General features: G+C 70.0%; 36 protein-coding genes (2 of these 36 running past the window's edge). 13 read left to right on the forward strand and 23 right to left on the reverse strand.

The features are described 5' to 3' along the window. Both WMF45_RS50395 and WMF45_RS50400 read right to left on the reverse strand, forming a co-directional pair. On the reverse strand, positions 1-580 hold the beginning of the coding sequence (locus tag WMF45_RS50395; protein WP_437714545.1) for a hypothetical protein. The gene continues 1,853 nt to the left of window position 1, outside the view; the window shows 580 of its 2,433 coding nt (coding positions 1-580); its start codon is at positions 578-580; the stop codon falls past the left edge of the window. 15 nt (positions 581-595) lie between these two features. Then, positions 596-4,666 carry an RHS repeat-associated core domain-containing protein gene (locus tag WMF45_RS50400; RefSeq protein WP_437714547.1) on the reverse strand — a complete coding sequence of 1,357 codons (4,071 nt, stop codon included), beginning with the start codon at positions 4,664-4,666 and terminating at the stop codon, positions 596-598. 526 nt (positions 4,667-5,192) lie between these two features. Here WMF45_RS50400 and WMF45_RS50405 point away from each other — a divergent pair. Further along, the gene (locus WMF45_RS50405; protein ID WP_437714549.1) at positions 5,193-5,738 is read left to right on the forward strand and encodes a hypothetical protein; all 546 of its coding nucleotides are present in this window, start codon (positions 5,193-5,195) and stop codon (positions 5,736-5,738) included. Positions 5,739-5,751: 13 nt separating this feature from the next. Here WMF45_RS50405 and WMF45_RS50410 read toward each other — a convergent pair whose 3' ends face one another. Beyond that, complete coding sequence (locus tag WMF45_RS50410; RefSeq protein WP_437714551.1) at positions 5,752-6,744, reverse strand: fatty acid desaturase family protein; 993 nt, start codon at positions 6,742-6,744, stop codon at positions 5,752-5,754. A gap of 197 nt (positions 6,745-6,941) precedes the next feature. On the opposite strand from WMF45_RS50410, the gene fumC reads away from it, so the two are divergent. Beyond that, the gene (gene fumC / locus WMF45_RS50415) at positions 6,942-8,339 is read left to right on the forward strand and encodes a class II fumarate hydratase (protein ID WP_437714553.1); all 1,398 of its coding nucleotides are present in this window, start codon (positions 6,942-6,944) and stop codon (positions 8,337-8,339) included. Between the two features lie 37 nt (positions 8,340-8,376). On the opposite strand, the gene WMF45_RS50420 is transcribed toward fumC, so the two are convergent. From WMF45_RS50420 to WMF45_RS50430, 3 genes are all read right to left on the reverse strand, one after another. Further along, on the reverse strand, positions 8,377-9,060 hold the full coding sequence (locus WMF45_RS50420; protein WP_437714555.1) for a hypothetical protein: 684 nt from the start codon (positions 9,058-9,060) through the stop codon (positions 8,377-8,379). Further along, positions 9,057-10,334 carry an AAA family ATPase gene (locus tag WMF45_RS50425; protein ID WP_437714557.1) on the reverse strand — a complete coding sequence of 426 codons (1,278 nt, stop codon included), beginning with the start codon at positions 10,332-10,334 and terminating at the stop codon, positions 9,057-9,059. Before WMF45_RS50425 ends, WMF45_RS50420 begins: the two co-directional genes overlap by 4 nt. A 464-nt stretch (positions 10,335-10,798) precedes the next feature. Next, positions 10,799-11,254: a hypothetical protein gene (locus WMF45_RS50430; protein WP_437714559.1), complete on the reverse strand. Its 456-nt coding sequence runs from the start codon at positions 11,252-11,254 to the stop codon at positions 10,799-10,801. Between the two features lie 483 nt (positions 11,255-11,737). On the opposite strand from WMF45_RS50430, the gene WMF45_RS50435 reads away from it, so the two are divergent. Continuing rightward, positions 11,738-13,192, forward strand: a complete 1,455-nt coding sequence (locus WMF45_RS50435) for a porin (RefSeq protein ID WP_437714561.1) — start codon at positions 11,738-11,740, stop codon at positions 13,190-13,192. Between the two features lie 9 nt (positions 13,193-13,201). Then, the gene (locus WMF45_RS50440; RefSeq protein WP_437714563.1) at positions 13,202-16,756 is read left to right on the forward strand and encodes a PHP domain-containing protein; all 3,555 of its coding nucleotides are present in this window, start codon (positions 13,202-13,204) and stop codon (positions 16,754-16,756) included. 33 nt (positions 16,757-16,789) lie between these two features. Here WMF45_RS50440 and WMF45_RS50445 read toward each other — a convergent pair whose 3' ends face one another. Both WMF45_RS50445 and WMF45_RS50450 read right to left on the reverse strand, forming a co-directional pair. After that, positions 16,790-18,241: an HTTM domain-containing protein gene (locus WMF45_RS50445; protein WP_437714565.1), complete on the reverse strand. Its 1,452-nt coding sequence runs from the start codon at positions 18,239-18,241 to the stop codon at positions 16,790-16,792. Further along, positions 18,147-19,151, reverse strand: a complete 1,005-nt coding sequence (locus WMF45_RS50450) for a hypothetical protein (protein WP_437714566.1) — start codon at positions 19,149-19,151, stop codon at positions 18,147-18,149. The genes WMF45_RS50445 and WMF45_RS50450 overlap by 95 nt, the downstream gene beginning before the upstream one ends. 458 nt (positions 19,152-19,609) lie before the next feature. On the opposite strand from WMF45_RS50450, the gene WMF45_RS50455 reads away from it, so the two are divergent. Then, the gene (locus WMF45_RS50455) at positions 19,610-20,650 is read left to right on the forward strand and encodes an oxidoreductase (protein WP_437714568.1); all 1,041 of its coding nucleotides are present in this window, start codon (positions 19,610-19,612) and stop codon (positions 20,648-20,650) included. A 414-nt stretch (positions 20,651-21,064) separates the two neighbouring features. Here the strand turns inward: WMF45_RS50455 and sucD are convergent, their stop codons facing one another. From sucD to murA, 5 genes are all read right to left on the reverse strand, one after another. After that, the gene (sucD, locus tag WMF45_RS50460) at positions 21,065-21,946 is read right to left on the reverse strand and encodes a succinate--CoA ligase subunit alpha (protein ID WP_437548122.1); all 882 of its coding nucleotides are present in this window, start codon (positions 21,944-21,946) and stop codon (positions 21,065-21,067) included. Between the two features lie 95 nt (positions 21,947-22,041). After that, positions 22,042-23,238, reverse strand: a complete 1,197-nt coding sequence (gene sucC, locus WMF45_RS50465) for an ADP-forming succinate--CoA ligase subunit beta (protein WP_437714570.1) — start codon at positions 23,236-23,238, stop codon at positions 22,042-22,044. Between the two features lie 207 nt (positions 23,239-23,445). Then, positions 23,446-24,378 carry a hypothetical protein gene (locus WMF45_RS50470; RefSeq protein ID WP_437714571.1) on the reverse strand — a complete coding sequence of 311 codons (933 nt, stop codon included), beginning with the start codon at positions 24,376-24,378 and terminating at the stop codon, positions 23,446-23,448. A 139-nt stretch (positions 24,379-24,517) separates the two neighbouring features. Then, a complete protein-coding gene (hisG, locus tag WMF45_RS50475; protein WP_437714573.1) occupies positions 24,518-25,147 on the reverse strand; it encodes an ATP phosphoribosyltransferase in 630 nt (209 codons plus the stop codon). Continuing rightward, on the reverse strand, positions 25,144-26,412 hold the full coding sequence (gene murA, locus WMF45_RS50480; RefSeq protein WP_012241754.1) for a UDP-N-acetylglucosamine 1-carboxyvinyltransferase: 1,269 nt from the start codon (positions 26,410-26,412) through the stop codon (positions 25,144-25,146). The genes hisG and murA overlap by 4 nt, the downstream gene beginning before the upstream one ends. A gap of 206 nt (positions 26,413-26,618) precedes the next feature. On the opposite strand from murA, the gene WMF45_RS50485 reads away from it, so the two are divergent. Both WMF45_RS50485 and WMF45_RS50490 read left to right on the forward strand, forming a co-directional pair. Beyond that, positions 26,619-27,803: a hypothetical protein gene (locus WMF45_RS50485; protein WP_437714575.1), complete on the forward strand. Its 1,185-nt coding sequence runs from the start codon at positions 26,619-26,621 to the stop codon at positions 27,801-27,803. Next, complete coding sequence (locus tag WMF45_RS50490) at positions 27,778-28,329, forward strand: DUF2452 domain-containing protein (protein ID WP_437714577.1); 552 nt, start codon at positions 27,778-27,780, stop codon at positions 28,327-28,329. Before WMF45_RS50485 ends, WMF45_RS50490 begins: the two co-directional genes overlap by 26 nt. Before the next feature lie 13 nt (positions 28,330-28,342). On the opposite strand, the gene WMF45_RS50495 is transcribed toward WMF45_RS50490, so the two are convergent. Next, positions 28,343-29,329 carry an NAD(P)H-quinone oxidoreductase gene (locus WMF45_RS50495; RefSeq protein WP_437719672.1) on the reverse strand — a complete coding sequence of 329 codons (987 nt, stop codon included), beginning with the start codon at positions 29,327-29,329 and terminating at the stop codon, positions 28,343-28,345. Positions 29,330-29,358: 29 nt separating this feature from the next. Further along, positions 29,359-30,486, reverse strand: coding sequence for a serine/threonine-protein kinase (locus tag WMF45_RS50500; RefSeq protein WP_437714579.1), 1,128 nt, complete (start codon positions 30,484-30,486; stop codon positions 29,359-29,361). Positions 30,487-31,022: 536 nt separating this feature from the next. Here WMF45_RS50500 and WMF45_RS50505 point away from each other — a divergent pair. The 5 genes from WMF45_RS50505 (at position 31,023) to speB (ending at position 41,748) form a co-directional block, all read left to right on the forward strand. After that, the gene (locus WMF45_RS50505) at positions 31,023-32,696 is read left to right on the forward strand and encodes a protein kinase domain-containing protein (RefSeq protein WP_437714581.1); all 1,674 of its coding nucleotides are present in this window, start codon (positions 31,023-31,025) and stop codon (positions 32,694-32,696) included. Between the two features lie 424 nt (positions 32,697-33,120). Then, the gene (locus tag WMF45_RS50510) at positions 33,121-36,207 is read left to right on the forward strand and encodes an AAA family ATPase (protein WP_012241760.1); all 3,087 of its coding nucleotides are present in this window, start codon (positions 33,121-33,123) and stop codon (positions 36,205-36,207) included. Positions 36,208-36,423: 216 nt separating this feature from the next. Beyond that, the gene (locus WMF45_RS50515) at positions 36,424-38,637 is read left to right on the forward strand and encodes a SulP family inorganic anion transporter (protein ID WP_437714582.1); all 2,214 of its coding nucleotides are present in this window, start codon (positions 36,424-36,426) and stop codon (positions 38,635-38,637) included. 713 nt (positions 38,638-39,350) lie between these two features. Next, positions 39,351-40,424, forward strand: coding sequence for a polyamine ABC transporter substrate-binding protein (locus WMF45_RS50520; protein ID WP_437714584.1), 1,074 nt, complete (start codon positions 39,351-39,353; stop codon positions 40,422-40,424). 355 nt (positions 40,425-40,779) lie between these two features. Beyond that, on the forward strand, positions 40,780-41,748 hold the full coding sequence (speB, locus tag WMF45_RS50525) for an agmatinase (RefSeq protein WP_437714585.1): 969 nt from the start codon (positions 40,780-40,782) through the stop codon (positions 41,746-41,748). A gap of 19 nt (positions 41,749-41,767) precedes the next feature. Here the strand turns inward: speB and WMF45_RS50530 are convergent, their stop codons facing one another. The 6 genes from WMF45_RS50530 to WMF45_RS50555 all read right to left on the reverse strand — a co-directional run bounded on the left by WMF45_RS50530 (position 41,768) and on the right by WMF45_RS50555 (position 51,422). Further along, complete coding sequence (locus WMF45_RS50530) at positions 41,768-42,628, reverse strand: carbon-nitrogen hydrolase family protein (RefSeq protein WP_437714587.1); 861 nt, start codon at positions 42,626-42,628, stop codon at positions 41,768-41,770. Between the two features lie 84 nt (positions 42,629-42,712). Then, a complete protein-coding gene (locus WMF45_RS50535; protein WP_437714589.1) occupies positions 42,713-44,224 on the reverse strand; it encodes a flavin monoamine oxidase family protein in 1,512 nt (503 codons plus the stop codon). An 831-nt stretch (positions 44,225-45,055) separates the two neighbouring features. Continuing rightward, the gene (locus WMF45_RS50540) at positions 45,056-47,926 is read right to left on the reverse strand and encodes a TonB-dependent receptor domain-containing protein (RefSeq protein WP_437714591.1); all 2,871 of its coding nucleotides are present in this window, start codon (positions 47,924-47,926) and stop codon (positions 45,056-45,058) included. A 667-nt stretch (positions 47,927-48,593) separates the two neighbouring features. Further along, complete coding sequence (locus tag WMF45_RS50545; RefSeq protein WP_437714592.1) at positions 48,594-49,424, reverse strand: ABC transporter permease; 831 nt, start codon at positions 49,422-49,424, stop codon at positions 48,594-48,596. After that, positions 49,421-50,314 carry an ABC transporter permease gene (locus tag WMF45_RS50550; protein ID WP_437714594.1) on the reverse strand — a complete coding sequence of 298 codons (894 nt, stop codon included), beginning with the start codon at positions 50,312-50,314 and terminating at the stop codon, positions 49,421-49,423. Before WMF45_RS50550 ends, WMF45_RS50545 begins: the two co-directional genes overlap by 4 nt. After that, positions 50,307-51,422: an ABC transporter ATP-binding protein gene (locus WMF45_RS50555; RefSeq protein ID WP_437714596.1), complete on the reverse strand. Its 1,116-nt coding sequence runs from the start codon at positions 51,420-51,422 to the stop codon at positions 50,307-50,309. Before WMF45_RS50555 ends, WMF45_RS50550 begins: the two co-directional genes overlap by 8 nt. A gap of 411 nt (positions 51,423-51,833) precedes the next feature. Between WMF45_RS50555 and WMF45_RS50560 the strand changes: the two genes are divergently transcribed. Further along, on the forward strand, positions 51,834-55,670 hold the full coding sequence (locus WMF45_RS50560) for a serine/threonine-protein kinase (RefSeq protein ID WP_437714598.1): 3,837 nt from the start codon (positions 51,834-51,836) through the stop codon (positions 55,668-55,670). 151 nt (positions 55,671-55,821) lie between these two features. Here WMF45_RS50560 and WMF45_RS50565 read toward each other — a convergent pair whose 3' ends face one another. Further along, complete coding sequence (locus tag WMF45_RS50565) at positions 55,822-56,130, reverse strand: hypothetical protein (protein ID WP_012241771.1); 309 nt, start codon at positions 56,128-56,130, stop codon at positions 55,822-55,824. A gap of 147 nt (positions 56,131-56,277) precedes the next feature. Further along, positions 56,278-57,671, reverse strand: partial view of an aminomethyl-transferring glycine dehydrogenase subunit GcvPB gene (gcvPB, locus tag WMF45_RS50570; RefSeq protein WP_437548153.1) — the 3' portion only. 100 nt of this gene lie beyond the right edge of the window; the window shows 1,394 of its 1,494 coding nt (coding positions 101-1,494); its start codon lies off the right edge, out of view — the gene reads right to left on this strand; it ends in the stop codon at positions 56,278-56,280.

A 57,671-nucleotide genomic window follows, 5' to 3' on the forward strand; every position in this document is an offset into this window, starting at 1 on the left:
GTGGATGGATCTGCGTGCGCGCCGGATCGAAGCCGAGGCGCTGGATCCACGCGCGGGCCGCGGCGTCGTCGCCCTCGACGGTGGCGAGCACCTTGACGCGGGGGCCAACGGCGGAGAACAGCGCCGGCCAGGCGACGAGCGGCTCCGCCTCCTCGACGTCGGTGATCGCGAGCAGCAGCGAGGGTTCGTTCTCGGTCGGCCCGACGCGCAGGTGTTCCTGCGCGATCTGTCTACGCAACAGCCGAGGCTCGCCGCCTACGTAGTCGGAGAGCACCCGCGAGACCAGCAGCGCGAGGATGTCACGCTCGAGCCTGAGATCAGGCCCGATTGGCACGAGCTGCGCACCGTACGCGACACCTTCGTTCTGTGCACGGACCAGGTGGGCGGCCACGACCGCGCGTCGGCTCGCGCGCGAGCCATGCAAGATCGCATAGGGCAGCTCCGGCTCGTCGAGCCACCGGCTGAGCGCGGCCAGCGCGGTTTGCTCCGCGGGGTCGAGCGCAGCGTTCGACCCTTCATTCCAGGCGCAACGGAAGGAGCGCTCGACGGGTGCGGGGGCGAGGATATGGGGCGGGGACATCGGTCATCTCGCGGGTCAAGTGCCGGCGAACGGAGGCGTCGAGGAGGGCACCGTGGTGACGTTCTTCTCCCGAGATTTCGTGCGCTCGCTGCTCTGCGTCCAGGTCCCGTCCCACCGGCCCATCTTGTTCACCTTGGTTTCATCCTTGTTGTTCGGGCCGATCACGCCGCCCTTGGCGTCCTCTCCGATGTTCGCCGGGTGGAGGCCGAGCTCGCGGAAGATCTGGGCGCACATGGGGCAGGGCGCCATACCCTCACCATCCTCGTTCGTGGTTTCGATCGTCGCGCCGTTCCTGAAGCGCTTCTGAAGCTCGGCGCGCACCTCCTCATTGGTCATCTTGGGTTTCCCCTTCGCCGTTCGCTGGGCGTTCCCTTCGGCACGGATCTGGCTCGCCATCTTGTGCAGCGCGTCGACCTCTGCACACGTTGTGTCCCCCGTTGCGGTCTGATTCTGAGGATTGCGCGCCGTCTGCGCGTTCTTGACGGCCTCGGTGATCGCGGGGTCCTTGTAGTGCTTCTCGCGATGATCCTCCGCTGTTTTCCCGCCGCGCTCTCCCTGGCTCTTGCCCTCGATATCGCCCGGCACCCCGCGACGATTCTTCGGATCGGTGAAATCCTTGCCCTCCGGGTTGTTCCCTGCCGCGTTCCGGACGGTCGAGAACGGCATCAGCCCGCTCGGATCGACGAACCGCGTCGGCGCGTTGCCTGCGTAGTCGAAGCCGTTGAACCCGCCGTCGAGCCCCGCCGGGTCCGCGCTGAGGTACCGGCCCATGGCGGGATCGAAGTAGCGGTAGCGGTTGTAGACGAGCCCCGTCTCCTCGTCCTCGTACTGGCCCGGGAACCGGAGCGGCGTCGTGGTCCGCCCGCCCTCCTTCACCTTCGCGCCGAACGCGGATCGGTCGAGCTCGCACACCACCTCGCCCGCCGGGCCGACCAGGCGCTCCGGCGCGCCCACGTCGTCGTTGAGGTAATGGAACCACGGGCTCTCCTCGCGCCGCCCGCCCGCCACGCGCGTGTCGCGGTGCGCCCAGGGGGCGTACCGGGCCTCCTCGAAGCAGTACGTGCGCTCCTCCACGACGGGATCGCCCGCCGCCTGCGTCACGCGCTTGATCTCGTGGACGAGCACGCCGCCGTCCCACACGAAGCGCACGCTCGACACCTCGCGCCGCCGCCCGTCGGGCGCTCGCTCGAACGTGCGCTTCCCGATGCGCCGCGCGAACGGATCGTAGCTGTGCTCGACCACCCTCCCGTCGGGCTTCTCGACCGCGGCGAGCAACCCGAGGGTGTTCCATCTGTACCGCGTCAGCCGCCCCTCCGCGTCGCGCGCGCTCGTGAGCCTGCCCGACTCGTCCCACGCATACGTGGTGCCGCCCTTCTGCACCAGGCGGTTCCCGGCGCCGTAAGCGCGCTGCTCGCCGTCCGGCTCGTGCAGGTTGCCCGCGGCGTCGTAAGCAAAGCGCTGCCCCCGGCCCCGCTCGTCGCGGATCCCCAGGAGCTGCCCAGCGGGGTCGTGCTCGAACAGCCTCCGGCCGAGCGCGTCGTCCCACGACTCGACGAGCTCCGAGCACGGCCCATAGCGGAACGCCTGGTACACCGTCGTCCCCGGCGGGCGACCGCCGACCCACTCGGGCCGCCCCGCGCCGGCGCTGGCCGCCTGCGCGGGGTTGCCTACCCAGCGCTGCGCCATGCGGCCGAGCGCGTCGTAGACGACCTGGATGCGCCCTCCGTCCGGCAGCGCGCGGGCGATCTCGCGCCCGAGCCCGTCGTGCGCGACCCCGACCGTGGTGCGCCCGTCCAGCACCACCTGCGTGGCCCGGCCGCAGGCGTCCCGCGCGAAGGCGGCCGAGTGGCCCAGCGACGTCGTCCGCTGCACGACGTTGCCCATGAGATCGTACGTCCGCCGCACGAAAAACGCGTCCCCGGAGGCGAGCTGCCGCTCCTCCACGACCCACCCCACGGCGTTGCGCGTGAACGTGAGCTCCCCGGCGGGCGTGACGGCGGCGATCAGCTGGCCACAGTGATCGTACTCGAACGACTCCGTGGCCCCGTCCGGCAGGGTGCGCTGGACCAGCTGTCCGGCCGCGTCATAGGTGAACTCCGTGAGCTCTCCTGCGCCGGTCTTCTCGTGGAGGAGCTGCCCGGCCATGTCGTGCCGGTAATACTTCTCCAGCCCGGCGAACGTCCGCTCGTACACCATGAGTCCCGCGCTGTCGTAGCGCATGACGTACACGTCCCCCCGCGCGTTCTCGGCCTGCACGAGGCGCCCCTCGCGGTCGTAGGCGAGCCGGTTCACCTCGCCGTTCGGGCGCCGGATCGCGCAGACCTTGTGGAGCCCTCCGCGATCGAAGCGCGTCGTGGTGCCGTCCGGGTGATCGATGCGCACGACATCCCCGTTGCGGTCGTGGACATAGCGGGTCACGCCCCCGTCCGGGTGGCGCACGGCGACGCGATCGCCCCGATCGTTGTAGGCGTACGACGTGACGTGCCCGAGCGCGTCGCGCACCGAGAGGCAACGTCCCCAGGTGTCGTAGACGTGCTCGGTGACGGCGCCTATCCCGTCGATCTTCTGGATCACGTTGCCGTGCGCATCATGAATGAAGCGCGTGCGCGCCCCGTTCGGCGCGACGGTCTCCGTGATGAGCCCCCGCGCTTCGACGCGGACCTCGAAGGTCGCGCCGATCGGATCGGTCCAGTACAGGACGCCAGCGGTGCGCGTCACCTCCGTGACGCCGCCGCCTGGATCGGTGACGCGACGGATGTGCCCGTCCGGCTCGCGCTCGATGACGGTAATCCGGCCCAGCGGATCGGTCACGCGGAGCGTGCGCCCGCGGGCGTCGCGGACCCATGTCGTGGTGGCGCCGAGCGGGTTGGTGAACGAGCGGAGATTGCCGTTCTCATCGTAGGTGCGGCAGTAGACGGCCCCGCCGGACACGGCCTTGTCGAGCTTGCCAAACTCGTTGGCGAAGTAGCGGTGAACGGTGATCGAGTCCGCCACCTCCGAATACCCATTCTCGCCATAGATGAGCGCGCAATGGTAGATCCCGCGCGCCTTCGTGCCATCGGCGAGCCTATCGGGCACGCCCTTCGCGAGGCCCAGGCGCTCCGGATCGGGGTGATCGCCCCAGGTCTCGACGCAGCGGCCGCGCTCGTCGTACCGGAAATGGAAGGTGAGGTCCTCGGGATCCGTGCGCGACGTCAGCCGGTGCTCGTCGTAGGTGTAGCGGGTGACGCAGCCCTCGGCGTCCGTATCGGCGACGAGGTCGCCGCGCTCGTCATGGGTATAGCTCCGGAGGGTCACCCACCTCCCTCGCTCGGGCGCGTTCTTGACCTCGAGCGCGGCGATGCGGCCGTCGGGCGCGCGCCGTACACGCACCACGCGGCCGGCGGCGTCGGTGATCGACTCGATACGCCCGTCGCCGTAAGCGATCCGTGTCGTGTTGCCATGGGCGTCGCGCACCGCGGAGAGGCGGTAGGTCGAGCCGTCGCGCTCCGAGAACAGATAGAAGCTGCCCGCGGCGTCATCGAGGACGAACCCGGTGGCGTCGCGGGTCAGCACCCAGCCGTCGGGGCCGACGCCCGCGTCTCCCTCGGCGATGGGCTCGAACGAGACCGCCGCGCCCGTGTCGGTCCACAGCACGGTGGTCTGGCGCCGCACCTCGACGGCCCACGCGAACGAGTGCACCCAGCCGAAGCCCAGGCCGATGTCGCGTTCGTGGGCGCTCGTGCTGTAGCGCCGCACGAACTGCAGACCGAGGGGACCGAGCAGCTCGAGGTCGACCACGGGATCGATGAACACGCGGCCGGTGGCGACGTCGACCGGGTCCCCTTTCGACACCTTCCCGCTCTTCTTCGACCCGTGGTGGTTCGGGCAGCCGGAGCCGTCGCCGCCCGCGCCGCCGCAGGCCGACTTCCCCCCTCCGTCGGCGCCGTTCCCCCCGTCGGAGCCGTCGGCGCCCTGGTCCTTGCCGCTCCCCTTGCCACCCTTGCCATTGCCGCCGCCGCCGCTGCCGCCGCCGCCCATGATGAAGACGCCGGGGTTCATGCCGGGGATCGCGGGGATATTCGGGACAGGGGCCGTGCGCGCCATGGGATCGAGCGTAACAGGGCCGCACAGCCCCTGAAGGGCGCCTCTTCCCGCCATGGTCGCACGGGAGAGCACGTCGACCCGATCGGTCAGCCGCCAGGTCTACCGCGCTGCCTTCTCGTTCGGGCTGTCTCCAACCTATCAGCATTTTCGCGCTCGAGGTTGCGGCAAGGGGTGAGCTGTCGGTATCGTGCGCGCCATTCGCCCACTCAGGAGCTCTGCCGTGCACAAGATCTACCTCGTCCTTTCCGCAGCATTCCTCGTCACTTCTACGGCCTGCTCGGATGAATCCGATTCTGGCGGTACGAGCAATGACCAGGCCAGCAGCAGCACTTCGACCAGCAGTGCCTCGGGCAGCGGTACCGGGGGCAACGGCGGGTCAGGGAGCTCGGGTGTCGGAGAAGGCGGCGCCGGTGGGGCGGGCGCGACGAGCGGCTCGGGCGGCGCAGGCGAGGGCGGCGCGGGGACAGCAGGCGGGCCCGCTACCGGGGCCGGCGGGGACCCGGGCACCTCATCCCTGGGTTTCTTCGTGTCCACCCCGAGCGACAGCGGCGGCGATCTCGGGGGGATCGCCGGCGCGGACGCGACCTGCCAGGCGCTGGCGGCCGAAGTGGGCGCCGGCGGTCGCACGTGGCGCGCGTACCTGAGCACGAGCACGCAGAATGCCCGCGATCGCATCGGCAAGGGGCCCTGGGTCAATGCCAAGGGCGTCACGGTGGCCGCCAGTGTCGAGGCGCTGCACGCGCTGCCCGGGGGCAACCCGGAGCTCTTCGTCGATCACAAGGGCAACCGCATCAACGGCCAGTGGCAGGGCTCTCCCACGCCGAACGAGCACGACATCCTCACGGGCTCGGCGGCCGACGGCACGGCCCTGGCCGCCACGTGCAATGACTGGACGTCGTCCACAGCCACGCCTGGGCCGCAGGTGGGGCACTCCGACGGCCTCGGTCCGAACATGAACGGCCAGGCCCCCTACAACTCGTGGAACTCCGTGCACGCCCCCGCGGGTTGCAGCCAGCAGCAGCTCGTGGCCGTGGGCGGCGCGGGCCGTATCTACTGCTTCGCCGCGGATTGAGCCCTCGTCCGGCTCAGGCGGTCGCGCCGGGCTGGATGCCGTTCAGCGCCATCATCTTCCGCCGCTCGTCGTCCTTGTTGAGTCCGCGGTACCGCTCGTCGAGCTTCGCGATATCGAGCTTCAGGATACGGCCGTAGAGCGAGAGGGCGACGCCCACGATCGACGGGTGGCAGGCGGACTTCACCCGCTCATCGTAGTAGGGATACGCCGCCTCGTGGAAGCTGCGCAGGTTGTAGAACGGGATGCCCGGGAACTTGTGGTGCTCGTTGTGGTACGTGACGTTGTTCCAGAGGAAGTTCGTGACGCGCGCGCTCGTCCCGTAGGTGCGAGAGCTGTAGGCGTCCTCCCCCGGGAGCATCTCGTAGTGCTCGATCATCGAGGTCACGCTGGCGAGGATGGCGCCGAAGACGAACGGCAGGACATAGAAGAAGAAGAACACCTGGAGCGGCATGACCCAGTAGAAGAAGGCCATGAGCCCGTAGAAGCCGAGGAGCTCCACGTTCATCTTGACGCGCTGGAGCGGCGACAGCCGCTTCACGTACCGCGCCATGCAGCCCAGGAAGTAGAGCGGATAGGCGAACGTGTAGACGGCGAGGAGCAGGAGCCTCGCCAGGACGGGGTTCCGCGTGTAATCCGTGACGACGAAGTTGTCGACGTCAGGGTACGTGTTCGCGATCTTGTGATGATGAAGGTGGTAGTTCGTGTACAGCGTCACGCTCATGCCGGTCGGCGCCCAGCAGAGCAGGGCGATGACGTACGAGGTGAGCTTCGAGCGCGAGCAGCTGCCATGGACGGCGTCGTGCGCCACGGCGCCGAGGCCGCGGACGAGGTTGGCGATCAACCACGAGCAGGCGACGCCGATCGGGATGGCGAGCGGGTGGTGCTGCGTCGCGTACAGCACCCACGTGACCGCGGCCCAGATGCCGAAATGAAGCGGGATCTTGAGCAGGTGAATCGGGTTGCGCCTGTAGGCAGCCTGCAGCAGCTCCCGCGGTACTGTGTCCATGCCGGCCATGCTGATCTCCGTGTTTCTCGCGCGTGCGCGGCCCGGAACTTCGCAAAAAATAGGCGGGAAAACAAGAGCACGCCCGCTTTTTACCCCCGCGGCGCGAATGCGCCTACGCGCCTGCGCGTCTGCGCACGCGCCGGCGACAGCGCTTCGCGCCGCTTGAGGGGCGCGTTCGCCGCCGCTAAGACGCGGCCATGGGGACGCGCATCGAGAAGGACAGCTTCGGGCCGATCGCGGTGCAGGACGACCGCTACTGGGGGGCGCAGACGCAGCGTTCCCTCGAGAACTTCCGGATCGGGGGCGAGCGCTTCCCGCGGGAGATGATCGCCGCGCTCGCCACCGTGAAAAAGGCGGCGGCGCTCGTGAACCGCGATCTGGGGCTCCTGCCGGCGGACAGGTGCGCGCTCATCGTCGCGGCGGCCGACGAGGTCATCGACGGCAAGCTCGACGACCACTTCCCGCTCGTCGTCTGGCAGACGGGCAGCGGCACCCAGACCAACATGAACGTGAACGAGGTCATCGGGAACCGCGCGATCGAGATGAGCGGCGGCGTGATGGGCTCGAAATCGCCGGTCCACCCGAACGACGACGTGAACAGGTCGCAGAGCTCGAACGACGTGTTCCCGACGGCCATGCACGTCGTCGCCGCGCTCCAGATCGAGCGCCGCCTGCTCCCGGAGGTCCGCCGGCTGCGCGAGACCCTGGCGCAGAAGAGCGCGGCGTTCGCGGACATCGTCAAGATCGGCCGCACGCACCTGCAGGACGCGACGCCGCTCACGCTCGGGCAGGAGTTCTCCGGCTACGTGGCGCAGCTCGACGCCGGCATCGCCGCGGTGGAGCGCGCGCTCCCGCCGCTGCGCGAGCTGGCGCTCGGGGGCACGGCCGTCGGGACGGGGCTCAACGCTCACCCGGAGTTCCCGGTGAAGGTCGCCGCCAGGATCGCCGAGCTCACGGGGGCGCCCTTCGTCACCGCGCCGAACAAGTTCCAGGCGCTCGCGTCGCACGACGCCCTCGTCGCGGCGCACGGCGCGCTGAAGGTGCTCGCCTGCGGCCTGACCAAGATAGCGAACGACGTCCGCTGGCTCGCGAGCGGGCCGCGCTGCGGGATCGGCGAGATCACGATCCCGGAGAACGAGCCGGGCAGCTCGATCATGCCGGGGAAGGTGAACCCCACCCAGGCCGAGGCGATGACGATGCTGTGCGCTCAGGTGCTCGGCAACGACGTCGCGGTCGGCATCGGCGGGGCGAGCGGCAACTTCGAGCTCAACGTGTACAAGCCGCTCATCGTGCACAACGTGCTGCAGTCGATCCGGCTGCTGGCCGACGGCTGCGCGTCGTTCGAGGAGCACTGCGCGCGGGGCATCGAGCCGAACCGCGAGCGCATCGAGCGGAACCTGCGCGACAGCCTGATGCTGGTGACCGCGCTGAACCCGCACGTGGGCTACGACAACGCAGCGAAGATCGCCAAGAAGGCGCACGCGGAAGGGACCACCCTCCGCGAGGCGGCGGTCGCGCTCGGGATCCTCGACGGGGGGAAGTTCGACGAGATCGTGCGGCCGGAGAGGATGATCGGGCCTTCCGGGGACGGGTGAGGCTGCGGGGGACGGAAGCGCCAACCGGGCGCGAGCCTCAGGTGTCACCTCGCACGAGCTTCCCTTGGCGCCGCAGCTCGGACGCGATGAAGGGCGCGCGGTGCTCCAGGAACGGGAGATCGATCCCCTTGTTGCCTGGGCCGAGCCGGTAGAGCTTCACATACTCTCCCCGCTGTTGCCAGCATTCACGAAGGTTCAACATGGGCAGGGTGTTGTCGATTTTCTTATGCTGCGCGTTCGGCGCGCCGCGTCCTCGCTGAACGTGAAACGTCGCGAAGTCGAGCTCGAACCACCCTGCCTGCACCTCGAATGGATCCACCACATCCAGCACATCCTTGGCCGTGTTCACGCAGGCGGCGCTGAGCCGATAGTTCGACCACTCGTAGACGAGCCGCCAGTTCGACGACTTCGGGATGAAATGGTCGACCGTCGGGCTCCCCGTCGCCTTCTCGATATACATGGCGAGGTACGCACACTGCTGGCCGTAGAGGCCCATCATGTCGTCGAGTGTGCTCTTGCTATCGGCTTTGCGAGGCTGAATCCAAAGGGCCGGGAGCTTCTTCGGAGGGATATCTTCTTGGCGAGCGTAGGTCTTCTTCGGCTTGCGGCCCCCCTTGCCCTTCACAGGCTTGCCCAAGAGTCTCGCGATCGCCTCGTTGCCTCGCTTGCGAACGTATTTCTCGAAGCTGGTCGGCTCGGCGGCCAGGACAACTCGGATCACGTCCTCCTCCGCCTCGGCTTCGCCGGTGCCCGTTCTGCTCGACGGTCGCGGAAGTACCCCCATCGCACCCAGAACGGGTCGATGTCGGGCAGACCGGCGTCTCTCAGCGCTTTGTCCGCAGCGGCGACGGCGGCGTCGGAAGCTGCCTCTTGGTCCATCAGCGCCAGAGCCGCCTTCACGGCTCGCTCGCCCTCGAGGGATCTGGGCTCCTTCAGATCGAAGGCTTCGCTCGTGAGCCAATTGCCGACCTCGCCGTGGCGCACGTAGGTCCGCTGCGTCAGCTTGACGGAATATCGCTTGTTCGTACGGTCCAGATCGAGATCGAACCAGGCGTCCTCGTCGTCGTCAAAGTGAGGCTCGACCGAAGCCAGGACGAGCGGGGAGTGAGTCGCGGCGACGAGCTGGACACGCGAACCGTGTTGCCCGGTGAGGATGTCCATCACCTGCAAGAGCGCCGGTACGATGCGTCGCTGCCATTGCGGATGCAGGTGAGCCTCGATCTCGTCGATGAGGAAGACGACCTCTTTCGCCGGTCGCTCGCCGCGCACCTTCGCAGAGGCAAGGTGCTCCTCCCACGTCCAAATGAGCAGGTAGGCGAGCGCGATGATCCGGCGCATCCCGGCCGAGGCGTGGATGACGGCGACGTCTTCGCCGTAGGGCATGCGCAAGGTCGGGTACCTGAGGGGATCGCTCACCGTGAGCTTGCGTAGATCGCCCGCCTGGAGCTTCTCCTTCTCGTCGCTCGACGGCGACAGCGCCCCGAGGACCTTGCTCAAGAGCTCGAAGGGACGGCTCTTCTCGCGTTGCCACGAGCCCCAGTCGCGAAGCAGCCCCTCGCAGTATTGGTTCCCTGCCCAGACCTCGGACGCCGAGAAGAGGTAGGCGTTCGGGCGTTTGGGCGTGTCTTCCGTCCAGTAGTTCCGCGCCGGATCCCAGACGGAGAACCCTCCGTCCACCTGCGCATAGAGGATGAGCCCAGGGATCGCGGGGCGACCCTGGTTCACGCTCCATCGCTCGGCGGCGGGGTCGTACTTGCTCGTGTAGGTGTAGGGCCTGGGCGTCTTCTTCGTGTACGAATACGAGATCGACGCGCCTTTCGTTGTGGGGACGACGGGATGGCGGGCCCACGTCCGCGTCAGCGCCCACCATGCCACGTCGAGCAGGAAGCTCTTCCCGAGCCCGTTGTCGCCCGTGACGAGATTCAGCCTCGGCGCCAAATCCATCGTCATCTCGGGCGCGGGGCCGACGTTCTTGAGGTGAATCGACTCAAGCATGGGCGCTGGCTCGCTTCATCTGCTTCGGGTTCTTGTCGAGGATGCCCGGCATTGTGGCTGCGTCGCTCGCGAACGCGGGGCAACCGTTGCCCGCGTCTGCCGACGTACACCAGGGGCCGCGGAGACGGCAACCTCTCTGTCGCAGTGGAAGGCGCTGGCGGGCGCCCGCAACCTTGCGATCGCACCGGGGCAGCGGAGCAAGTCGAAGCCCCACGTCCGCTTCATCAGCATGGCCCGCTCGATCTCGCCGAGCCGCCCCCAGTGGCGAATGGTGCCCGGGGGGAGCCAGCGCTCTCTTCGGGCGACGTGGGGGCTCTAGAAGCCGTCCGCTCGCCCGGAGACCCTGCCCAAGAACAAGGATCTTGGGGTAAAGCCCTGTCGAGAGCCTCCGGTCGGAGGTTTTTCTCAACCGGGAGGCTGTCGAGAGCCTTCGGTCAGAGATTTTTCTCAACCGGGAGGCTGAATCAAGGAACGGCCCACGGCAGCCGTACCCGTGCTCCGGGAAGGATCCCCTGATCGCCAGGCAGGTTCCAGACCACCGGCGACACGGGCAGCACCACCGGCGCAAGCGTGACCTCATAGCGGCCCAGCGCGAATGCCACGCCCGCCTCCGGAAACCCCTGAGTCGGGTCGTCGAACTCCCCCAGCGCCTCCGGATCCTCAAGAATGTCCGAGGACGGAAGCGCCGGCGCGCTCGCCTGCGGCAGGTCGGTCACCCGCTGTAGCGCCTCGTCGACCACACGCTTCCAGTTACGTCCCATCTGCGCGGACGGAAGCTCCGCTGCGAGCGCCTCCAACCGCGCCTTGAACTGTGCGTCGGACAGCACCGTCGCAGTCCGCTCTGCGGGCGCCCGGGGCGGCGGCCCGACCTCCTGCGCCTGCGCCAGGCCAGGCGCAACCAGCGTCGCGATCAGCGCCACGGCAGCTCCGTGCGCTCTCCTGCACACCCTCATTCACCACCTCCTTTGCGCGCCTTCGCGCGGCTGACGGACATCCAGCGAGAGGTCGACCGCGCGGAGCGCCGGTCATTCCGGCCTTCCGCGCGGCGGCGGGGCGAGCCCGCCTCCGGGAACGGGCGGCGATCGACGTCGAGCGCCGCGGGGTTCGGGAGCACTCAGTGTACGCCCATCGCAGGTGCCCGGAAAGGGCAACTCGCCTGGTGCGCGCGGGTGCGAGGCGGCGCGTTGACACCCTGTCGACACGTGGGATAGACGAAGGCGCCTGCCAGCGGCGATGTTGCCGAGTTCGTCGCGATTCCTCTCGCCCGCCGGCCAGCACGGACGCCAATGACACCTTGCGCATGGACTCGTCGCGGTGCGGATCCTCGATGTGCCCGGCCGCGGCGCCGCGGGGGCAGCACGGCGCCGGACAGCGCTGCGTTCGCCCTCATCCTTCTGGCAGCGGTGGCGCTCTGGTGTCCGCAGGCCAGCGCGCAACCCGCCCAGCGGCTGCCAACCCAGCCTCCGGCCGCCGACGCGCTCCCGGTTCCCCCGCCCGCGGCGCCGGCCATCCCGGTCGCGCCGCCGCCCGGCGCGGCTCCCCCCGGCGATGCGCCGGCCACGCCACCTGCCGGAGCTGCGCCGCCGAGCGGCGCGCCGGCCACGCCACCTGCCGGGGCCACATCCGGCACCCCCGCGGCCACGCCGGACGCACCGCCTGCCGCCGTTGCGCCGTCCGCTGTCGCCGCACCCGGAGCACCCGCCGCCAGCGCGTCGCCGGCAGGCGCCGCGCCGTCCAGCGCCGCGCCGCCCGCCGCGGCCGCGGGCGCACCGCCACCTGACGGGGCGGCCGCTGCGCCGTCCGCGGGTGGACCGCCGTTCCAGCTCGCGATCGGCCGCCTCGTGCTCTCTCCCCTCGTGCTCGTGCAGGCACAGGCCGTCCCCTACGTGGGTGAGGACGGCTTCCTTCAGGCGGGCGACGTCGCCGAGGGGCAGGGGTTCCGCCTGCGGCGCGCCCGCGTCGGCTTCGCGGGGAGGCTCGCCGGCTATGTGCCGTTCGCGGTCTCGGGCGAGCTCGCCGGGGGCGCGGACGGCTCGGCGCGGCTCTCCGAGGCGTGGATCGGCTACGCCCACTTCCCGTTCGCGAACCTCTACTTCGGCGCGCACGACGTGCCGTTCAGCCGCTCCGCGATGGCCGGCGCCGGCGAGGGCGCGCTCATCGAGCGGCCCCTCGCCGTGCGCGCCATGGCGCCCTCACGCCAGGTCGGCCTCCACGTCGAGGGGCACTTCCGGGGCAGGGCGTTCAGCTACTTCGCCGGCATGTTCAACGGCTTCCAGCGCTCGGATCAGTTCTTCGCCGGCTATGTCGAGAACGCCGCGAGCTTCGGCAACCGCTTCGACCACATCGCCTATGTCGCGCGGCTCGCCACCGAACCGCTCGGCCCCCTCCCTCGCTCGGTGCAGGACCTCGCCGTCTCGCGCCTCCGCGTCGGCGCAGGCGCGAGCTACTTCTTCAGCGACGGCGGGACGCGCGACATCCACGGCATCGGCGCCGACGTCCTGGTCCACGTCGAGGGCGCACACGCGCTCGCCGAGCTCCTCTGGAACCAGAGCGACCCCGAGAGCACCCCGACGCAGCCGCTCGGCCAGCTCGCCCCGGTCACGTCGATAGGGCTCGTCGGCGAGGTGGGGTATTTCGTGAGGCGCATCAAGCTCGGCGTGAGCGCGCGGTTCGAGTGGCTCGATCCCAACCTCGACCTCTCGGACGAGACGGACAGCTGGGCCCTCACCGCCGGCGCGAGTTACCACTTCATCGACAACACGCTCAAGGCGCAGGCCGACTTCACCCACCGGCAGGAGCGCCACGGCGTCGCGCTCGACAACGACGCCGTCGCGCTGCAGCTGCAGCTCAACCTCTAGCGGCCCGCCATGCGAAGACGCCGCTCCGCCCTCGCCCTGCCCGCGCCGCGCGGCGCCCTCGGCCTCCTCGGCCTCCTCGGCCTGGTCGGTTGCGACGAGCCGAACCTCCTGCGCGCCAAGCCGATCGAGAACCGGTTCGAGCTGGTCGGCGGCCCGGTGGCGATGGCCGACGTCGGCGATTTCCTGCTGGAAAACGACGAGATCCGGGTCGCGATCCTCGGCCCGCGCCACTCGCCGGGGCCGGGCGTCTACGGCGGCTCGCTTGTCGACGCCGACCTGCGCCGCCCCGATCCGCGCTTCGCGAGCGCGTCGGGCCGCGACCGCTTCGCCGAGTCGTTCCCGGTCGCCAACCTGCTCGTGCCCGACCCGGGCGCCACCGAGGTGTTCGTCGTCAACGACGGCTCCGACGGGCAGGAGGCGGTCGTCCGGGTCGAGGGCGACGGCGGCTTCCTCTTCCACGCGCTCGGCGTGCTGAAGACCCAGGAGGACCTGCTCGGCCTCCTGTTCGACGGCCTCAAGCCGGCGATGCGCTTCCGCACCGACTACGTCCTGCGCCCCGGCGAGCGGTTCGTCACGATCCGCACGACGCTCCTCCTGCCGGACGAGGTGCTCGGGTGCCCGAGCGTCGCCTCGTGCGCGCTCGAGTGCGAGGACGGCCTCGCGGCGGGCGACGACGGCTGCCCTGCGTGCGCGTGCGGGGAGCCGCTCTCGCTCGACAACTACGCGGGACCCTCGGACATCTTCAGGGGCATCCTTGGCGACGAGCGGAACGGACATCCCGAGCAGAAGGGCGGGATCGTCGCCGGTGATTTCGTCTTCTTCGGCAACCAGAACGACATCTTCGGCCCCGGCATGGGCTTCGACGAGGAGAAGGCGGTGTTCGACGCCCTCTTCGCCGGCCGGGACACGTTCCAGCAGCCGCTCAGCTTCGACTTCGTCGCCGCGGCGGGCGGCGACGTCAGCTACGGCTATTTCACGAAGGCGCCGGCGGGCGGCCCGCCCTCCATGGTCAACGTCCCCGTCTTCACGAGCGCGGCGACGGCCTTCCTGAGCGCCGGGCGGAGCTGCCTCGCCGCGGACTCCGACGACGAGGCGTGCGACAGGAAGCGGTCGTTCACCTACGAGCGCTACTTCGCCGTGGGCGAGGGCGACATCGCGAGCGTCGCCGAGGTGGTGTACGGCGCCCGGGGCACGCCGACCGGATCGCTCGAGGGCGCCGTGCGGTGGCGGTCGACGGGCGCGCCCGTGCCGAACGCGCGCGTCCACGTCTTCCGCGACCCCGACCCGGGCGCCGCCTTCGCGAGCGTCGACGACGTTGCCGAGGCGAACCTCACGCGCTCGGGGGACGTCGGGCTGCTCAGCTCCATCGACGCCGACCTCGGGCTCGATCCGGTGGAGGACGGCGACTTCCACGCGCGGCTCGCGCCCGGCGGCTACCTGCTCGTCGCCGAGAACCCCGAGGGCACCGCCGTGTCGGCGCCCATCCGCGTGGCGCTCGGCGCCGGGGCCACGGTCTCGGTGGCGGCGGAGCTGCCGAGCCCCGCGCGGATCGCGTACCGGGTGGTCGACGAGGGGGGCCGGCTCGCGCCCGCCAAGCTGACGTTCGTCGCGCTCGACGCCGCGGGCCAGCCGCTCGAGGGCGACGGCAGGAGGCGGGTCTACCTCGGCCACGGCCGCCTCGGCAGCGGCGTCCAGCAGATCGAGCGATCGGCGACGGGGGAGGGCGCTGTCGAGATCGAGCCCGGGCGCTACCGCGTCCTCGCCACGCGCGGGCCCGAGTTCGGCCGGTTCGAGCTCCCCGACCTCGAGGTGCGCGCCGGGGAGGTCCGGCGGATCGAGGCGGTCGTGCCGCGCGAGGTCGACTCGACGGGCTGGATGTCGATCGACATGCACCTGCACCAGCGCCCGAGCTTCGACAGCGGCCTGCCGCTCGAGGAGCGGGTGACCTCGGCGGTCGTCGAGGGGCTCGACGTCGCGGTGACCACCGACCACGACGTGCACACGGATCTCGAGCCCGCGGTGAGGCAGCTGGGGCTCGAGCCGCACCTGAAGACGGCGGTCGGCGCCGAGGTCTCGACGCTCGAGCTCGGGCATTTCATCGGCTTCCCGCTCCGCTACGACGAGCTCGACGTGCCGGATCACGGCGTCTTCGACTGGGTCTGCCGCGCGGGCGGGGACGTGATCGACGGGGTGCGCGGCACGGCGGCGGAGGGCGAGGACGCGCTCGTGATCGTCGCGCACCCGCGCGACGGGTTCATCGGGTACATCGACCAGCTCGGCGTCGACCCCTTCACGCTGCGCCGGTCGATCCCGACGCTCGAGGCGAGCAACCCGCTGTTCCAGGCGGGCAGCTGCGATTTCGACGCGATGGAGGTCTTCAACGGGAAGCGGTTCGATCTGCTCCGGACCCCCACCGTGCAGGAGGTCGTCGATTTCAACCGGTGCCTGTCCCGGATCGACGCCGCGGCGGACGAGGCGTCGCTCCGCGCGGCGTGCGCCGAGCTCCCTGGTGGCCTGCCGGCGTGCAAGCCTGGCGAGCGGTACGCGGCGTGCCAGCAGCGCGCCCGCTCGGCGCTCGCCTGGAGCGTGACCAAGCGGATCCTGACGAGGACGCCCGAGGAGCAGGACGCCGTCTGGGACTTCGACACGACAGCGGCCGACGGCGAGGCGCTGTGCCTGGGAGGCGAGGGCGGCGCGGTCCCGCCGGAGGACGCGGATCGGCCGTGCACGTTCCACGCGGGCCAGGTCGACGACCTGTTCCGCTACCTCGACCACGGCTTCTCGCCGACGCAGGTGGGGAGCAGCGACAGCCACGGCGCCTCGCTGGAGCCGGGCTTCCCGCGCACCTATTTCCGCTCGCCGACCGACCAGCCGGCGGCGCTCGATCTCGAGGAGGCGACCGGGGCGCTCCGCGCGGGCAGCGCGTTCGCCACGTACGGGCCCTTCGTCCGCGCGAGCGTGGGCGGCGCGACGTTCGGCGGCCTGGCGCGCGTCGAGGGCGACACGGTGCCGCTCGACCTGCGGATCGAGACGGCGAGCTGGTTCGGCGTGGATCGCGTCGAGGTCTACGTGAGCGGCCGCCTGGTCCGGGTGCTCGAGCCGCCTTCGGGGCCGTCGGCGATCGTGGACGTCGACGAGCGGCTCGTGTTGCCGGCGCCGTCGTCGGACGGCTGGGTCGTGGTGGTGGCGATGGGCCTGCGCGACGAGAACCTCCTCACGCCGGTCGCGCTGCCGGTGTCGTTCGGCGAGCTCCAGCTGCCCCGTGTCGCGAGCCTCGCGTTCACGCAGGTCGAGGCGCTCTCCCGGTTCTTCACGGCGTCGCCGCCGGTCCCCGACTGGTACCCGGTGGCGCCCTACGCGGTCACGAACCCCATCTTCCTGGATCGCGACGGCAACGGCGTCTACGACGCCCCGCGCGGCCCGCCTCCGTTCTGCGCGAGGCCGTGCGACCCGGCCGTGCTCGATCCGTCGCAGTGCCCGGAAGGGCAGCAGTGCCTGGTGAACGAGCGCGTCTGCGGGATCTTCGTGCTCGGCCGCTGCGAGGACAAGCAGGCGTCGCCGTAGCGCCATTCCACCCGGGGGCCGCCGCGCTGGTGGCTAGTGCTGGGGTGGCTGCACGACCGCGAGGAGGCCGCTCGGCTGCGACGCGAGATCGAGCGTCGGATCGACGAGGTCGCGGAGGGGACCTCCGTTCAGCGACGCGACGACCCTGGCCGTGACGATGGGGCGCACCCCGAAGTTCGCCTGAAATCGGTCGGCCACGTGGCGCGCGAAGTCGACGATCATGTCGGGCCGCGTGCACATCTCATCGAGCTGGCGGTCCGTGAGCCACGCCTCGACGTCGAGCGGCTCGCGCACGCCGGTCCTCGGATCCAGCACGTGAATCCCGAGCTCGCTCACGTTCTTGTCGCGCAGCTTCATGCGCCACGAGAAGCGGTGTCCGGCCTCGTTCCAGGCGACGTCGCCCGGGTAGACCCAGTGGCGGAGCGGTACCACGAGGTGGAACAGGAGATACCCGTGGAGCAGCGCGAGCGGCAGCGCGCTCCGGCGCGACGCGGCGGGCGAGGGGGCGCGGGCGACGTCGCCGGGGGCGTCCGCGCCCTTGAACAGGAAGGGCAGCCGCCGCCTCGGCCACGAGGGATCGCCGAACAGCGCGAGCGACGCGATCATCGCGTAGGGGAAGATACCGATCTTGAACAGGAGGGCGTTGGACAGGTTGAACGCCACGGCGAGCGCCGCGCCGAAGGGGAAGGTGCGCCGTGAGAAGAGCAGGAAGCCCATCGAGAGGTCGATGAAGAGCCCCGCATACGAGAGCGCGAGCCCCGCTGTCGGCGAGGCAAGGATCGGCCCGACGAGGGGCGCGTCGCCGTGCGCGGCGAGCCACATGGTGAGCGGCTGCCCCCGGAGCCAGTCGCCGTTCAGCTTCGCGACGCCGCCGTAGAAGTAGACGATGGCGATCTGGGCCTTCAGGGCGAAGAGATAGAAGCGCGGCACGGTCTCCGCCGGCGCGCCGCCCAGCGAGGCGCGGCGCGCGCGGAGGCGATCCAGCGAGAGCGCGCGGTGCGCCGGGGCGGCGGCGAGCAGCAGGCCGAGGAGGCAGAGGAGATAGAGGTGGTTGAGGTATTGTGCCTTGTCGAGGAGGAAGACATAGGTGAGCGCGGCGCAGAGGAGCGCGGCGCTCACCCGGTAGAAGAGCCCGACGGCGCAGAGCAGCGCGAGGACGAAGAGGGCGCCGAAGTGCCAGTACATCCCAGTCCCGCCCCACGGGCGGACGAAGGGGACGAAGCTGAAGAAGAAGTCGGGCTCGATGTAATAGCGGTAGATCCGATCGTGGAGGGCGTACCGGACGACCTCCCATGCGATCAGGGCGCCATAGCCGGCGCGGAAGACGGCGAGCGAGGCGGCGTCGACCTCGGCGGTGAGGTAGGCCGCCCAGCGCCGCGCGAGGGGGCTCCTAGTGGCGGTGGTGGGGGTGGTGCTTGTGCTTGTGCTTGCCGTGAACGTGGATGTGGACCGGTCGGCCGTCGTCATCGTCGTCGTCGTCGTCATCGTGGACCACCACCACGCCTGGAGCCGTCTTGACCCTCACATCCACGTTCCACGCCGTCGCCACCACGACGTTCACGGCCGGAGCGCTCGGGCCCACGATGACGTGCACGCCGGGGCGATAGCCGACGAGCACCACGTCGGCGTGCGTCGGGTGCGCCACGACGACGGTGAGCTTCACCGGGTTGACCTTCGCCGCGACCTTGCCGACGCAGTAGAGGCCGCCCGGGCCGGGGGTGAGCACGACGAGCTCGGAGCCCTGTCCCACGAAGCCGAGCTTGATCTTGCGGTCGCCGACGGGGACCGGCTTCAGGTCCGCGTCGAGGACGTAGACCCTGACCTGACCGGAGGCCTTGTCCGCGACGACCTCGATCGTGTCGTCGCCGACCACCTGGATCACCCCGCCGTTCGGGCCCGTCTTGCCGGGGGGGATGGGCCTCTTCTCGGCCTTTCTCGCGCCCTCGACGATGACCTTCGTGCCCCCTGAGGGCACGTGGAGCGTGCCATTCCACGGCTTCCCGGAGACGATGATGTTGTACTTCACCTCGGTGAGATCGGCCTCCAGCTTGGGCCCGGTCGCGACGAGGAGCCCTGTCTTCGCGTCGAGCGCGAGCGGGGCCTGCGCGTCGCCGTTCGGCCCTTTCCAGCTGAGCGTGCCGCTCACGTCCTTGTCGATGGGTTTGCCGTCAGGCGCCTTCACGATCGCCTTCACTGTGCCATCGGGCGCGAAATCCCACCCGACCGAGCCGCCGTCGTGCTCCTCGGTCAACGGATCTTCGATGGCCACGGGGGCCGCCTGGACCGACTCCTCGGTCACGCTGGCCTCGGCGGTGGTCTTGCACCCTGCCGCGAAGGGGCTGCCGGCGAACAAGGTGGTCAGGGCCACCACGGAAAGGATGCTCCTGGCTTGCATCAAAGCCTCCAAGCGCAGGAGGGTATCGCAACTGCCGCGCCGCGTCTGTGCGAACTGACTCGTTCCACGGCGATGGGTGGCACGGGCGACGACATTGGGTGCACATTGACCACTTTTCTCCCGCGATCGCCGCTCGCGCCGGCCTTCGTCGTGAGCTCGTGGGGTTCGAAGATGCCTTGTGCGGAGTGCCTCGTGGGATGACGAGCGATGTGGATGCTCTGGGCATATCACCGAGCGCGACAGCGAACGTGACGGATGCCTGTGGCGGCTCGCCGGGTAGGATCGCGGCGTTGCGGAATGTCTGTGGCGGCTCGCCAGGGGCGAATCGTGGTGTTGCGGATGCCTGTGGTGGCTCGCCGGCCGCCGTCACGCGCCTCTGGAAGCTCCTCGGCGATTTCGCGGCCGGGCTTCCCCCCAGCGCTTCTTCGGGCTAGCGTCCCGGACGAGCCTGTCCTGCCATGTCCCAGCGCATCTTTGTCGGCCTCGTCGGCTATGGTCTTGCCGGCGCCGTTTTCCACGCCCCGCTGATACGGACCATCCCTCGGCTGCGCCTCGCCGCCATTGCGACCCGCCGGGAGGGCCAGGTCATGGCCGACCATTCGGGCGTCGCCGTGCACCCGACGCCCGAGGTGCTGATCGCCGAGCCGGGGATCGACCTCGTGGTCATCGCCTCGCCCAACGAGACCCACTTCCCGCTCGCGCGCGCCGCGCTCGAGGCGGGCAAGCACGTCGTCGTCGACAAGCCGTTCACGATCACGAGCGCCGAGGCCGACGAGCTCATCGCGCTGGCCGAGCGCCGGGGCCGGCTCCTCTCGGTCTTCCAGAACCGCCGCTGGGACGCGGACTTTCGCACCGTGCGCAGCTGCATCGAGCAGGGTCTGCTCGGCGAGGTGGCCTCGTACGAGGCGCACTTCGATCGCTTCCGCCCGGCCATCAAGCAGGGTTGGCGAGAGCAGGAGGCGCCGGGCTCGGGGATCCTGTACGACCTCGGCGCGCACCTGATCGACCAGGCGCTCGTGCTCTTCGGCCTGCCGCGCGCGGTGACCGCCGACGTCCTCGCGCAGCGATCCGGGGCGCGCACGGTGGACTATTTTCACCTGACGCTCGACTACGGCGAGCGCCGGGTGATCGTGCGCTCCTCGACGCTGGTGCCCGAGCCGGGGCCGCGCTTCGCGGTCCATGGCGACGGCGGGAGCTTCCTCAAGTACGGGATCGACGGCCAGGAGGACGCCCTCAAGGCAGGCATGCGCCCGGGCGTGCCGGAGTGGGGACGGGAGGACCCGCGCTGGTTCGGTACGCTCGTCAAGGCGAGCGGCGAGCGCCGCGTGATCGAGAGCCTGTCCGGCGCCTACGAAGCCTATTATGAGGGCATCGCGGCGGCGATCCTCGACGGCGCCCCGCCGCCGGTGCGCGCCGAGGAGGCGCGCGACGTGATCCGCGTCATCGAGGCCGCGATGAAGAGCGCTGCCGAGCGGCGGACGATATCGCTGGGGGCGTGATCGACGCCGCGCAGGAAGACCGCTGCTAGCGTTGATAAGCGCTCAAGGGCACAGCCTCTCGCGACCCCCGTCTGCTCGTACCGAGGGTGTTTGTGGGGCGGTGGGAATGCGCCGATATCCGAGGTGTGTCAACAACGACAGCGGTAGTCCCGGGGGATGGGCCGATGTCCGAGGTGGGTTAAAAAGGGACAGCGGTAGGCCCGTGGCGAGGGTGCTCGTTGGGCGGGGTGGGGGATGGGCCGATGTTTGAGCCCGAGACATCTCTCCTCCGGCGAAGCCGGAGGAGAGATGTCTCGGGCGAGTTCGGCGGGGCCCCCACCCCGCCCAACGAGCACCCTCGCCACGGGCCGGGCAATTCGGAAGATCACGCACAGCAAGGCCGCTGCACGCTCGGCGCCCTCTCGGGCCAGAAGATCAGCGCGCCGCCGCCATCGCGGCCTGCATCGCGATGCCCATCTCGGCCGGCGTGGCGGCCACCTTGGCCCCCGCCGCCTCGAGCGCCGCGATCTTCTCGGCCGCCGTGCCCTCGCCGCCCGCGATGATCGCGCCAGCGTGGCCCATGCGCTTGCCCGGAGGCGCCGCGCGGCCGGCGATGAACGCCGCCACCGGCTTCTTCATGTTCTTCTTGATCCACGCCGCCGCGCGCTGCTCGGCCGTCCCGCCGATCTCGCCGATCAGCACCACGCCGTGGGTGTCGGGATCCTGGTTGAAGAGCTCGAGCACGTCGATGAAGTCCATGCCGCCGACCGGATCGCCGCCGATGCCCACGCAGCTCGACTGGCCGATGCCGAGAGCGCTCAGCTGGCCGACCGCCTCGTAGGTCAGCGTGCCCGAGCGCGAGAGGACGCCGATGTGGCCCTTCTTGTGGATGTGGCCCGGCATGATCCCGATCTTGCACTCTCCCGGGGTGATCACGCCCGGACAGTTCGGCCCGATGAGCCGCGCCGGCTTCCCCTCGAGGAAGCGACGGACGCGGATCATGTCGAGCACCGGCACGCCGTCGGTGATGCAGATGACGAGCTTGCAGCCCGCATCGATGGCCTCGGTGATCGCGTCCGCAGCGCCGACCGGCGGCACGAAGATGCACGAGACATCGGCGCCCTCGTTGCGTACGGCCTGCTCGACCGTGTCGAAGATCGGCACCTTGTCTTCGAATCGCTGGCCGCCGCGGCCCGGCGTCACGCCGGCGACGACCTTCGTCCCGTACTCGATGCAGGCGCGGGCGTGCTGCGACCCGTAGGCGCCCGTGATGCCCTGGAAGACGACCCGCGTGTCCTTGTTGACGAGGATGCTCATCGCTTGATTACTCTACCTTCAACGTGGACAGGAGCTCGGCCACCGCCGCTGGCTCGCTGCTCAACTGGGTTCGAGGCTCGGTGCACGCGGGCGCCCTAGGCGCCGGCCTTGCCGCCGCGCGTGGCGGCCACGATCTTCTGCGCGCCGTCGGCCATGGAGCTCGCCGACTGGATGGTCAGGCCGCTCTCGTCGAGCAGCTTGCGGCCCGCCTCGACGTTCGTCCCCTCGAGGCGCACCACGAGAGGCACCTTGAGCCCGAGCTCCTTCGCCGCGGCGATGACCCCGGCCGCGACGACGTCGCAGCGCATGATGCCGCCGAAGATGTTCACGAAGATGCCGCGGACCCGCTCGCTCCGGAGGATGATCTGGAACGCGGTCTTCACCTGTTCCTGCGAGGCGCCGCCGCCGACGTCCAGGAAGTTCGCCGGCTTTCCGCCGTAATGGAGGATGATATCCATCGTCGCCATCGCGAGCCCGGCGCCGTTCACGAGGCAGCCGATGTCGCCGTCGAGCGACACGTAGGACAGCCCGGCCCGCTTCGCCTGGAGCTCGACCGGATCCTCCTCGTCGACGTCGCGCATCCCGTTCCATTCGGCGTGGCGGAACTCGGCGTTGTCGTCGAAGCTCACCTTCGCGTCGAGCGCGAAGACGTCGCCGGCGCCTGTCACGACGAGCGGGTTGATCTCGAGCAGCGAGCAGTCCTCCGCGGTGAAGCACGCATAGAGCGAGGCCACGAGCTTCAGGAACTGGCGCTGCGTCTCCTTCGCGGTGAGCCCGAGCGCGATCGCGAGCTGCCGCCCCTGGTACGGGGCGAGGCCGAGCACCGGATCGATGAAGAGCTTGTAGATCTTCTCCGGCGTGCTGTGGGCCACCTCCTCGATGTCCATGCCGCCCTCGGTCGAGGCGATCACCGCGACGCGGCGGCGCTCGCGATCGACGAGCATCGCGAAGTAGAGCTCGCGCGCGATGTCGAGGCCCTGCTCGATGTAGAGCCGCCGGACCTTCTGCCCCTCGGGGCCCGTCTGATTGGTGACGAGCTGCATGCCGAGGATCTTCTCGGCAAGCGCGTTCGCCTCCGCGCTGCCACCCTTCGCGACCTTGACGCCGCCGCCCTTGCCGCGGCCGCCCGCGTGGATCTGCGCCTTCACGACGACGACCGGGTTGCCTGTCTGGGCGATCAGCCGATCGGCGATCGGCGCCACCTCACTCGCCTGGAAAGCGGGCTCCCCTTTCGGTACCGGCACTCCGTAGCGAGCGAAGAGCTGCTTGCCTTGATACTCGTGGATTTTCATGAGAGGGGCCGCCACCCTATCACAAGGCCGCGCCCGCGCGAGACTCGAAAAACAGGGCCGACGGACGTCCGTGTGCGCGGTGCCTTGCCTGCCCGCGCGAGTCACGTGTTACGTTTTGTTACGTTCCGGCACGTTACGTTTCGAGTGTTTCGTGCCGGCTCACCCATCCATGGAAAAGTGCGGCGGCGCGGCGCCGCTTCCGTCGCCTCACTTGGCGGCGTAGGGCGGCGGCTCAGGTCGGCGGAGCGCCACGAGGGCGAACAGGCCGGGCAGGATGTCGTCCTCGACCCTGGAGACCTTGCCTTCGAGGCTGATCTTGAGCTCATCGAACGGCGTACAGGTGAGCCCGGCGCTCGCGGAGACGCTCGGCTGAGGCGCGAACAGAAAGGCAGAGAGGGCGCCTCCCGGTTCATGAAGAGCCTGGACTCGAAAGACCGGATGGATTGCCACCTTCGGGAGGACATTGGCGATGATCTCGCCTCCCACCCAGGGATTCAGCGCGATCGCTCCCGCCTCGTCCGCCGCGCCGACCAGCCCGACGCTGCCGTCGATCGACACGGACAGCGCCTCGGCCGGGTAGAGCTCGAGGGCGACGACCGCCGAGTAGAAATCGATCGACGGATACAGCGCGACACCCGACCAGGTCGACCAGAGCGGCTGCATCGTGGTGAGACCGGCGCCGAACGTCGGCGCGTCGACGTCGAGATCGAAGCCGCCGAAGAGGTTGATCTCGTATCCCTCGCCGAGGACGAGCCCGGGCTCGACGCCGAGCATCCGGCCCGGGACGGTGCTGATCATGGTCGAGGTCGTCGGGAAATAGTTGATCCAGCCGTCCCAGTCCTCCATGCCAATCGGGTGCGTGATGATGCCCAGCCGGAGGTGGTGATCCTCCCGGCCAATCTGGAGCATCGCCCACTCGGGCGGGCCGATCTTGATCCCCGGCGTCGGCAAGGACCACGTGGGGTAGACGAACGCCGGCAGCCCGAACGCAGGCAGGCCGAGCGGCGCCGTGGTCGCCTGCACGTCGAGATCGAGCCGGAAGTACAGCGAGCCGCTCGCGAGCCGGAGCCCGACCTCGGCCTGCGCGAGCGCGTCGAAGCGAAGGGCCGCGGGCTGCTCGCGGTGCACGCCCGCGACCACGCTGGTCCCCCCTCCCACCCAGGTGTCGATGTCGGCCGGGAGCGCGGCGAGATGCGATAGCAGCTGGGCCTCCTCTCTCTGGGTCTCCGGACGGCGGCGGTCGTCGATCAGCGTGCGGTGACGAGCGCCCCCGCGGCGATCACCGCCCCGCCGTCGCGGCCCGCAGGCGCTCGACGAGGGGGCGGATGACGTCGCTCCGCAGCTTGTAGGACGCGCGGTTCGCGATGAGCTGGGTGCTCACCTCGGTGACCGTCTCGAGCACCTCGAGGCGGTTCTCGCGCAGCGTCGAGCCCGTCTCGACGATATCGACGATCAGGTGGGAGAGCCCCACGAGCGGCGCGAGCTCCACCGAGCCGTGGACGGGGATGATCTCGGCCACCACGCCCTTGCTCGCGAAGTGATCCCCGGCGATCCGCGGGTACTTCGTGGCGACGCGCGGAAGATCGGGCATCGGCGTATCCTCCGGCCCGGCCACGACGAGGCGGCAGCGGCCGATGCCGAGATCGAGCGGCGTGTAGAGATCGTGGCGGCGCTCGAGGAGCGTGTCACGGCCGGAGACCCCGAGATCGGCGGCGCCGTACTCGACGTAGGTCGGGACGTCGTCCGGCTTCAGGAACACGTACCGGAACGCGCCGTCCGCCGTCGGCCGGACCAGGCGGCGATCGTTCTCCTCGAGGGGCGTGCTGTCGAGGCCCGCGCGCCGCACCAGCGGGATGAGGTCCTTCAGGATCCGCCCCTTGGGGACGGCGATGGTGAGGGGCTTCGTCATCCGTCCCGCCCCTCGACGCGCGCCGTGTCGGCGCCGAGCTGCGCGAGCTTGCGCTCCATGAACTCGTAGCCGCGATCCAGGTGGTAGACGCGCAGCACCTCGGTCTCGCCCTCGGTCGCCACGAGCCCGGCGATGACGAGCGACGCGCTCGCGCGCAGATCGGTGGCCATCACGGTCGCGCCCGACAGCGGCGCGCCGCCGTGCACGTGCGCCGTGTGGCCGTCCACGTCGATGTGCGCCCCCATCCGCGCGAGCTCGGGGACGTGCATGAAGCGGTTCTCGAAGATGGTCTCGACGATGCGCGACGTGCCCTGCGCGAGGCACATCAGGACCATGAACTGCGCCTGCATGTCGGTCGGGAAGCCCGGGTGCGGCGCCGTCGTGACGTCGACGGCGCGCAGCGGCCGCCCCTCGCGGCGGACGCGCACGCAGTCGCCCTCGCGGCCCACCTCGACGCCCGCCTGGCGGAGCTTGGCCGCGACCGCCTCGAGGTCCTCGAGCGGCGCGTTCTCGATCAGCACGTCGCCGCCGGCCGCGGCCGCCGCGACCATGTACGTGCCGGCCTCGATCCGATCGGAGATGATCGCGTGGTCGAACGGCTCCAGCTCGTCCGCGCCCTCGATGTGGATGACGTCCGTGCCGGCGCCGCTCACGCGCGCGCCCATCTTGTTGAGCACCCGGCCGAGCTCCTCGACCTCGGGCTCGCGCGCGCAGTTGACCAGCGTGGTCCGCCCCTTCGCGAGCGCCGCGGCCATCATCAGGTTCTCGGTGCCGGTCACCGTCGGCAGATCGAACACGACCTCCGCGCCGCGCAGCCGCTTGCACTCCGCGACGATGTAGCCGCGCGACAGCCGGATCGTCGCGCCGAGCGCCTCGAGGCCCTTGAGGTGCTGATCCACCGGGCGCGTCCCGATCTGGCAGCCGCCGGGGAGCGACACCTTGGCGCGGCCGAAGCGCGCCAGCAGCGGGCCGAGGACCATGACGCTCGCGCGCATCTGCTTGACGAGCTCGTAAGGCGCCTCGGGCCGCACGTTGTCGCCGGCGCCGACCTTCACGAGCGGCGGTGCGGTCTCGACGTTGCGCCCGAGGAACCGGAGCAGCGCCGAGGTCGTCTCGATGTCGCGCAGCGCGGGCACGTTGCGGAGCAGGCTCTCCCCGTCGGAGAGCAGCGTCGCGCAGAGGATCGGCAGCGCGGCGTTCTTCGCGCCGCTGATGCGGATCTTGCCGGAGAGCGGCTTCCCGCCCCGGATCCGGATGGAGTCCATGCCCCCGCTATCGCACAACCCGCGGCGGAACGCGATGTTTCGGGGGCCGCCTGCGCGCCGCGCGCCGCGCGCCGCGTTTCGCCCCGTGCTCGGCGCCGGCCGTCGCGATCGCCGCCGGCGCGCCGCGCGGGGCGCGCCGGCCGGCGCCGAGCACGGGGCCCACTTTCCCGTGCGCTTCCCGCGCGCTCGTCTAGTCTCCACCGGCCATGCGACCGAGCGCCATCGCCCTGTCCTCGCTGCTCGCCGCGTCTGTGGCCCCGCTCGCGGCCGCGCAGCCGTCGGCCGATCTCCGCGGGTTCCGCGCCTCGATCGACCCCGGGGCCGGCGTCTACCTCGAGCCCGCCGCGACCCCGGACACGGGCGAGTGGAGCGCGAGCCTCTGGGCCTCGTACGCCTACCGCCCCATCGTGCTGCGCGATCCCGCCTCGGGCGAGGTCCGCTTCGACGTCATCCGCCACCAGGTCAGCGCGGATTTCGCGGCCGGCGTGGGCATCGCGCGGCGCTTGCTCGTCGGGCTCACGCTGCCCGTGGTCCTCCACCAGACCGGCGACGCGCCCATGTCCGACGCCACGCGGGTGCTCGGCGACACGTGGCTCCCGGCGCAGGCGCTCGGCGATCTCGGCCTCGTCGGCAAGCTCACGCTCGTGCAGCCCACCGGCGGCGATCTCGGCGGGCTCGCGCTCGCGCTGCACGAGCGCTTCACGCTGCCCACGGGCGACGAGGCGTCGTTCGTGGGCGAGGGGGGCGTCACGAACGAGCTCCGGCTCCTCGCCGAGTACCGCCTGATCGCGTTCGGCGCGCACCTCGCGGCGGGGGTCAAGCTCCGCGCCGGCGAGGCCCGCTTCGGGTGCCAGGCGACCCCGGTCTCCGCCGCGGGCGACGACCCGTGCCCCACGGTGTTCGGCCACGAGCTCCCCTTCGGCCTCGGCCTCTCGTTCCGGCCGCAGATCCTGGGCATCGACCCGGAAGGGCGCGCGACGTTCTTCCTGGAGGCGCACGGGCACCTCCCGCTCTCGCCGATCGCGCCGTTCGCGAGCCAGGAGGCGGCCGCGCTCGAGCTCGGCCTCGCCGCGCGCTACGCGCTGGGCGACGTCTCGTTCCTGGCCGGCGTCGAGACGGCGCTGGCCGGCGGCGTCGGCACCGCGCCGCTGCGCGCCGTCCTCTCGGTGGCCTGGACCCCGCGCGTCCACGACGCCGACGAGGACGGCGTTCCGGACGACGTCGATCAGTGCGGCGAGCTCGCGGAGGACCGCGACGGCTTCCAGGACGACGACGGGTGCCCCGAAGGGGACAACGACGAAGACGGCGTCTTCGACGACGAGGACCGCTGCCCCACGCAGAAGGAAGACGAGGACGGCGTCGCGGATGAAGACGGGTGCCCTGACCCGTGACGCCGGGCCGTGGACGATCCATGACGACGCGGACCGCATGAGCGACGACGGCTACACGAAGCACGGCGGCGGCCGCCACGAGGGGCCCTCCCGCACCTCGCCGTATCCCCTGAGCCGGCTCTCCGCGCCGCACGAGCTCGTCGACGTGGCGCGGGAGATCCAGCAGGCGGACGCGCTGCTCGGCGCGGTCACCGGCGGCAAGCTCGCGCAGATCGCGCGGCAGATCCGGTCGCTCCAGGAGGAGGCGCGGCGGGTCCTCGAGGCGGCGCAGCGCGACGGCGAGCTCCACCGGGCCGCGTGCAGCTTCAAGAAGCGGCCGGGCCACGTCTACCACCTGTACCGGCGCGGCGACGGCGTCCCTTACCTCTCGATGCTCTCGCCCGAGGAGTGGGGCGGCTCGCCGCCGCACGCGTTCGAGGGCTCGTACCGCCTCGAGGTCGACATGTCGTGGACGCCGGCGGACGAGGCCGAGGCGCACGACGCGGAGGCCGGCGCGCTCGCGCGGCTCACCGGCCGCGGCGGCTGACCGCGGCGCTCGCTCACCCGCCGAGCTGGAGCAGCACCTTCCCGAACGACGCGTTGCTGGCGACGTAAATATGCGCCGCCGCAGCATCGCCGATCGGGAAGACCCGGTCCACGACCGGCCGCACCGCGCGGCTCGCGAGCCAGGGGGAGATGTTCCGCTCGAGCACCTGCGCCGCCGCGATCTTCTCCTCGAGCGGGCGCGAGCGGAGCACGGTGCCGAAGAGCTCGATGCGCTTCCGCAGGAGCTCGCGCAAATCGAGCTCCGTGGACGCGCCGGCTGTCAGCCCGACGAGCGCGATCCGGGCCCTCGGCGCGCACGCCTTGATGTCCTCGCCGACGTACGCGCCTCCGACGAGCTCGAGGACCACGTCGACCCCCGCGCCTCCGGTCGCCTTCAGCACCTCGCCCGCGAACGTCGCGCCCGACGTCGCGATCCCGGCGTGCAGCCCGAGCTCGCGGCAGCGATCCAGCTTGTCCTGCGTTCGCGACGTCCCGACGACGAAGCACCCGAGCGCGCGGGCGATCTGGAGACCGGCCGTGCCCACGCCGCTGCCGACCGCGTGCACCAGCGCGCGCTCGCCGGGCGCCAGCCGGGCGCGCGTGACGAGCGCGTCGTAGGCGGTGACGAACGCCTCGGGGACCGCCGCCGCCTCCTCGTCCGTGAGCCCGTCCGGCACCGGCGCGACCTCGCGCTCGTGCGCGACGACCCGCTCGGCGTAGGCGCCGCCCGCGAGGAGGCCGAAGACGCGATCACCCGGCGCGAAGCGGCGCGCGCCCTTCCCCGTGGCCTCGACCACGCCGGAGTACTCGAGCCCCGGCACGTCCTGCGGCGCGCCGGGCGGCGCCGGGTAAAAGCCCAGCCGCTGGAGCAGATCGGCGCGGTTCACCCCGGCGAAGCGGACGGCGACGCGCACGTGCCCGTCGGGCACCTCGGGCGCATCGACCTCGCGCACCTCGAGGACCTCCGGCCCGCCCGGCTCGCGGATGACGACGGCGCGCATCTTCATCTTCAATGTGGCGCTCACGCCGTTCATTCTTCCATCGGCGGCGGGAGCACGCTCTTCCGGTAGAAGTATTCCACCTTCTCCGAGTCCGGATCGGCCGGCTCCTTCTCCGGCTCGGCCGGCGCGTTGCCGCCGATCGCCGCCTCGATCTGCACCTGCTCGAGGGCGTCCATCATCGAGGCCGCGCTCGGGAAGCGCTCCTCGCGGTCGAGCGCGAGCGCGCGCATCGTCGCCACGTCGAGCGAGTGGGGCACCTCGGGTCGCAGCATGCGCGGGCGGATCGGCTTCACGCGCTGGATCTCCGCGAGCAGGGCGGCGGCCGTCGGCGCCTTGAACGGCAGCTGCCCGGTGAGCATCACGTAGAGCAGCATGCCCACCGAGTAGAGGTCCGCGCGCGCGTCGAGATCGCGGACGCCCTGCGCCTGCTCCGGCGCCATGAACGCCGGCGTGCCGGCGACCGCGTGGCTCCCCGCGGCGGCCATCGAGACGAGGATCGACGGCGCCACCCCCGTGTTGAACGCCTCGGCGACGCCGAAATCGAGCACCTTCACGGTGAGCGGGCCCCGGTCGCCGCCGACGAGACAGATGTTGTCCGGCTTGAGATCGCGGTGGAGGATGCCCTCGGTGTGCGTGACGACGAGCGCGCTGAGCACCTGGACGGCCACGTCCAGCACGACGGGAATGGGCATGGGGCGCTCGCGCGCGAGCCGCTCGGTGATGGTCTCGCCCTCGAGACGCTCCATCACGAGGTAGGGCGTGCCGTCGTCGAGCACGCCCAGATCGTAGACCTCGACGATGTTCGGATGGCCGAAGCGGCCGGCGACGGCGGCCTCGTTGTGGAAGCGCGCGATGGCCGTCTTGCTCTGAGCGTACTGGCCGCGGAGCGTCTTGATCGCGACCCGGCGCCGCAGGCCGATGTGGATCGCGTCGTAGACCATGCCCATCCCGCCCTTGGCGATGACGCCGAGGATGCGGTAGCGGTCGTGCAGAAGGCGGCCGACGAGCGGCGCTTCCTTCGTCGGCCGCGGCTGATCGGGATCGATATCGGGCGGCAGCGGCCCGTCCACCGGCCACCCCGACTCGCCCCGGCTCGTCGGCGGTACCCGCGTCGAGGAGGGCGGGGCGACGCTCGGCGTGAGCGCCGTGCCGTGCACCGGGCACCTCTCGGTGTCCGACGGGTGCGGCAACCCGCACGCCTGGCATCGGATGAAGTGCTGCGGCGGCATCGGGGACCCGGTCAGAGTACGGGTACATCCGCCCATGCAGCAAGCTCGTTCAGGGAGCGAGCGTCCCGGCTGGGGGGGCACGCCCACAGCGTGTGGTTGGGTAGCCAACCCATGTCATCTTCAGCAGCTGGGTTGGATCGGCTCGCGGCTTACGGTAGGCTGAGCTCAAGCGTGCCGCAGCCGGTCCGAAAGAAGCCAACCCGACGAGCGCGAGAGCTACCGCAGCGGGGCGGGTACCAGAATTTGCACCCGAACGTAAGGCGAAACGTAATCCGGAACGTAAGACGAAACGTAAGGCGGCACGTCGACCTGAACGTTGACCAGCACGTAAGCCAGTACGTAATTCGAACGTAAGATCGAACGTAAATCGAGCGTTGGGCAGCGCGTGACGGGCTCGGGGTACGCTTTCCCCGACTGCCAGCAGTGGGGGCCAGCGGGATGGGAAGGGGAAAGAGACAGAGGCCATGAGCACGGCGGAGAAGCTTTCGGACGGTGCCTCGGCCAGCGGTGAGTCCGATCCGCTGCTGGGAAAGGTCTTGAATCAGAAGTTCAAGATCCACTCCCTCCTCGCGACGGGCGGCATGGGCGTCATCTATCGCGGCGAGCAGATCGCCCTCGAGCGGCAGGTCGCGATCAAGGTCCTGACGCCCACGAACTCATCGAATCAGATCGACCCCAACTTTCATAAGCGCTTCTTCCTCGAGGCGAGCATCCTCGCCAGGCTCCAGCACCCGAACATCGTCACGGTCTTCGACTACGGCCGAGTCGAGAACATGGAGCCCGAGCGGTACTTCATGGCCATGGAGTTCCTCGAGGGCGAGACGCTCTTCCGGCGGCTGCGCAAGGCGGGCCGCCTCACGGCGCCCGACTCGATGGGCATCGCCCGGCAGATCGCCCGCGGGCTGCGCGAGGCGCACAAGCACGGCGTGGTGCACCGCGATCTGAAGCCGTCGAACGTCATGCTCGTCCCCGGCGAGGACACCGGAGAGCTCGTCAAGATCCTCGATTTCGGCCTCGTGAAGGTGCTCGCGGACGACTCGGAGGAGCTCACGCAGCAGGGCTCGTTCCTCGGCTCCCCGCGCTTCATGTCGCCGGAGCAGATCTCGCACGGCAAGGTCGATCTGCGGACGGACGTGTACTCGCTGGGCGTGATCCTCTATCAGATGCTCTGCGGAAAGGTCCCGTTCGAGGCGCAGAACTCGGTCCAGATCCTGATCGCCCACCTGCAGCAGCCCGTCCCGCGCATGAAGGAGCGCAACCCCGAGGCCGACGTGCCCGAGCCGCTCGAGGCGTTCGTGCTGCGCTGCCTGTCGAAGGATCCGGACGGCCGCCCGGCCAACATGGAGGCCCTCATCCGCGGGCTCGGCGAGTGCGCGCAGGCGATGGGCCTGTCCCCGGCGTTCGGCTCGACGGGCCTCGTGACCATGGACTCCACCGGCACCGGCAGGATGCCGACGCCGATGCCGCCCGTGCGCGTGATGACGGCGATCCCCGCCAGCTCGTCGTCGCCCACGTCGACGTCCGGCGCCACGACCTCGCAGGTGGACGACGCCTCGCTCGGCGCCGCCTCGCGCCCCGCGGACGCCGCGCCGCAGGGCCGAAAGGGCATCGTGCTCGTCGCGGTGGGCGTCCTCGCCGTCGCGGGCATCGGGGTCGCGATGTCGCAGATGCGCTCCAGCGAGCCGCCGCCGGCGCCGGCCGCCGCGCAACCGGAGAAGCCGCAGGCCGCGCCGCCGCCCGCCGACGTCGGGTCGTTCGTGCTGATGGTCGAGTCCATGCCGTCCGGCGCCGAGGTGCTGGAAGACGGCAAGCCGCTCGGGAACACGCCGCTCCAGCTGTCGCTCTCGAACAGCTCCGTGCGCGCCAACCCGCGCCGGCTGACCGTGCGCCACGAGGGGTACGAGCCGTACTCGATCGTCCAGGGCCCCTCCGATCAGTCCGTGCGCCTGGTCGCCACGCTCACGAAGCAGGCCGCGGCGCCGACGAGCACGCCTGCCGCGCCGACGCCGCCTCCGGCCGCCCCGGCGCCTCGCCCGTACTCCGGCCGGCCGGCCGCCAGGCCCGCGCCCGCCCCCGACGCGCCGTCCCCGCCTCCGCCTCCTTCTCCTCGGCCGCTGGATATCCAGATCGAACGATGACCCTCCGGCGCCCCCCACACCCCATCGTCGTCTCCCCGTCTGTCTTCACCGCGCGGCCGCTCTGGGCGGATATCCTCGCCGGCTCGGAGGCACCTTGTTCCAGGCTTTCCGTTGACGGGCACCCTGCGCTCGGCGCGCGCGGTGACGGTGAAGGAGACGATGTGCCGCATTCTCCGGAACATGCGCAAATGTACGCGCACGAACACGCGCACGAACACGCGCTCGCTCGGCCCGTGCAGCGCGGCGAACGTCAAATCCAGCGGCGAACCCAGGCCGCGCTGACCGCCCGAACGACCAACCGAACGATCGATCGAAGATCCCCGTATTCATCCGTTCCCGCCGGCAGTAGACTCCAGGCTCTGCGTCCCGCAGACGCGCTTCCCAGGCCGATTCCAAGCGGGATCCGTTGCTGAGGAGCAAGGAAATGAACCCGCTCGTCCCCGACTTCATCATCCAGCAAGACGCTCTCGGCAACACCGAGGGCAGCTTCACGGGGGCGGTGCTGATGATCGACATCCCCGGCTTCACCGAGCTCACGGAGAAGCTGATGCAGCACGGCCGCGCGGGCGCGGAGACGCTCGCCGGCACGCTCCGGTACTACTTCGACCCGCTCATCGCCGCGGTCCACCACGCCGGGGGCTTCATCACGAACTTCGCGGGCGACGCGTTCACGGCGCTGTTCCAGGACACGCCGGACCGCAAGGTCGCGGAGTACGTGCTCGGCGCGGCGCTCGCGATGCGCGACCTGTTCGCGGAGCACCCCGAGCGCGACACGCCCTTCGGCAGCTTCCCGTTCTCGTTCCGGATGGGGCTCGCGTGGGGCTCGGTCGAGTGGGGGATCGTCCGCATCTCCCCGGAGCGCGCGTACTACCACTTCCACGGGCAGGCGCTCGCCGCGTGCGTCGCGATCGAGCGGCAGGCGCTGAAGGGCGACATCCTCCTCGACCGCGCGCTCTGCGACCGCATCCCGCCCGCGAGCGCGAAGTACCACGGCGAGGGCGTCTACAAGCTCGGCGACGTGCCGGCGCCCAGGATGCCGCAGGTCCCGAGGAACCCGCCGCGCGGCGAGGGCACCGCGTTCGTGGCGAGGGGCGTCGCGGACATGCCCCCGGAGGGCGAGTTCCGCAACGTCACGAGCGTCTTCCTCTCGTTCGAGCAGATCCCGAGCTTCGCGGAGCTCACGCGCCTCCTGCACGAGCTCTCCGAGCTCTACGGCGGCACCTTCACGGGCATCGACGCGGGCGATCTCGGCATCGCCGCGCTGATCCACTTCGGCGCCCCGATCACCCACGAGAACGACAACGATCGCGCGCTCGACTTCGCGCTGGAGCTGAAGAAGCGCGGCCTCCGGCAGATGCGCCTCCGCGCGGGGATCACGCGCGACGTCCGGTACGCCGGCTTCAACGGCGGCACCGAGCGCCACGAGTTCGCGTGCATCGGCCGCGCGACGAACCTCGCCGCGCGCCTCGTCGCGAAGGCCCCCTGGTCGGCGATCTGGGCCGACGAGCAGGTCTTCCGCGCCGGTGAGACGAGCTACCAGTGGACGACGGAGAACATCTTCCGGTTCAAGGGCTTCGATCTGCCCATCCTCGTCTACTCGCTGGAGCGCCGCCGCATCTCGGTCCAGAAGGAGTTCTACGACCTCGGCCTCATCGGCCGCGAGGCGGAGATCGAGCAGCTCGTGCGCTACGTCGGGCCGATCTTCGAGGGCAAGCCGGCCGGGATCACGTACATCGACGGCGAGCCGGGGCTCGGGAAGAGCTACCTCGTGCAGCGCTTCCGCCACCGGTGCGAGGAGCACCAGAGCGACCGGCCCTTCCTGTGGATCGACGCGCGCTGCGACCAGACGCTCCAGAGCTCGCTGAACGCGTTCGAGTTCGCGCTGAAGGAGTACTTCTGGGAGTCCTCCGCGCTCGGCAAGGAAGAGAAGCTCACGAACTTCGACGACGCGTTCGAGTACCTCCTCGAGCGCCTGCCCGAGAGCCAGGCCGCGCTGAAGCGCGAGCTCGATCGCGCGCGCTCGGTGTTCGCCGCGCTCATCGGCATCCGCTGGGAGGACTCGCCGTACGAGCGCCTGCACCCGAAGCTCCGGTACACGAGCACGCTCTCGGCGCTGAGCTTCGTCTTCCTCGCCGAGGCGTCGCTCCAGCCGGTGATCCTGCACCTCGAGGACGCGCACTGGGCCGACGAGGACTCGCTCGAGGCGGTGCGCGTGATCGCGCGCGCGTGCCGGGGGCTGCCCATCGCGATCATCTGTACGACGCGGCGCAAGGACGACGGCACCCCCGTCCGCATCCCCCTCGACCCGGGCATCTCCGAGAACGTCATCGAGCTGAAGCCGCTGCCGCGCGAGCAGCTCCTCGCGCTCGCGGTCCCGTTCTTCGGCGGCCCGATGCCGGACATGCTCGCGACGCTCCTCTGCGAGACGGCCGGCGGCAACCCGTTCTTCGCGCAGGAGATCCTCGCCTACTGGCTCGAGGACGGGCGCTACGGATCGAGCTCGAGCTCCATCTCGATCTCGAACACGTTCATGCCGCCGAAGAACGTGAACAGCCTGCTCATCTCGCGCCTCGACCGGCTCGACGCGAAGGTGAAGCAGACGATCGTCGCCGCGGCCGTCCTCGGGCGCGAGTTCGACCTGCGCGTGCTCGCGCTGATGCTCCCCGACGCCTCCGTGCTCGAGGAGCACGTGCGCATCGGCGAGGCGCAGTGCATCTGGTCGCAGATGACGGAGCGGCGCTTCCAGTTCAGCAACGCGCTCCTCCGCAACGCGGCGTACGAGATGCAGTCCCGCGCGCGGCTCCAGGAGCTCCACCGGCTCGCGGCCGAGGCGATCGAGAGCCTCTACGGCGACGACCTCGAGGACCAGCTCGTCGCGCTCGGCCGCCACTGGCGCCGCGCGGGCAAGGTGGACCACGCGCGCCGCTACTTCCTCGCGGGCGCCCGCAAGGCGGCGGCGCGCTACGCCCACGAGGAGGCGACCCGCCTCTACCGCGTCTACTTCAAGCTCTCGCCGGAGCCGACGCCCGAGAGCGTCGTCGTGCGCTACGAGTTCGCGCGCGACGTCCTCGAGGCGAGGGGGCGTTACCAGGAGGCGCGGCAGGAGCACATCCGCGTGCTCACCGACGCCCAGAAGCTCGGCGATCGCGGGTCCGAGTCGCTCGGCTTCCTCGGCCTCGGCCGCACGCACTGGGCGATGCAGCAGCCGGACGACGCGCGCACCTACTGGGAGGAGGGGCTGCGCGCCGCGCGCGAGGCGGGCAACCTGCCGGCCGAGGGGCTCACGCTCGCGAGCCTCGGCATGGCCTACGCCGTCCAGGGCCGGTACGACGCCGCCCGCACGCTCTACTCGCGCGCGATCACGGTCGAGCGGCAGATCGGCAACCGGCGCGAGGAGGCGAGGCTCCTCGGGGAGTTCGCGAAGCTGCACCGGCTGAGCGGCCACCTCGGCGAGGCGGAGGCCCTGCAGGAGCAGGCCGCTGCCATCGAGCGTGAGCTGGGGGCCTCTTGAGCCGGTGGGGGCCGCTGGCGTGCCCTCCGCCCACGCGAAGGCGGCCCCGCCGTCCGCCGTCGTCGCGCGTTCCCTAGATCGCGGCGCAGAGGCCCCGCCGGCCCGCGCGGCGCCGGCGCGCCCCGGCCCTCGCCGCCCTGCGAATTCCGCTGACAATCGATCACGAGGTCTCCCAAGAGCATGACACGACAGGCAACAAAGGAGTCACCTGCGCTGTTGAACGAGGAGCTCCTTGAGAAGGCGAAGCCTTCCAAGCTCATGCCCGCCGTGATCGCCGGAATGGTCTCGGGGACGCTTGTCGTCTCGTTCGATATCTCTCTTGGCGCGCTGATCTTCAACCACGGGCTCGCCGAATACCTCTCGAGAGGGATCGGCATCATCCTGATCAGCTCCGTCATCGTCGGCGTGATCGTGTCTCTCCTCAGCTCCTACAAGCCGGTGATCGCCGCGCCGCAGGAGGACGCCGCCGTCATTCTCGCCTCGATGGCGGCGGCGATCACGACGGGCATCGCGCAGAAGGACCCGACGGCGAGCCCGTTCCCGACGGTCGTGGCCGCCATCGCCATCACCTCCGTGGTCGCAGGCGGCTTCTTCCTGCTGCTCGGCCTCTTACGGCTCGGCATCCTGGTCCGCTTCATCCCGTACCCCGTCGCCGGCGGCTTCATCGCAGGCGCCGGCTGGCTCCTCCTCCAGGGATCGATCTCGGTGATGTCCGGCCAGCCATCGACGCTCGATATTTTTCCGAGCGTGGTGATGGATCCGGAGCTCCTGAAGCGGGTCCTCCCGGGCCTCGTGTTCGGCGTCCTGCTCCTCCTGGTGCTGCGGCGGTTCTCGTCGCTCCTGCTCCTGCCCGTGCTGCTCGGCGGCTCGATCGTGGTGTTCTACGTCTCGCTGGGCCTCGCCGGCGTCAGCGTGCAGCAGGTGCTCGACAGCGGCTGGCTCCTCGGTCCGTTCCCGACCGCGTCGCTCTGGCCGCCGATCGGCGCTTCGGATTTCGGGAAGGTGGACTGGTCGGTCCTGTTCGGAAGCGCGGGCAACATGGCCGCCGTCACGATCATGGCCGCCATCACCGTGCTGCTCAGCGCGTCGGGCGTGGAGCTCGCGACGGAGCAGGAGATCGATCTCGACCGCGAGCTGCGGGCCACGGGCGTCGCGAACATCGTCACGGGCCTCTTCGGCGGCATGGTCGGCTACCTGTCGCTGGCCGAGTCGTCGATGAGCTACAAGGCCGGCTCGAACAGCCGCGTCTCGGGGCTGGTCGCGGCGGCGATCAGCTGCGTCGTGCTCTTCGTCGGCGCCGACGCCATCCTGTACTTCCCGCGCCCCGTCCTCGGGGGCTTGATCGCCTATCTCGGATTCCACTTCCTCATCAACACGCTCTACGAGGGCTGGTTCCGGCTGCGGCGCATCGAGTACTTCGTCATCGTGGTGATCCTCCTTGTCGTCGCCGTCCGGGGCTTCCTTGTCGGCATCGGGGTGGGGCTCGGCGTCTCGTTCATCCTCTTCGCGCTCAGCTACAGCCGCATCGAGGTGGTGCGCAACGCCATCTCCGGGGTCTACCTGCGCAGCAACGTCGCTCGCAGCGACGGCGAGGAAATGACCCTGACGGAGCGCGCCAAGCAGCTCAACGTGCTCCAGCTCCAGGGCTATATCTTCTTCGGGACGGCGTACAACCTCCTCTCGACCGCCCAGCAGCGCATCCAGAGCGAGGAAGGTGAGGTGCGCTATCTGCTGCTCGACTTCCGCCACGTGAACGGCATCGACTCGTCCGCCATCGCGAGCTTCCTCCGGCTCCGCAGGCTCGCCAAGGCGCACGGCGTCAAGCTCATCTTCACGGAGGTGCGTGTGGACATCCGCAATCACCTCGAGCGGGGCGAGGTCTTCGTCGGCGAGGAGGACGAGGTCTGCCGGATCTACCCGGATCTGGATCGAGGCCTCGAGGCGTGTGAGAAGGAGATCATCGCAGATGCGCCGCCCAGCATGCTGCCGCCTCCGATGCTGTTCTACGATCTCCAGGATGTATTCGGCGGTCGCCAGGGAATGCTGCGTTTCAAGGACTATCTCGAGCGCGTGGAGCTTCCGGATGGGTTCGATCTGTTCCGGGCCGGAGATGTGTCGAAGGACCTCTACCTCATCGAGAGCGGAGAGCTCACGGCCTGGCTCGAGATCGACGGGAAGAAGGTGAAGCGGCTCCGCACGATGGGGCCGGGGTCGGTCGTCGGCGAGTCCGGGCTCTACATGGGCGAGAAGCGGTCGGCGACGGTCACCGCCAGCCGGCAGTCCACGCTCTACCGGCTCACGGAGGAGGCGCTGCAGCGAATGACGGACGAGGCGCCCGAGCTGGCCGCGGCCTTCCATCACTTCGTGGTCACGCTGCTGGCCCGGAGGATCGTGCACTCGACGGGGCCCGTGAAATCGCTGTTCAACTAGACTCGATCGGTTCGGCCTGGAGCGCTGCGTTCCCGTGGAGACTCGCTTGCAGCATCGTGCGACGGCAGTACGCCCCCGGCCGGTGCGCGCCGCGCGCCGGGGAGCCGGCGTGTCCGCTCTTCAATGCTGCACGCGTGAGCACCTGGCTCCCGCAGATCCTATCGCGCACGACGCGCACGACGACCGAGCGCAACCCGCGAGCATTGCCGTCCTGTGTTCCGGTCGCGTCGAAACACGCATTGCCGTGCCGCGCGCCGTTTCACCTGGGGGAGAACAATCTCGTGTAGACGCTATCCCGGAGGTGCGTGGATGCGCGGTGAACACACATTTGAATGCAATTTCGTCGATCTCTTCCGGAATCAGAGCCACGGAATGTACGATTCGCCTAAGCTTGCGAACAGTCGTGGTTTCGCTCCGAACGAGAAGGCCAGTCGTGTTGCTTACCGCGCAACACATTTTCCTTGACAAGGGGACGCGCGCTTGCAATCCACGGACCATAGGGTTGCGGCCGGGGCTGCCCGGCATCCCGCGCGCGTCCTACCGGCCGATGGGGGTCTCGGTCCGCAAACGCGCTCCGCTGGCTTTCGCTTCCGGAGATCCCAGAGGCCAGCATCGCGCCAGCGAACACCCGCAGGCCTGTCCGCCTTGAGCAGCTGGAGAAAGGACAACTTATGAAAACTCAACGTCGACCCCTGATGGTACTAGCCATTCTGTTGGGTGTCCTATCGATCGCCGCCTGCGGCAAAGATAAGGCTCCTGCTGAAGGACGTGCAGAGTCGGGCACCAAGGAAGCTGCGGCTCAGCCCTCCGAGCTCAGCGTCCTCATCTTCCCGAACTACCTGGACGACAAGAGCATCAAGGACTTCGAGACGCAGAACAACGCCCGTCTGCGGCTCACGATCTACGACTCCACCGAGGAGATGGAGAGCAAGCTCGCTTATGCGGGCGCCGACGCGCAGTACGATGTCGTCGTGATGGCGGCGCACGCCAGCGGGCGGCTCGCGCGGCGCGGGCTCATCCGCCCCCTGGATCACGCCCAGCTCCCCAATTTGAAGAACCTCGAGTCGCGGTTCTCGGGCCCGAACTTCGACGAGGGCAACAAGTACTCTATCCCCTACCAGTGGGGCACTGTCGCGATCATCTACAACAAGAAGAAGATCCCCAACATGGATCCGACGTGGGGCGTGCTCTTCGACGCCCAGAAGACGCCGGGCACGTTCGTGCTGATCGACGAGATGCGGGACATGGTCGGCGCGGCGCTGAAGTACAAGGGATTTTCCAGCAACACGTCGAAGCCTGAAGAGATCCGGGAGGCCGGGCGCATCCTCAAGGAGGCCAAGAGCAACCCGAAGTGCCTCGGCTTCAAGGGCGGCATCGGCGCGACGCAGGACGTGAAGGGCGGCTCCGTCGACATGGCGGTCGTCTGGAACGGGGACGCGCAGAAGGTGGTCTGGGAGGACAAGGATCGCCTCGCCCTCGTCATTCCGAAGGAAGGTTCCGTGATCTGGGTCGACGTGATGACCGTGCCCACCAAGTCGCCCCACCCTGAGCTGGCTCACAAGTTCATCAATTACATGCTGACCCCCGACGGCGGCTCGCAGCTCTCGATGATGACGAAGTACGCGACCCCGAACAGCGCCGCGCAGGCCAAGCTGCCGGTCGAAGACCGCACGAACCAGCTCATCTATCCGACGGGCGATATGGCGACCCGCCTGGAGGCCCATCGTGATCTCGGCGAGTCGGCCAAGCTCTACGACGAGGTCTGGGCGGCCGTGAAATCGAACTGACCTTGAGGCGATGGCGCCAGCGAGGTGCTCAGCCTCCGAGCACGCCGATGCCCATCCTGCGCGACGCGCCGGTGTCGAGCGCACGCCCGAACTGGAATCAGGGCTGCTGCGTGGAGCCCCTGGCAGAACGGAATGCTTCGTTGCCACCGACGTGTCACTCTGGCGCGGCGCTCGTCTCGCCGGCGCGTCCCCGACGGGGGCGCGACGAGCCCGGCTGGAGCGCACGGCGTAGCTCGCTGCCACCGGAGCGCACCGCGCCCGAGGCGCCCGACGCGACGAGGTGGAGTGCGTCGATCAGAACGTAAGGACCTCTATGGAAGATCATCGCTCCAAGACCACCGCTCGCGCGAGAGGCATGGTCGTAGACAACGCGTTCACGGCCGATAGCCTCTATGGCGTCCGGCGCGAGCCGACCTACAGCGGCGCGCTCTCCTTCCTGCGCCGCAAGTACACGCGCGACCTGACTGGCGTCGATGTGGCGGTCACCGGCATTCCGCTCGACACGGCGACCAGCAACCGCCCAGGGGCGCGCTTCGGCCCGCGCGCGGTGCGGGAGGCCTCGGCGCACCTCGCGTGGAACCGCCCTTACGGCTACGAGTTCGATCCGCTCGATCGGCTCGCCGTGGTGGACTATGGCGACTGCGTCTGGGATTACGGGCGTCCGGAGGAGAGCCCTGTCGCCATCGAGGAGCACATCGGCCGGATCCTCGACGCCGGGGTGACGCCCCTCTCGATCGGGGGGGATCACTTCGTGAGCTACCCGATCCTGCGCGCCGTGTCCAAGCGCCGCGGGAAGCTCTCGCTGATCCATTTCGACGCTCACTCCGACACGTGGAGCGACGAGGTCGGATCGGGCCGGGTCGATCACGGCACCATGTTCTTCCACGCGGCGCGGGAGGGCCTCGTGGAGCCCAGCCGCTCGGCGCAGATCGGGCTCCGCACCTACAACGCCGATACGCTCGGCTTCCAGGTGCTCGACGCGCCCTGGGTTCATCGCCATGGCGCGAGAGCGGTGATCGAGCACGTTCGTAATATCGTCGGGGACCACGAGGTTTACCTGACGTTCGACATCGATTTCCTCGACCCGAGCTTCGCGCCCGGCACCGGCACGCCGGTCTGCGGGGGGCTGTCGACCGCGGTCGCGCTGGAGATCCTTCGGGGGCTCCAGGGCATCGCGCTCGTCGGCATGGACGTCGTGGAGGTCGCGCCCGCGTACGACGTGGGTGAAATCACGGCGCTGGCTGGCGCGACGATCGCGCAGGAGGGGCTCGGGCTCATCGCGTGCCGGCCTGGCGCGCCCAAAGCAAGGGAGCCATCCGGGTGACCGCCGCTCTGCGTCGGCTTTACGAGCGTGTCCGGCGGCGCGGAGAGCGCGCTCGGTACGGGGCGAAGACCGCTTCAGGGGAGTCTTCGGTGAACTGGCGGAGCACCCGGTTCAGCCCGCGCGTGCCGTGGGCGCGGACCGTCTGGACGCGGTCGAGATCGAGCACCTCCCCGAGGTACTCCTCTCCCGAGCCGCCCAGGAAGAGGACGCGGCCCTCGGGATCGACCGCGATGGAGCGCCCGCCGCCCACCTCCACCGCGGCGTTGACGTTCACCACATAACACTGGTTCTCGATGGCGCGGGCGCGGGCGAGCACGAGCTCCTCCTCGCGATCCGGCGTCGTGGTGAGCGTCGGATGCAGGATCACCTCGGCGCCGCGCAGCGCCAGGCCGCGCGCGACCTCGGGATACCAGCCGTCGTAACAGATCATGAGCCCCAGCCGGCCGACGCGCGGGATGTCGAACACGGGAGCGGGCTCATCGCCCGGCGCACAGGTCTCGAAGGGCATCCAGGGATAGAGCTTGCGGTACCGGGCGACGAGCTTGCCGCTCGGCGAGAAGACGAGCGCGGTATTGTGCAGCTTGTCGCCCGCGCGCTCGTAGATCGACCCGGCGCAGAGCCACCTCCCAGCCCTGCGCGCGATCGCGCCGAGCCGCCTGGTGAGCGGCCCGGGGATCGGCTGGGCGAGCTCGTGCGACGAGGTGGTGTGGCGGAACGGGTGATCCCCCGTGAGCCACAGCTCGGGAAACAGGTAGAGCTGCGCCTCGGGGAACGAGACCCCCAGCGTCTGCACCTCGCGCTCGAGCTTCTCGAGCGTCGCAGCAGGGTCGCCGGGCACGGGCCGGGACTGGACTCCGATGACGTGGAGGAGGCGAGCCATACAAGCGACGTTATACACCCCCTCCGCGGCGTGCGTTCGAGGGGCGTCGTGAACGTCGCGCCGGGGGGCGCCTTTCGAGCTGGCTCAGGTGCCCGGCTCGATCGACCCGCGAGCCGCCGCGATCACCTCGGCCGTGGCGAAGTGCGCCGACTCGAGGGCACCCTGCGCCCAGCCCGTGTAGAGGCACGTGTGATCGCCGGCGAAGACGACGCGCCCCTCGCCGCGCTGGAGATCCGCGATCAGGTCGGTCTGATCGGGCCGGTACGCGGGCCAGCCGCCGCGCGTGTACGGCTGGTGGTGCCACGAGAACGACAGCCCCTTCTGGAAGTACTGCCGAGCGTTCGGGAAGAACGACTCCATCGTCTTGAGCCCGAACTCGATGCGATCGGCCGCGGTGGGCAGCTCGTCGAGCGCCGCGGCGTTGCGGTCCTGCACGTAGGCCGTGAGGATGCCCGGGGTGCCCGACTGGAGCGAGGTCAGGTCCCACAGACGCTCGATGGGCGTGGTCGTGCAGGCCGCGAGCAGCCCGACGATGCCCTCATCCGCCCAGAACCGGTGCGAGAACTGGAAGTTGAGGCGCGTGACGGTGAACATCGGGATCTCCGACGCCGCGCGGTGCTTGGGGCCGGAGAGCGGCGGGTCGAACGCGACCTCGAGCAGGATGCGGTGGGGGAGCGCGCACACCACGAAGTCGCCCTCGATCGTCTCGGGGTCCCCGTTCCTGAGGAACTCGACGGTCACGCCGTCCTCGCGGGAGATCACCCGCTGCACATGGGCCCCCTTGAGGATGCGATCGCCGAGATCGTCGGCGAACGCGGTGGTCAGGCGGTCGTTCCCGCCGGCGATCGCGTAGGTGTGGAACCACTTGGCGTCGAGCCGCTGGTTCGCCGACCAGGCGAGGCCGCTGAACATCTCGATCTCCGTCCCCTCGTACGCGCGGCAGATCTCCCTCGCGGCGTGCGAGGCCCCGGTCCGATCCAGGCTGCGGTAGAACGTCTCGCCCGAGAAGTCCTTGCGGACGGTGGCCGGTGGCCACTGCATGTCCCGCGGGTCGCCGATCACCGAGAACGCCTTCGCCGCGAGCTGCAGGTTGAGGGACTCCGCGTCGATGTCCCGCTCTTCCGGAGAGAGCGGAAAATCGGCAGGATAGTGCGCTTTGCCCCGCGAGGTGCTCAGGAAGCGATGGCCCATGACGTAGTACAGCTGCGTCGCGTCGAGCGGATACTCGAGGATCTCCAGCCCGAAGTGGCGCGCATAGGCGAGCGTGAGGACGTGGGTGTCGGCGATCCGGGTGACGCCGAGCTCCGCGTACTGGTCGCCGAAGTGGTTCCGGAGCGTGTAGAAGCGGCCGCCTACACGGTCATTCCGCTCGAGGATGATCGGGTCGAACCCGGCCTTCCGCAGCGACCATGCGGTGCACAGCCCTGAAATCCCGCCGCCGAGCACGATGACACGGCGTCCGCCGCCGACGCTCGGCCACTCAGGTAGGGTGTCCCACAGCTGTGGCAACATCTCCCCTGCGGCCGCGAGGCGACGCCGGTCGTAGACGGAAGCGAACGACTGCTCGGGGACATCGATCGGGCGGTCGGGCAACATGGACCTCTTGCTCGGGCTGGCTGACGATCGTCAGGTTGGCAAAAACGCCTTCAAGATGGCGCGCCGCGGGCGGAATACCCGACGCGCGCTCCTCTCGTGACCTAGGGTTCGGCGCGAAGATCGGCGCCCATCGCTCTCCTGGTCGCTCCTGGTCACGGCGCGATCCGCCGAGCGGCGCGCCCCTTGTTCCGCCGTCGCTCCGGAAGGCGCGCGCCGTGTGTCGCGTGATCCGAGGTCGAGGAGCGGATATTCACGAGTGACCATGATGGACAAGCGATGTTTTGCTTTCAAGCAAAATCATGACCGCGCGGATTGCCACAAGAGTGCGCTGGCGTCCGATGATGTGGTCACTTGGTCACGTGGCGCGGGTGGCACGTGGCGCGCGGCCGCGCGCCGTCCGATCGCGGCGTCTCCGGCGACGGCCATGAAGCGAACGCACCGCTCCACACCGTCGCGCCTCGATCGTGGATTGCGGAGGAACGTGCGTGGTTTGCGCCCCGGCGCATGATTTGCGTCTGGCAAGGAAACACACGAGAGCGCTGCATACGACGCGAGGCCGGTCCAGGCGCTGAGTTCACGCGAGACGCTGAATTCGAGCGTGGCGCGAAATGCGTGCAGCGGCGGAGCTCCTGTCAGAGTGGAACGGTGGCGCCGCCGTGGCTTGCGCGACGCCTGGCATGGATGAGCCCGCCAGGGCGACGCCGCAAGACGGCCGCGGGGCGCGAGGCTACGCGCTGCGCGGGCCGCCTGCGCCGCGGTCGAGCGCGGCGGCGCGCCGAGGGGTGATGGGCGTGAGGTGGAGAGCGCGCGGCCAGGACGGCCGCGCGATGATCAGAAGTTCAGGTTGGCAGAGAGGAGGAAGGTGCGGCCTGCCTGCGGCATCCTGGTCGCCGTGAACTGGGGCGAGATGGGGGCCTCGTACTCCCAGTCGGCGACGTTGTAGACGCCCATGTTGTAGCGGAGGCCGGCCACCTCCGTCTGACCGGAGAGGACCACGTCCCAGATCACCGCGGGGTCGGTCTCCGTCAGGGTCTTGTCGATGCGCGGCGACTCGACGGTGAGGCGCGTCGACAGCATCAGCGCCTTCCCGAACAGCGGCACGGTCCCCTTGACGGAGGCCATGTGCTCCGGCGAGTTGGGCACCTTCGTGAGCACCTCATCGACGTCTCCTTCCCTGAGGTACCGCGCCCGTGAATAGGAGTAGGAGAGAGAGGCCATCCAGCCCTGGCGCCACTCGCGGCGCAGCTCGGCCTCCGCGCCCATCACGAGGATCGGATCCGCGGTGTTGTCGTACCTCCCCGGCACAGCCAACGTGAAGTCGCCGGTCTGCGCGATCATGTCGGTCATGTAGTTCACGTACCCCGCGCCGAGCAAGGAGAGCGTGGACGAGAGCCGGTGCGTGAACTCGACCTCTCCCGAAAGGATGCTCTCGGGATCGACCGACGCGCCCTTCTCCGGCTCGTACCCCGGGGCAAAGTTGCTCGAGGGCACCTGCAGGAAGAGCTCGTAAATGGGCGGAGCGCGGAACGCGCGGCCGCCGGTGACCTTCAGGTTGCCCCCTTCGTAGGGCTTGACGACGAGCGCGATACGCGGGCTGATCCCGGAGTTGAAGCTGAGGTTGTCCTTACCGTAGTTGTAATAGTCGATACGAGCACCCGCGGAGACGCGGACGCGGTCGGACGGGACGAAGTCGACAACGCCGTAGCCGGCGAGGATCTGGTAAGGGTGCGAGTCGAACAGATCCTCGTCGTCGGGGTCGAGGCCGCCCAGGGGCAGGACGAGCTCATTGCGGGTGATGATGTCCCCGGTGTACTCTGTCTCCTCGATGCGCATCCTGCCGAGCAGGTGTACCTGGCCCTCGGCGCCGACCGTGACCTTCAGCTCACGGAGCGGTGAGACCTCGAATCGTTGATCCGCCAGCAGCCACGTGTCCTGGTACTTCTCGACGTCATGGAGCGTGCCGGCCCCGTCGTCGGACAGCCACAGCGTGTCATCGTAGAGCTGCATGTCGACGGCCACGCGGGTCGTCATCGAGAAGCTGTCGGAGAACCGCGGCGAGAACGTGAGCTCGGCGAACCCGCGCCTGTCGCGGTAAAACGTCCTGTCGTCGCCGACCATGGTGAAGTTGGCGCCGCTCGGGAGCGACTTCTTGCGCTCGTTGTAGAACACCTGCGCCGAGAGGGACTTGTACCAGAGCCGCCCCTGGATCGTCCCGACATTGAAGTGATCCGCGCCGCGGGAGTTGGGATCCCCGTTTTTCCATTTCAGCGCAGGATCAGGGATGTTCGGCTCACCGGGGTTGTTGGGGTCGGGCTCGCCATCGGGGTCGGGCGGGATCGGCAGGTAGTAGTCTCGCCCTTGACCGTGGCCGCCGGCGACCGACAGCCACATGCCGGAGTCGCGCCCGAAGGGCACCTGCACCTGGCCGCGGCCCCGGATGAAGCCGTGCTGCGCCGCGCCCACGCCGACGCCCGCGCCGAACGCCGTCGGGCGGCCCTTGGTCACGATGTTGATGACGCCGACGAACGCGCCCGTACCGTAGAGCAGCGAGCCCGGGCCACGGACGACCTCGATCCGCTCGACGTCCTCCAGGTCGGTGCGCGCGGCTTGATCGGCGAAGGCGAGGCCGTCCCACGTGTCGTTGATCGAGTGCCCGTTGAGGAGCACGAGCACGCGGTTGCTGTAGTCGCCGGGGATGCTGATCCCGCGGATGCCGACCCAGGAGTAGGTGCCGTCGTACGTCGTGTAGACGCCGCGCATGCCCCTCAAGGCCTCTGCGACGGTCGGATACCCCATCGCGCGGAGCTCCTGGCCCGAGATGATGGTGACCGAGCCGGGCGCGTCCTCGACGGCCTCCGCCGTACGCGACGCGGCCTCGACCTCCTCGAGCTGCCGGAGGGAGATGTCGATTCGGGTCTGCTGTCCGGCCATCACGTTGGCTGACTGCTCGACCGGGCGGAAGCCGCGCAGCGAGACGCGCACGCGGCGCTGGCCGCTCTGCACGTTGAGGACCGCGGGCGTGAAGCCCATCGGCTTTCCGTCGACCTCGACGAGCGCGTCGCGCTCATCCGCGTTGACGACGAGGCTGCCGGTGAGCGGGTTGAGCCGGTAACGCGCGGTCACCGTGCTCGCGGCCGCAACGTTCACGTCCTGCTCCGACGGCTGGTACCCCTCCTGCGAGAGGTAGAGGCGGTGCCGGCCAGGAGGCAGCGTGAGATCGCACGGCGCGGTGCACGCCGCGGGGCCGCCCGCGTCGTTGACCCGCACCGTCGTGCCCGCCATCTCACCGACGACGCGCACCGTCCCGACGATGCGCTTCAGCTTGACCGCGACGTTCGTTTGCTCGCCGATCTTCGCCTCGACGTTCTCGACCTCCGCCGGCTCATACCCCTCGAGATCGACGATGATCTTGTGCTTGCCGGGCTGGAAGCCGAGGAGGCGGGGCGTGCTGCCGCGGCCGCCGAGATCGCGGCGGTTGATGTACACCGTCGCTCCAGGCGGGTCCGTCGTCACGTTGATGACGGCGACGTTGGGCCGGATGCGCGCGAGCGCCTCCTCGATGGCCGGCCTGCGCGCGGCGTTGGGCTCGAGATCGAGCGCCTGAACGTAGTAGCGAAATGCGTCTGGATACTCCTGGAGAGCCTCGTAAGTTCGGGCGATGTTGAAGATGACGTTTCGGTTCGGGACAAGCCGGTTCGACACCAGGAAGTGCTCCAGGGCGCCCCGGTAGTCACGCGCCGAATAGCGCTCCGTGGCGATCCTGAAGTGCAGATCGGCCTCATCGGCCAGATCATCCGCCCAGGCAGGCCGACCGGAGAATGTGAGGAGTGCTACGAGTATGAGTAGGAGTGCGGAGCGACGAAAGCTCATCTTTCGATCTCGATTCCCAACGGTCGAAGTGGAGCGCAAAGCGCCGTCCGCCGGGTCCAGCCGTCAAGCAAAAACCCGGCGAGCTTGGGACGAAACAGCCGCATTGCCGGGTCAGCTTACCGTAAGCCGTCAGCTGATCCAACCTGTTCGCACAGGCGGCCGGGGACCTCGCGCCGGCGTGGACGCCGCTGTGTAGGCGCCGTGCGCGGAGCGCATGACAGAGTGAGCGGAACCCAGGGCGGCGCGCGGTCCGGGCCCGGTGCCCCGCGGGAGACGCCGTCAGGCAAGCGCTCGAGCTCGGCGCCCCGGGGCTGGGCCGCGCGAGCCAGAGCGAGGTGGAGCGCTGGTCAGGCCCAGCGCCAAGGTGAACAAGGGCGGTGCATCGCTGCGCTTACGCGCAGGAGTCCGCCGGGCTCCGCGCGGCGCGCGCGAGCCCATTGGTCGCCCGGCGCCCTGCGCGCCGAACTCCGCCGCCTCGCCGCGAGCCCGGGCAGGCGGCTCAATTGTGCCTCCAGCGGGTCAGCCGCTCCAGGAGCACGATGGACACCGCCACGCCGATCAGGAGGAGCGTTGAAATCGCGAACAGGTCGGTCCGCACGCCTCGCATCTGAGATTGGTAGACGTAGAGCGGGAGCGTGACCGAGCGTGGGCCGGACGTGAAGAAGCTGATCACGAAGTCGTTGAGCGACAGCGTGAACGCCAGCATGGCGCCCCCCACGATCGCCGGCCACAGGAGGGGGAGCGTGACCCTCCGGAAATGGATCCAGGGCGACGCATAGAGGTCCATCGCGGCCTCGCTCAGCGTCGGCCCGATGGCGGTGAGCCGACTGCGGACGATGAGCGTCACGAACGCGATCTCGAACGTCACATGACCGATGATCATCGTCGTCATGCTGGGCTCGAACCATTGGTCCACCACGCGGCGGAGCACGTTGAACGCCATGACCAGCACCGCCGCGAACGTGATGTCGGGAGCGACCGCCGGGATGTCCACGATCGACTCGAGCACGCGGCTCACGGAGCTCGGCCACGGAAAGTGCATCCCCAGGGCGAGCAGCGTCCCGAGGACCGTCGCGATGATCGTGGAGGCGCCGCCGAGCATCAGGGTGTTCACGGCGACCTCGCGGATCTCCATGGCGCGCCGGTTGGTCTCGGGATCGGCGAAGAGATCGAGGTACCAGCGAACCGAGAAGCCGGTCCAGAGCAGGCCCCGCTCCGCGGCGTTGAACGAGTAGACGGCGACCGCGAAGAGCGGCAGATAGAGGAGCGCGAAGCCGAGGAAGGCGGCGATCGTCGTCAGCGCGCGCCAGAGGCCCCGGCCGAGCTTCACAGGATCTCCACGGAGCGCCCATTCCGGCGGTAGAGGGACACGCCGCCCAGCGTCAGGACGATGAGCACCAGGCTGAGCGCCGCGCCGTAAGGGATGTTCCTCCCCGGGCCGAACTGGTGCTGGATGAGGTTCCCTATCAGCCAGTGCTTCGCGCCGCCGAGCATGTCGCTCACCACGAAGACGCTCATCGCAGGGACGTACGTGAGGAGGACTGCGACGCTGAGGCCCGGGAGCGTCTGCGGCAGGATCGCCGCGAGGAAGATGCGCAGCCGCGACGCATAGAGGTCCTGCGCGGCCTCGACGAGCGACCAGTCGAGACGATCGATGCTCGTGTAGAGGGGGACCACCGCGAACGGGAGGGAGGCCGCGACGAGGCCGATCGTGACCGCCGTCCAGCTGGGGTAGACGTCGCGGCCCGGGTCGATCCACCCGAGCCAGGCGGCGAGCTTGGCAGGCAGGAGCTGCGCCGACAGGAGGAGCTTCCAGCTGAACGTGCGGATCACGAGGTTCGTGCAGAGCGGGACGATGATGAGCGCGAGCCAGAAGAACCGCCGGCGCCGCGAGCCGCGCGCGATGAAGAAGGCCATCGGATAGGCGAGCATCACGGAGGCGGTCGTCACGACCAGCGCGAGGACGATGCTCCTGATGAGGATGCGCGCGTTCTCGCCGGACGCGGAGCCGAAGATGCGCTCGAACGACTCGAACGACAGCTCCCAGAGCAGGGCGCCGTCCGCGTCGCGCTTGAGGAACGACACGACGAGGAGCGCCAGGCTCGGCAAGAGGAGGAACACGGACAGCCAGGAGACGCCGCCCGCGATGAACAGGGACCCCCGCGCGAGGAGCCTGCGCCGCGTCGTGAGCTGGCCATACCAGACCGTGGGCTCAGTCACTGAGCACCTCGAGCCGCTCGGCGGGCAGGGCGAGCCAGACCGAGGAGCCGGGCTTGAGCCGCGAGCGGGGGCTGAGCTGCACGCGCAGCGGCCCGGGCTCGATGATGAGCTCCACGTGATCGCCGCGGTAGAAGCTCTCCTTCACCACGCCGCGCACGCCGTTCTCCGCCGGCTCGTTCTCGCAGAGCTCGATCCACTCGGGGTGGATCGCGAGCGTGCCGTACTCCCACTGAGGCTTGGTCTGCACCCTCAGCGCGCCCACCGTCGTGAAGACGAGCGTGGCGCCGACGCGCTGCGCGGAGATGAGGTTGGCCGCGCCGAAGAACTCGGCGGCGAAGCGGCTCTGCGGCCGCTCGTACACCTCGGCCGTCGCCCCCTGCTGCTCGATGCGGCCCTTGTTCATCAGCACGATGCGGTCCGAGACGGTCATCGCCTCGTCCTGATCGTGCGTGACGAGCACGAACGTCTTCCCGAGCGCGCGCTGGAGCCGGCGCAGGTCGAGCTGCACCTCGGCGCGCAGCTTCGCGTCGAGCGCCGACATCGGCTCGTCCAGCAGCAGCACCTCGGGCTCGTTGACGACCGCGCGCGCGAGCGCGACTCGCTGCTTCTGACCGCCCGAGATCTGGTGCGGATACCGCTCCGCGAGGTCATCGAGCTTCAGCATCGAGAGGCTCGAACGCACGCGCTCGCGCACCTCGGGATCAGGGAAGCTGCGCGACCTCAGGCCGAAGGCCACGTTCTCGAACACGGTCAGATGCGGGAACAGCGCATAGTTCTGGAACACGGTGTTCACCGGCCTGCGGTTCGCCGGCAGGTGGTCAACCGCCCTGCCCGCGAGCAGGATCTGCCCCCGATCGGCGCGATCGAGCCCGGCGATGATGCGGAGCAGCGTCGTCTTGCCGCAGCCGGAAGGCCCGAGGAGCGTGACGAACTCGCCGGCCTCCGCCGTGAACGACACGTCGTTCAGTATCTGTGTCTTACCGAAGCTCTTGCTGACGTTCTCTACAACGAGGCTGCATCCCGGGTTGCGCTCGGCCGCGCTCTCGGTCTGGGGCGTCGTGCTGCGCTGGCCCGACGACGAGAAGAAGTCTCTCAACCTCTGGATCACCCCAGCAAACCCTTTGCGCGTGGCGCTTTCCGAACCGCTTCCGAAGCCTCGGAGCGTACTACGCAGACCATGATGCCCTCCCGTTGTCAACTGGGTGCGCGCCGGGCTGACCGGCTGAGCGGCGCGCGCCCGGCCGGGCTCTTTCGCAGGCGGCGTACGCTACCGCCCTTCCCCTGGGCGTGCCACCTTTCTGCCGATCCTGCTCGCGGCGCGCTCCAGCGCCGCGCGCCACGCAAGCCTCGCGCGTCGCTGGAGCGCGCCCAGTGCGTTCGGAGCGCGCCTCCCCTGCGCGTTCGGGCGCGCTCCCCACGCGTCCGCCGCGCGCTCCCCACGCGTTCGCCGCGCGCTCCCCACGCGTTCCCCACGCACTGCTTGCCACCGCTCGGCGCCGGTGATTTCTTGGTCCCACGCATGGGCCTGAGGAACGCGAGACCCGAGTTTGGAGGCACGCGTCGCTTCCAGGTCGTTCGCGTCGTGGGCCGCGGCGGGATGGGGGTTGTCTACGAGGCCTTCGATCGCGAGCGGAAGGGGCGGGTCGCGCTCAAGATCCTCCGCAATCTGAGCGCCGACGCGCGCCTCCGGTTCAAGAACGAGTTCCGTGCGCTCCAGGACATCCAGCACCCGAACCTGGTCAGCCTCGGCGAGCTTCACGAGGAAGAAGGGCAGCTCTTCTTCACGATGGAGCTCATCCGCGGCGTGGACTTCGTGGTCCACGTGCGGCTCCACGAGGAGGGCGACGCCGGGCCGAGGGGCGAGCCCGCGGGCGTCGGGCGCCGCTCGACCCTGCCGTCGAGCCCCATGTGGTCTGCTGTGCAGGGCCCTGCCTCGGAGCCACAGCCCCGGATCAAGCGCCCCTTCCACGAGGCCCGCCTGCGCTCGGCCCTGGCGCAGCTCGCCCAGGGGCTCGCGGCGGTGCATGCGGCTTACAAGGTTCACCGCGATATCAAGCCTTCCAACGTCCTCGTGACCGCGGAAGAGCGGGTGGTCCTCCTCGACTTCGGCTTCGTCGCCGACGCGAGCGGCGCAGGACGCGAGCAGGCCGTCGTCGGAACGCTCCATTACATGGCGCCCGAGCAGGCCGAGGCCAAGGCCGCCGGGCCCGAGGCGGACATCTACAGTGTCGGGGTCATGCTTTACCTTGCGCTGACCGGCGTCTACCCGTTCCAGACGGCGCCCAAGGCGGCGCTCGACATGATGCGGCGAGCGGAGCCTCCGCCGCCGAGCCGGCTCGTCGAGGACATGCCCGCCGACATCGACGAGCTCTGCGTGGACATGCTCCGCATCGACCCGGCCGCCCGGCCGACGGCGCGCGACGTGCTGCGCCGGCTGCAGGTGCAGGAGCTCATCGAGGAGCCGCCCGTCCTCTCGCAGCGCATCGGCTTCGTCGGCCGGCGCAGCGAGCTCGCCGCGCTCGAGGGCGCGTTCGCGGAGGCGAAGCTCGGGCGCGCGGTCACGCGGTTCATCGAGGGCGAGTCGGGCGTCGGCAAGAGCGCGCTCCTGCGCCGGTTCCTGGAGCGCATCGACAAGGAGGCGCTCGTCCTCGCGGGGCGCTGCTACGAGCGCGAGGCGGTCCCCTACAAGGCGGTGGACGAGCTCATCGACGGGCTGAGCCGGCACCTCGTGCGCCGCCCCCCCGAGCAGGTCAAGGCGCTGCTGCCGCCCAACGCGGGCCTGCTCGGCACCGTGTTCCCGGTGCTCCGGACGGTCCCGGCGATCACGGAGGCGCGCGCCCGGCGCAAGGCGATCGACCCGCCCGAGATCCGCGCCCTCGTCTTCGCCGCGCTCCGGGAGCTGCTGGGCCGGCTCGCGGCCGAGCGGCCGCTCGTGCTCGCGATCGACGATCTCCAGTGGGCGGACGCCGACAGCGTCGCGCTGCTCTCGGAGGTGATGCGCCCGTGGACCGAGGCCGATCTCCACGCCGCGACCAGGCCCGGCTCGTTCGTCGGCCTCGACGGGCCCGCGTCCTCGGGCGCGCTGGTCGACCCCTCGCGCCCGCGCGCGATGATGCTCGTGGCGACGGTGCGGACCGCCTCGGAGACCGCGCCGCCCGTCTCGCGGCAGCTCGGGGTGCCGACCGACTCGCTCGGGCACATCATCCTCCACCGCCTGTCGCTCGCGGAGGCGCAGGAGCTCTGCGCGCTCCTCCTCCGGGGCGCCCACGTCGGCCGCCCGCTCAGCATCGAGGCGATCGCGCAGGAGGCCGGCGGCCACCCGCTCTTCATCGACGCGCTCCTGCGCCACCGGATGATGTCCCCGGACACCGACGGCGGCCCCGTGCGCCTCGACGACGTCCTCTGGGCGCGGATCAGCCGGCTCGACCCGCGGGCGCGCCAGCTGCTCGAGCTCGTCGTGTGCGCGGGCGCGCCGGTGCTGACGTCGGTGGCCGCGCACGCCATGGCGGCGGATTTCGGGGAGCTCACGCGGGTGCTCTCGGCCCTGCGCGCGGCGAACCTCGTGCGGACCGGCGGCTCGGGTCAGGACGAGTTCCTCGAGCCGTTCCACAACCGCATCCGGGAGACGGTGGCGAGCCGGCTCGACGAGCAGACGGCGCGCAGCTGGCACGGCCGGCTCGCGCTGGCGCTGGAGGCCTCGGGGCGCGCGGAGCTCGAGGCGCTGGCCGAGCACTGGCGCGCCGCCGGGGACCCCGAGCGCGCCGCCGGCTACGCCGTGCGCGCCGGCGAGCACGCGGAGGCCGCGTTCGCGTTCGACCACGCGGCGCGCCTCTACCGCATGGCGATCGACCTCCACCTGCCTGGCGCGGCGGAGCGGCGGGTCGTGCTCGCCAAGCTCGGCGACGCCCTGAGCAGCGCGGGCCGCGGCGCCAAGGCCGCGGAGGCCTACATGGCGGCGAGCGACGGCGCCCCCGAGTCCGAGGCGATCGATCTCGGCCGCCGGGCCGCGGAGAACCTGCTCCGCGCCGGCTACGTCGACGCCGGGATGGCGGGCCTGCGCTCGGTGCTCGGCGCGGTCGGCATGCAGGTGCCGAAGACGCCGGAGCTCGCTGTCGCGTCGCTGATGCTGCGGCGCGCGCAGGTGCGCCTGCGCGGGCTCAACTTCGTCGAGCGCCCCGCCGACGAGGTCTCGCCCGAGGACCTCATGCGCATCGACGTCTGCTGGTCGGCGGCGATGGGGCTCGCCATCGTCGACCCCACGCGCGGCGCCGACTTCCAGGCGCGCAACCTCCTCCTGTCGCTCAAGGCGGGCGAGCCGTACCGCGTGACGCGGGCCCTCGCCTTCGAGGCGACCTACCTCGCGATCGACGGCGGCCCCTCCGCGTCCCGCGTCGCCGACCTGCTCTCGACGGCGAGCGCGATCGCGGCGCGCATCGGCAGGCCTCACGCGCTCGGCCTCGTCGGCTTCGTCGGCGGCGTCACCGCGACGCTGTTCGGCCGCTGGCAGCAGGGCGTGGCCGATCTCGACCGAGCGGACACCATCTTTCGCGAGCGCTGCACCGGCGTCACGTGGGAGCGGAGCTGGGCGCACACCTTCTCGGTCTGGGCGCTCTGGTACGGCGGCGAGACGCGCGAGTTCATGCGCCGGGTCCCGATGTACCTGCAGGCGGCCGACGAGCGCGGCGATCGCTACCTCGCCACGAGCCTGCGCTCCTCGCAGAGCAACGCCTACTGGCTCGTCGGCGACGACCCCGACTCCGCGCTGCGCCAGGCGCAGGACGCCATCCGGAGCTGGTCCAAGGCGGGCTTCCAGCTGCAGAGCTACTTCGATCTCGTCGCCCGCGCGCACATCGGCCTGTACCGGGGCGAGGGCGAGGCGACGTACCGCCTCTTCGCGGAGCAGCGGGCGGGCCTCGAGAGCTCGCTCGTCCTGCGCATCCAGGCCGTGCGCATCATCATCACCCACCTCCGGGCCTGCGCCGCGCTGGCCGCCGCCGCCGCGTCCACGCCGGCCGACGCGGAGCCGCTGTACGAGGAGGCGACGCGCGCCGCCCGCAAGATCGACGCGGAGCACATGCCCTGGGCCGATCCGCTCGCGGCCGCGGTGCGCGCGGCGATCGCCGCGGCCCGCGGCGAGGGGGAGGTGGCCGTCCAGCAGCTCGCCGACGCGGTGCGCGGCTTCGAGGCCGCCGGCATGGCCCTCTACGCCGCGGCCGCGCGGCGCCGCCACGGCGAGCTGCTCAAGGGCGACGAGGGCCGCGCCGCCGTCGAGGCGGCGAACGGCTGGATGCACGAGCAGGGCATCATCAGCCCCGACCGCATGACGCGCATGCTCCTTCCCGGCTTCTCGACCTAGAACATCGATCGCGTTGATCGAGCGAGAATGAACCGCCAAGGCGCCATAAGACGCCAAGATTTTGTAGTTTTCTTGGCGTCCTTGGAGCCTTGGCGGTTCGAAATTCTGCTCTCTTCTGGCGGTTTCAACCCGTTTGTCGCTCTGGCGCGCCTCAGGGCTTCACGCGCAGGACGGCCGTGCCCTTCGCCTTGCCGTAGAGCTGCTTGATCTCGATCTTGTACTCGCCGGGGGACGAGGCGCTGAACTCGACGGGCGAGGCGCTCTGCGGCTTGCCGGTGGGCAGATCGCGCAGCACGCGCTCGATGATGATCTTCCCGGAGGGGGAGCGGATCTTGATGTTGAACGGCGGGGTCGCCTCGTCGTAGGCACGGAACACGAGGCGCACGGTGTCTCCGACCGAGACCGGGGTGGTCTGGCTGATCGTCTCGATGTCGCCTTCGTTCTCAACGGTATCGGCCACGCGTCGCTCGTCCCGTGAGGTACCTCACCGCGGTCCCTCGGCGCTCATTGTAATCGCGTCTGGCGGAGATTCGCGAATTTGGAGCGCGCGGCCGGCCGGCGCCGCCCGCCGGAGGAGGCCGACCGCGGGCCGCCTCCTCCGGGGAGCTCAGGCCTTCGTCCATCGCAGCCGCGGCTGGCGCGCGGCGCGGGCCTCGTCGAGGCGGCCGACCACCGTGCCGTGGGGCGCTTGCTTCACGACCTCCGGCGTCTCCTGCGCCTCCTTGAGGATGCTGAGCATCGCGGCCACGAACTCGTCGAGGGTCTCGCGGGTCTCCGTCTCCGTCGGCTCGATCATCAGGGCGCCGGGCACGACCAGCGGGAAGTAGACGGTGGGCGCGTGAAAGCCGTAGTCGAGCAGCCGCTTGGCGACGTCGAGCGTCTTGACCCCGGTCTCCTTCTCCAGCTGGCTGTCGGAGAGCACCACCTCGTGCATGCACGGCTGCGGCACCGGCGCGAGGTAGTGGTCCTTCAGCTTGGCCCACAGGTAGCGCGCGTTGAGCACGGCGAGGCTGCTCGCCGCCGTCAGGCCGTCGCCGCCCATCTCGCGGATGTACGTGTACGCCCGGATGAACATCCCGAAGTTGCCCGTGAAGGCCCGGAGCCGCCCGACGCTCTGGGGCCGGTCGCGGTCCCACGCGAAGGCGTCGCCGCGCCGCACGAGGACGGGCGAGGGCTGGAACGGCTCCAGGTGCTTCTTGAAGCAGACCGGCCCGGAGCCGGGGCCGCCGCCGCCGTGCGGGGTCGTGAACGTCTTGTGCAGGTTGATGTGGATGACGTCCATGCCGACGTCGCCCGGGCGCGCGTGCCCCATGATCGCGTTCGTGTTCGCGCCGTCCCCGTACACGAGCCCGCCCTTGTCGTGGATGAGCTTGATGATCGCCGGCAGGTGCGTCTCGTAGGCCCCGAGGGTGTTCGGGTTCGTGATCATCAGCCCGCAGACGTCGCCGTCCGACCCCTCGCGCTCGATCGCGGCGAGGACCTGCTCGGGGTGGGTGATGCCGTCGGCGGTCTTCTCGATCCGGACGGCCACGAGCCCGTTGAGCGCGCAGCTCGCCGGGTTCGTGCCGTGGGCGCTCTCCGGGATGAACACCTTCCTCGGCGAGCGCCCCTTCGACTCGTGGAACGCCCGCATCATCATCAGCCCGGCGAGCTCGCCCTGCGCGCCCGCGGAGGGCTGCAGCGAGCAGCCGTCCATCCCGCTGACCTCGCAGAGCGCCTCCTGCAGGCGCCACATCACCTCGAGCGAGCCCTGGCTGAGCTCGTCGGGCGTCATCGGGTGCAGCTTCGCGAAGCCGGGGATGCGCGCGGCCCACTCGTTGATCTTCGGGTTGTACTTCATCGTGCACGACCCGAGCGGGTACATCTGCCCGTCGATGCAGAAGTTCCACTGCGAGAGCCGGATGAAGTGCCGGAAGGCCTCCGGCTCGCTCACCTCCGGCAGGCCGGCTGGCTCCTTGCGGGCGAGCGCGCCGTAGTGGGCGGCGGGCTCGACCTCGGGCA

Origin of the sequence: Sorangium sp. So ce448 (assembly GCF_051520915.1) — a bacterium.
GTDB classification, from domain to species: Bacteria; Myxococcota_A; Polyangia; order Polyangiales; family Polyangiaceae; genus Sorangium; species Sorangium cellulosum_B.

Coding starts and splice junctions, on each gene's coding strand:
- sucD (WP_437548122.1), bottom strand. CDS start 21,946: ATGAGCATCCTCGTCAACAAGGACACGCGGGTCGTCTTCCAGGGCATC.
- WMF45_RS50440 (WP_437714563.1), top strand. CDS start 13,202: ATGCGAAGACGCCGCTCCGCCCTCGCCCTGCCCGCGCCGCGCGGCGCC.
- hisG (WP_437714573.1), bottom strand. CDS start 25,147: ATGACGAAGCCCCTCACCATCGCCGTCCCCAAGGGGCGGATCCTGAAG.
- speB (WP_437714585.1), top strand. CDS start 40,780: ATGGTCGTAGACAACGCGTTCACGGCCGATAGCCTCTATGGCGTCCGG.
- WMF45_RS50495 (WP_437719672.1), bottom strand. CDS start 29,329: ATGCGCGCCGTCGTCATCCGCGAGCCGGGCGGGCCGGAGGTCCTCGAG.
- WMF45_RS50455 (WP_437714568.1), top strand. CDS start 19,610: ATGTCCCAGCGCATCTTTGTCGGCCTCGTCGGCTATGGTCTTGCCGGC.
- WMF45_RS50450 (WP_437714566.1), bottom strand. CDS start 19,151: ATGCAAGCCAGGAGCATCCTTTCCGTGGTGGCCCTGACCACCTTGTTC.
- WMF45_RS50410 (WP_437714551.1), bottom strand. CDS start 6,744: ATGGACACAGTACCGCGGGAGCTGCTGCAGGCTGCCTACAGGCGCAAC.
- WMF45_RS50485 (WP_437714575.1), top strand. CDS start 26,619: ATGCGACCGAGCGCCATCGCCCTGTCCTCGCTGCTCGCCGCGTCTGTG.
- WMF45_RS50510 (WP_012241760.1), top strand. CDS start 33,121: ATGAACCCGCTCGTCCCCGACTTCATCATCCAGCAAGACGCTCTCGGC.
- WMF45_RS50425 (WP_437714557.1), bottom strand. CDS start 10,334: ATGCTTGAGTCGATTCACCTCAAGAACGTCGGCCCCGCGCCCGAGATG.
- WMF45_RS50445 (WP_437714565.1), bottom strand. CDS start 18,241: ATGACGACGACGACGACGATGACGACGGCCGACCGGTCCACATCCACG.
- WMF45_RS50400 (WP_437714547.1), bottom strand. CDS start 4,666: ATGGCGCGCACGGCCCCTGTCCCGAATATCCCCGCGATCCCCGGCATG.
- sucC (WP_437714570.1), bottom strand. CDS start 23,238: ATGAAAATCCACGAGTATCAAGGCAAGCAGCTCTTCGCTCGCTACGGA.
- WMF45_RS50535 (WP_437714589.1), bottom strand. CDS start 44,224: ATGTTGCCCGACCGCCCGATCGATGTCCCCGAGCAGTCGTTCGCTTCC.
- WMF45_RS50560 (WP_437714598.1), top strand. CDS start 51,834: ATGGGCCTGAGGAACGCGAGACCCGAGTTTGGAGGCACGCGTCGCTTC.
- WMF45_RS50490 (WP_437714577.1), top strand. CDS start 27,778: ATGAAGACGGGTGCCCTGACCCGTGACGCCGGGCCGTGGACGATCCAT.
- WMF45_RS50530 (WP_437714587.1), bottom strand. CDS start 42,628: ATGGCTCGCCTCCTCCACGTCATCGGAGTCCAGTCCCGGCCCGTGCCC.
- murA (WP_012241754.1), bottom strand. CDS start 26,412: ATGGACTCCATCCGGATCCGGGGCGGGAAGCCGCTCTCCGGCAAGATC.
- WMF45_RS50505 (WP_437714581.1), top strand. CDS start 31,023: ATGAGCACGGCGGAGAAGCTTTCGGACGGTGCCTCGGCCAGCGGTGAG.
- fumC (WP_437714553.1), top strand. CDS start 6,942: ATGGGGACGCGCATCGAGAAGGACAGCTTCGGGCCGATCGCGGTGCAG.